Genomic DNA, 55330 nt, shown 5'->3' with positions numbered 1-55330 from the left:
GAACTTCGCACCCAGGCTCTCTTCGAGCCAGATGATCGCGCGGTTCTCGACGAGATCAACGAGGCCCTTGAAGCCGCCTTCCATGCCGATCGGAAGATACAGCACGGCCGGACGCGCACCGAGACGATCGATGATCGAGTTCACGCAGAAGTAGAAATCGGCGCCGGTGCGGTCGAGCTTGTTGACGAAGCACATGCGCGGCACGCCGTACTTGTCGGCCTGACGCCACACGGTCTCGGACTGCGGCTCGACGCCGGCAACGCCGTCGAAGCACGCGACCGCGCCATCGAGCACACGAAGCGAACGCTCGACCTCGATCGTGAAGTCGACGTGGCCGGGCGTATCGATGATGTTGATAAGGTGCTCTTCGCCCTTACCTTCTTCGGCGCGCCACTTGCAGGTGGTCGCAGCCGACGTGATCGTGATCCCGCGCTCCTGCTCCTGCTCCATCCAATCCATCGTCGCCGTGCCTTCGTGCACTTCGCCGATCTTGTAGGACTTGCCGGTGTAATAGAGGATGCGCTCGGTCGTCGTCGTCTTACCGGCGTCGATGTGCGCCATGATGCCGATGTTGCGGTAACGGTCGAGCGGATGGCTGCGGGCCATGATCGTGCTTCCTTAAGGATATGGGGAGCCGAACGTGCCGGCTCCCCAATATATAGGTGTTTGTGTGACAGGCGGAAGACCGCCCGTCACACGGATAGCAATGCTAGGCTTCAAAGCCCGCTGTTACCAGCGGCAGGAAGCCCGCTGTTACCAGCGGTAGTGCGAGAATGCACGGTTGGCTTCCGCCATCCGGTGCGTATCTTCACGCTTCTTGACTGCGTTGCCACGGTTGTTGGCGGCATCCATCAGCTCACCCGACAGCCGCGCGGCCATCGTGTTCTCGCTGCGCGAACGCGCCGCACCGATCAGCCAGCGAATCGCAAGCGCCTGTGCACGCTCGGGACGAACCTCGACCGGCACCTGGTACGTTGCACCACCGACGCGGCGCGAACGGACTTCGATGCCCGGCTTCACGTTGTTCAGCGCATCGTGGAAAACACCGATCGGGTCACGCTTGGCGCGCTGCTCGACGGTTTCGAATGCACCGTACACGATCAGCTCTGCGACGGACTTCTTGCCGTCCAGCATGACGCTGTTCATGAACTTCGACAGAACCTCATCCCCGAACTTGGGATCAGGCAGGATGACCCGCTTTTCGGGACGACGACGACGTGCCATTTCAATTTCCTTGTAGACTTCAGCCGGTTCCGGAACACGTCCGGGGCTTACTAAGCTTCGTAACTTCCGAGGCGTGGATCCCGGATAAGATCGCCTAGAGCGATCTTTCCGGGATGATCATGCCCCCGGCATGATCACTTCGGACGCTTGGCGCCGTACTTGGAACGCGACTGACGCCGGTCCTTCACACCCTGTGTATCGAGCACGCCGCGCAGGACGTGGTAGCGAACACCGGGAAGATCGCGGACACGACCGCCACGGATCAGGACAACCGAATGCTCCTGAAGATTGTGGCCCTCGCCCGGGATGTAGCTGATGACCTCGCGCTGGTTGGTCAGGCGAACCTTGGCCACCTTGCGCAGAGCCGAGTTCGGCTTCTTCGGGGTCGTCGTGTAGACGCGCGTGCAAACGCCACGCTTCTGCGGATTTGCTTCCATCGCAGGGACCTTCGACTTGGCCTTCTGCGGATCGCGGCCCTTGCGGACCAGCTGGTTGATCGTCGGCATTGAAGCCTTCACCTTTCAAGTGGTTACTTTGCTGGAGCCATGAGGCGCCTGAGAATACAAAAAGGACCATAGGAACGCGGGAGCGCCCCTCAGGTCCTGGAATGCATCCAGCAATGTTCAAGCATGCCCGGCGGGAAACACTCCCGAAGAACAGGCCGCGCCTATAGGTCAGGAGTCGGTTGCGGTCAACGGGTTGAAATCGCTTTGAGTGAGGGTAGGCTCTTGAGTTCGGGAAGAGACGAACGCCCACATGACACCGTCGACGGTCCTTACTAATCCTCACCCGCCAGGGGGAGGTGGCACCGAAGGTGACGGAGGGGGAGGAGCTCGCAACGCCCGTTTCGCTTTCCTCCCCCTCCGTCTGGCAAGCGCCAGCCACCTCCCCCTGGCGGGGGAGGATCAAGAGGTTCCGGCTACCGCGAACGCGTCCCGAGCACCGCCAGCAGCGTCTTCTCGAATCGCGCAGGATCCTCGACCTGCGGCGAGTGACCCAGCCCCTCGAGCATAACCAGGTTCGCATTCGGCATCTGCCTCACCGCGCGCGGCGCGACCATCGGCACCGGCTCGAGGAACTTGCGCAAGTTCGCCGGCGCCTGCGCGCGACCGAACGCAGTCTTGTCCAGCGTCCCGACGATCAAAGTCGTCGACGGCGTGACCCGGTACAGCTCATGCGCGACCGGCTGCGTCTTGATCATTTCGCTCGTCTTGGCCTGCGCGAGCGCCACGGTGTCGCGCCCTGCCCCCTGGTACATGCCCGCCTGCATCCAGACCCAGCGATCATAGGACGGTTTCCACACGCCGTGATAATAGTTCTCGAGCTGATACGCCTTGATCGACGCGTAGCTCGTCTTCTTCTCGTTCGCCCAGAGCGTGTCGACGTCGGTATAGGGCACGCCCTCCTCGCCGCGATCCTTCAGGCCGAGCGGATTGACGAGCACCAGCTTCTCGACCGACGCCGGGTAGAGAATGGCGTACCGCATCGCGAGCATGCCGCCCATCGAGTGCCCGACGAACGTCGCCCGCGTGATGCCACGCGACTCGAGCAGCCGATTGGTGAACGTCGCCAGCATCTCGAAGCTATACTGTGCCGCGCGAGGCTTGGACGATTTGCAGAAGCCGATCTGGTCGGGGACGATCACCCGGTAGCCGACCTCGCTCAGCGCCCGCGCGGTGCTGCCCCAGGTCGCGCCGCAGAAGTTCTTGCCATGGAGCAGGACGACCGTGCGGCCATTGGGTCGCTGCGGCGCGATGTCCATGAACGCCATCTGCGCAGGACTGCCGACGATATCGACTTCCATCGTCTGGACAGGCCACGGATAGGTGAAGCGTTCGAGCTGCGGCCCCAGGTCCGGAACCTGCGGCACCGGCCCCGCCCCCATGAGCAACGCCGCGACCGGCAGCGCCAGCATCATCAATCCCGCCTTCATACGATTACGCTTTCCTACATCCCACGATACGGCGTACGGTTAACCGGCAAACACGGCCGCGTACAACGGATCATCCCGATGATCACGAATTGCATGCGAGACGCTTGCCCTTCCCGAAAACGCTGGGTAAGGGGCGCGTCCGTGTAGGAGTGTAGCTCAGTTGGTTAGAGCGTCGGTCTCCAAAACCGAAGGCCCTCGGTTCGAATCCGAGCACTCCTGCCACCCCCTTTAGATCCCGTCGTTTTGTTGCACCGTTTCCTGACGGTGCTTTGCCACGTCCGCAACGATTGCAGAAAACGCAATTAGTAATGCAATTTGCGCAATTGCGATTATTCGTGCTGCGATGCAAAACAATCAGGCCTTTCAGGCATCCTCTCCTAAAAACTTTCACGGCCGGTCTTGTACCGGCCTTTTTTTTCGCCCGCATTCGGCGTACACCTCAGGTGCCGTCGTCAAGCCGAACGATAAATAGAAACCGTGGGAGCGGAGCCGCCGGTCAAACCGGCACCGGCAAGACGATCGTGCGGGGGATAAGAGCGACCCAAGCGCTCTCCCCCGCCACTTCTTCCGGCCACCACCGTGCCACTTTCCGTCCGGCCTCCGCCCCTCTCCTGCCGCGCCCTTGCTTTCACCACGGGTGGAAGCTATCTGCCGCGCTTCCGACAGCGAGGACGGACCTGCCGCCGCGGCCCTTCACAGGGAGCGGCTAGTGGGTCTATGTCTCGCATCTCAGTTTCTCAATCAGCGGGTTCGAAGAACATCGTGGCGAAGACGTCCCCCCTCGAATTCATCCAGCAGGTCCGCAACGAGACCGCGAAGGTCACGTGGCCGACGCGTCGCGAGACGGTCATGACCGGCGTGATGGTGGTGATCATGACGACGATCCTCGCGCTGTTCTTCCTGGGCGTCGACTCGATCCTGCAAGCGATCGTCTCCGCCCTCCTCAAACTCGCTCAGTAAGCAAGGTTCCGTCATGGCGCGCTGGTACATCATTCACGCCTATTCGGGCTTCGAGGGCAAGGTCCGCGACTCGATCATGGCCGAGGCGACCCGGATGGGTCTCGAACAGCTCGTCGAGCAGATCGAAGTCCCGACCGAAACCACCACCGAAGCCCGTCGCGGCAAGAAGATCGCGGTCGAGCGCAAGTTCATGCCGGGCTACGTGCTCGCCAAGCTGAACATGAACGACGACGTGTATCACCTGGTGAAGAACACGCCGAAGGTGACGGGCTTCCTCGGCAGCATGGGCAAGCCGCAGGCGATCAGCGAGGCGGAAGCCACGCGGATGCTCAACAGCAAGGAAGAAGCCGCCGCTGCGCCCAAGCAGAAGGTCAAGGTCGACTACGAGATCGGCGACCAGGTCAAGGTCCTCGATGGCCCGTTCGCGACCTTCAACGGTCTCGTCGAAGAACTCGACTTCGACCGCAGCCGCGTCAAGGTTTCGGTATCGATCTTCGGGCGTGCGACGCCTGTCGAACTCGAATTCGAGCAGGTCGAAAGAAGCAAGTAAGGCCAAGCCGCACGCGATTAGCCCAAGGCTAATCGCGAGACGGCGCCAGCCCGGCTGGCGGGCCCAAGGCCCGGCCGACGACGCGGGATTTACTCGCGCGTCGCGTTACCGTTTAGTTCGTGTCGACACATAAGGCTTGTTTCCCCGCGAAGGCGGGGATCCAGACTGGGCTCCCGCCTTCGCGGGAGAACAAGGCAGGCGTAGTGATCGCCCTAGACCGTGCCTATGTCCGGTCGGGATAACTGCCAACCAATCGCGAGCCTCAAAACCGAACGCTATCGGCCACCACCCGAGCAGCAGCCGCGCTACGGTCGTAATAATACAAGCTCGGCGCCTCGTATGTCACCAGATACAGCTTCCCGCCAATCACCGCACCACGTGCTTCACCGCGCCGTTGCAGCGTCTCGTTCTGCTTCGCGAAGGTGTAGGTGAAGCGCACACCCTTGTTGCCGGCGAACTGGATCGGCGCGATCGTGTCGATCGCCATCGACGACGCGTCGCGCGCAATACGGTAGCTGTTCTCAAGCAGCACCGGGATGTCGGTGATCAGCATCGTCGCCGAGACCTTCGGCAAGGGCCTGTTCTTCTTGTCGACCTCGCGGAACAGCGGCCTGCCGGACTCGATGCCGCCATAGAAGCTCAGGTCGTTCAGTTCGTCGCCGTCCTGCGTCCAGGTTTCGGCATTGCGACCGGGGCGCTCGGACAGCTTGTTCCACTCTGCCCCCGGCTGCACGGTCATCGCCGACTTGGCGACGGCGATGCGCTGGCCGGCGGGGATGAGCTTGTTGCCGGCCGCGACGGGGGCTGCGAGCGACAGCGTCGCGACCGCGGCGAGCGAGGCGAGTTTCTTGGACATGGTCATCCTCCTTACGAGATCAGCGTGGCGATAAGCGCGGCGTCGGTCGCGGCCGGCTTGAGGCGGAGATAGGTCGCGAGCGCGGCCTGGCCTTCGGCAACCTGCTGGCTGCGGAGCAGCGACAGCCCGAGGCCGCGATACGCCTCGGGCGGCGCGTCGCCCTTGCCGATCGCCTCCTGGTAGAATTGCGCTGCGCTCACGAGATCGCGCGGATTGCCGCGCTCGCGATAGAGATCGCCACGGGCGCATAGCAGCTGCGTCGTCCAGCCAGTGCCCTCGGCCAGATTGGCGAGCAGGTACTCGCTACCGCCGAAATCGTTGAGCTTGATCTGGTCGTTGAGGAAGACCGGCAGCCACTTCGCCATCGCCGCCTGATGCGTGTCGACGACCGGCGGCTTGACGTCATGCGCCTCGATCGACGCGGCGCGGAGGTAGGTGGCGCGCGCGAGATCGGTCGGATGGGTGGCGAAGACGCCGGCGACGTATTTGTGTTGCGCCCTGCCCCTGCGACCGATCGCGGTCGCATCGGCCTCGCCCATGACGTGCTCCCAGACGTCGGCAGCGGCCGAAGACGGATATTGCGAGCGAGCAAGATACTGAAAGCCCGTCATGTCGGCCTCGCGTTCCTGATCGCGGCTGAAGGCGTATAGCTGGCCGACCACGGCGTATTGGAAGTCTGCGCTGTTGCGGACGAGGATCGACGCCCAGGCCATCAGGTCGGTGCCGGTGCGGTGGCTCTTGAAGTCCTTGAGCGAATGACGGAGTTCGAAATGGCCGAACTCGTGGCCGAGGATCGCGCCGAGTTCGGCTTCGCTGCGGACGCGGAGCAGCAGCCCGGTCCAGACGACCATCGCACCGTTGGGCGTCATGTACGCGTTGAATGCCGGCACCTCGTCGATATAGAGCCGGACCGATCGGCATCGGTCCTCGCCGACGGTCCGGCACAGGACACCCCGGACATAGGCATTGAGCGCCGGATCCTCGACCAGCGACCGGGAGTCGCGCTGCCGCCGCTCGCGCTCGTCCGCCTCCATCCATATGCCGCGCTCGTCAACCGTCGTGGGCGTGTAGGCTTGCGTGTAGGTTGGAAGCGGCGGGCGCTTGTCGGCGGCAAGCGCGGACGCGCCGGTCGCGGTCGCGAGCAGCAGCCCGACCATGAAACGCCGCATGTCAGTGTGCCGAGGCGATGGCGGAAGCGGCGGCGGGAGCGGGAGCGTCTGCAACGGCAGCGAGGGCTGCCGGAGCTTCGACCGGCTTGCCCGGGAAGCCCTCCAGCAACTGGCGCACCCGGTTGTCGGCGCCTTCGGCATCACGGACGTCGCCGCCCATCTGCCTGTCGGCGTTGAGCCAGACCAGTTCACCGGTGCGCAAGTCGACGAGTCCCGCATATCCGGTGTGGACGCCGGCCGTGATCGGGACACGCGCCATCGCCGCGAAGACCTGCAGCATCTTGCGGCCGGTCGAGCCGAAATGATCCTCCGTGGTGATGAACAGCGCATAGTCCGCGCGCTCGAGGCCGGGCAGCGTGCCGACGTCGGGTCCGAGGCCCCATTCGAACTGGTCCTTGCGCTTCTTGGTCGGCAGGCGGTTACCCTTGAAGAACTGATACTCGATCACCGACGACGCGACCGCACCGAACAGTTCCTGATATTCCGCGACCCTGGCCGAACTCGCGCCGACCGGCTCGGAATACCCGACGACGCTGTTGCCGAGACCGGTCTGCGCCTTGGCGAGCGCGGTGGCGATGTTCTCCTTCGCCTGATCGGTCCAGTCGGCGTTCGGCTCGTACATCCCGCCGGTCGACTGCGCGCCGACCCGGATCGACGGTCGCATCAGCACGATCCGCGCCGTGCCGGGCCTCAGGACGAAACCAGGCTTGAGCCCGGTCTTCTCCTGCGCAGACGCAGGCACGGTTGCCGAAACCGCGAGCAACAGCGCGACCAGTATCGCGCGAGACATAGTGATCATACCCACCCCTGTTCTCGGATGCCCCCATCCGATTCCTGCCGATACTAGAGGGGAACCGTCGATCGGCTTAGAATTATTCGGTTCAAAACGACCGGTTTCGGGCGTTCACGCGGCGCGCTCTTGCCGTGCGCGTCCCAAACAGGTCGACCTGCTTACCGGGCGCGCCAATTGATCGCCAACCCGACAGATATGCGGCAGTGAAGACGGGGATGACTTCGAAATTCTTCACTTGCGCCGCAATATCATTCAGTACCTGAAATATATTTCGGTCGCTGCCTCGGCGAACTCGGCCGCCAACTGTCATAGATTTGTTCATTATCATCAGGTTGCCTCTCGCCTCGGCTATTTACCAAAACGAAACCTCGTCTTTTCACATCTGATTAACCATCATCAGTTATTTTACACTAACATTTGTACGACAGTCCGAGTACAAGACGTTGCGTAGTTGCCGATGCATCCTGCGAATACGACGTCGGGCGCATCAGGTAAACTCTATGTACCCATCGACCAGCTTGACACGCATGCAACCGTATTCAGCGATCCGCCCACGGGAAATGACTGATGCCCCTGACGAACACGGCCCTTAATACATTGCACGAACGTAGCGATGACTTACGTTCAGGCATGGCTGGCGCTCGTCGGCACCCGGTTTTGATCGAGGCCGGACATCGTATCTTGTTTCTCGACACCCAAAATGCGGCTACCGACGGGGTTCGTCGTCAACTCGAAGAGATGGGCCACAAAACCGCATGGATCGGCATGGCCAGCGAAGAACACGCCGGCCTGGCGTTCCAACCGGACCTGATCGTGATGAATCCCGATGCCTCGATCGGCAATGATCACGCGTTCATCGCCTTGTTGGACAAAGAACAGTTTTCCGGGACGCTCACGCTGTTGCGACCGAGCGTGCATTTCGGGGATGCGATCGCTCTGGCGGAACAGTCCGGCATCGACAACGTCGACTGGCTCGATACGCCCTTTACCGCGCAGGACATCGCCGACCGCCTGCCCCATGTTGCGCGACAACCGCACGACGGCGACATCGGCGACCGCCACTTCCTGTCGTGGCTGATCCAGCAAGGCCGGTTGCTGCCCAATCTCACGCACGAATTCCATGAGAAGCGCAGCCTGCGCGACGAGGGTATCGCGGGATACGAAACGCTGACGCGGTTGCGCAACCGGCCTTCGCTCAATCCCGAGCATATCTTCGCACCCTCGACGATCCTCTCGCTGGAGATCGCGGCGACATCGCTGGCGATCGAAGCCGCGGCGCGCCTGCTCGCGGCGCTGGCCGCGGACGACAGGCCGGTGCCAATCGCGGTGAATTGCAGCGCCGCAGTGCTCGCGCATCCGGATTTCGTCGCTGCGCTGCCGATCCTGCTGCGGCGCCATAATGTCTTACCCGGAATGCTGGGGATCGAACTTACCGAGATCAGCTATTCGGGGCTCGATGGTCGCCTGCTGGAAAACATGCGCGAGCTTGGCGTGATGGGCATTCCCATCTCGCTCGACGATTTCGGCAAGGGCGCCACCAACTTCGATCGGATCTCCGACCTGCCGGTGTCGGAGGTCAAGATCGACCGGAAGATCTTCCAGAAGTGCCGCAAGGGCGAGTTCCCGCCGTCGCTGCTGAGGGAAATCATCGATTATTGCCGGAGCCGGTCGATCGGAACCGTCATCGAGGGCATCGAGACCGCCGACGATCTCGTCCTGGCAAAATCGCTCGGTGCCGATTGCGGGCAAGGCTTTTACTGGGGGAAACCCGTGCCGATTGAAGCGATCGTACCCCGTCATGGTGCCTGACAACGGGTTCGGCCGTCTCATCGGTCAGACGCTCGACGAGGCGGAACCCGCCGTCACCAGCGCGGTCGAGGGTGAGCGGCCATCGATGCGGCTGGAGCTTCGCGAAGTCGAGGGACTCGACCTTTCGCCACCGCTCTTCCTCGCGGGTGCATGGGCCTGGTTGTTGTTTCACGAAGCCGGCGGGTTGATCAGCTATTCCGACGGATATGCCACGCGGTCGGCCTGTTACGCGGCAGCCAAGCAGATTGCCTGGCCGGTCGACGTCTTCGAATAAGGCACGGTGGATCGCCCGGACGTAGCGAGCCTCGCAGCGGCGATGCGAACGCCGGTTGCTGCTCCCCACGTTTTCGGCTATGCGCGCCGGCTTCCACCTTCATTGATGGAATTTGCGGGAGGCTGTCGCGAGACGGCCGCCAATACCGCTAGGCTCACATAAAGAGAGTGACATGGCTAAAAAGATTACCGGATACATCAAGCTGCAGGTCCCTGCAGGCGAGGCAAAGCCCGCGCCGCCGATCGGGCCTGCGCTGGGTCAGCGCGGCGTGAACATCATGGAGTTCTGCAAGGCGTTCAACGCCGGCACGAGCGAACTGAAGAAGGGCATGCCGATCCCGACCGTCATCACGGTCTATGCGGATCGCTCGTTCTCGTTCGAGACCAAGACCCCGCCAGCATCGTACCTGATCAAGGAGGCCGCCGGTCTCAAGTCGGGTTCGAAGGAGCCGGGCAAGGTCGTCGCCGGCACGATCAAGCGCTCGCAGCTGAGCGAGATCGCCACGACGAAGATGAAGGACCTCAACGCCAACGATATCGACGCTGCGACGAAGATCATCGAAGGCAGCGCCCGCGCAATGGGCCTCGAAGTGGTGGAGGGCTGATATCATGGCTAAGCTGAGCAAGAAGCAGAAGGCCGTCACGGTCGACCTCGTCAAGCTGCACGGCATCGACGAGGCCATCGGCCTCGCGCGGTCGGGCGCCACGTCGAAGTTCGACGAGACGATCGAAGTCGCGCTGAACCTGGGCGTCGATCCGCGTCACGCAGACCAGATGGTCCGCGGCGTGGTGACGCTGCCCAAGGGCACCGGCAAGACCGTCCGCGTCGGCGTGTTCGCCCGCGGCGCGAAGGCTGAAGAGGCCCTCGCAGCAGGCGCAGACGTTGTCGGCGCCGAAGACCTGATGGAAATCATCCAGGGTGGCACGATCGATTTCGATCGCTGCATCGCGACCCCGGACATGATGGGCATCGTCGGTCGCCTCGGTAAGGTTCTGGGTCCCAAGGGCCTGATGCCGAACCCGAAGCTCGGCACGGTGACGATGAACGTCGCCGCCGCCGTCCAGGCAGCGAAGGGCGGCCAGATCGAATACCGCGTCGAAAAGGCCGGCATCATCCACTCGGGCATCGGCAAGGCGTCGTTCCCGGCGGAAGACCTGCGCGCGAACTTCGACGCACTGGTCGACGCAGTGGTCAAGGCCAAGCCGAGCGGCGCCAAGGGCAAGTACGTCCAGAAGGTCGCGATCTCGTCGACCATGGGTGCAGGCATCAAGGTCGACACGACCGAGGTTGCTGGGGCCTGAACCGCACGTGGCTAGCGCAAGCTAGCCACGAGACGGCGAAAGCGCGGCCGGCGCGGGCAACCGCGACCGACGAGGACGGGATTACTCCCGTCCCGCCGCTGAGAGATAGAAAAGGGCCGGGAGCGATCCCGGCCCTTTTTGCGTGCGGGCCATACCGGTCGTTCGGCGAAGATCACCCTACCCCCACTCCGTTATCCTGACGAAAGTCAGGGTTCAGGGTTACAAACGTCGCCCCTCTCGGCTCTGGATCCTGACTTTCGTCAGGATGACGGGGGTCGTGGAACTACGTGAATCGCGCGCCATTATGGTCCACGTCATGACGCATGATCGAAGCCTACTGTCACTGTGGCGCGGTAACGCTGGCCATCGACCTACCGCCGGAATGGGTCGCCGAGTGCAACTGCTCGATCTGTCGCAGCTACGGAGTCCTTTGGGCCTATTACCGGGCCAGCGAAGTACGCGTGGCGGCATCCGTTCCGATCGACGTCTATAGTTGGGGTGCCAAGACATTACGCTTCCACCGCTGCAGCGAATGCGGCTGCGTGATGCACTGGACGAAGGTCGACCCGGCGATCGACCGGATCGGCGTCAACGCCCGCCTGATGCCGCCCGACATCCTGGCGGCGGCCCGCATACGCCGGCTCGATGGCGCCGATACCGGGCTATACCTCGACGCCTGACCCTCTCCGCGATTGACTCCCCCGCCAGTTCCGCTAAGGCGCGGCTTCGTTCGGCGGGCTTGCTCGTCGAACTCCGTCCGAGACAGTGGGTGCAGCGGGTTTGCCGGTGCTTAATCTCCCACCTAGACGGGGAATGAGATTTTGTCGGCCCATCTGCGTGCCGCCCTCTCCCATGCCCCATCGACGAGACACCCCGGAAGCGCGGGCTTGTCTGCGCCTCCGGTTAGTAACCGGGTCCACTGCGCAAGCGGTGAACTCGTAAAACGTGGAGAATGGCATGGATCGTGATCAAAAGACCGCGGCCGTAGCCGAGCTGAACCGCACCTTTTCCGAGGTCGGCGTCGTCGTTGTCACGCGCAACCTCGGCCTGACCGTCGCACAGTCCACTGTGCTGCGGAACAAGATGCGCGACGCCGGCGCGACCTACAAGGTCTCGAAGAACAAGCTTGCCAAGATCGCAATGGACGGCACCGACTACAGCTCGCTGGGCGACATGCTCACGGGTCCGGTCGGTCTGGCCAGTTCCATCGATCCCGTCGCGGCCGCCAAGGTGGTCGTGGAATTCGCGAAGACGAACGACAAGTTCGAAATCGTGGGTGGGGCGATGGGCGCGACGACCCTCGACGTCGACGGTGTGAAGGCGCTCGCAACGCTGCCCTCGCTGGACGAACTGCGTGCCAAGATCGTTGGCCTCATCGTGGCACCCGCCACGAAGCTGGCAACGATCACGCAGGCTCCGGCAGCGCAGCTCGCGCGCGTGCTTTCCGCCTACGCGGAGAAGGAAGCCGCCTGATCTTGCAGGCCTTTCGTTACCTTTTTGAACTGATGGGGCACGAGCCCCGAGATGGAGATTTATCATGGCAGACCTGAACGCGCTCGTTGAGAGCCTGAGCGAACTGACCGTTCTCGAAGCAGCTGAGCTTTCGAAGCTGCTCGAAGAGAAGTGGGGCGTTTCGGCCGCAGCAGCGGTCGCAGCACCGGCAGCAGGCGGCGGCGCAGCCGCTCCTGCAGCAGAAGAGCAGACCGAATTCGACGTCATCCTGACCGGCGACGGTGGCAAGAAGATCAACGTCATCAAGGAAGTCCGTGCGATCACCGCGCTCGGCCTGACCGAAGCAAAGACGCTGGTCGAGTCGGCTCCCAAGGCCGTCAAGGAAGGCGTGTCGAAGGACGAGGCCGCCAAGATCAAGGCTCAGCTCGAAGCAGCTGGCGCGACCGTCGAGGTCAAGTAAGCCGCAGCGGGAAAGACGATTTAGCCAAGGCTAAATCGCAGTCCCGCAAGGCCGGCCGGCGGCATTCATGCCGACCGACGAAGCAGGGGCTTTGCCCCTGCTGGCCGCAGCTAATAAAAAGGGCGGCCCCAGCGATGGGGTCGCCCTTTTTCGTGTCTCGATACCTTGGCGGTTCCCGGCAAATGCCAGCGTCAGCAGGAGACACACTGACGGAGCGTATCTCGCTATTACGCCGACCTTTCCAACTGGGCCCCGGCCTTCGCCGGGGTGGTAAGGATGATCTTCAGGCGGTCTGGACCCCGTACAACGGCGCGTTCTCCGCCCGCTCCGCCCGCTCCACCACCGCATCCAGATCGCGCGGGTGCACGGTCCACCCCCTCCACTTCAGCCCGGTCTTCACCCCGACGAATACCGCCGATCCGCCTTCCCGCTCCGCGTCTTTCCGTACGATCGCTCATGTTGTTTCCCCCTCTGACGTGAAACTCAGGATGTCGCCCGGCTGGCAGTCGAGCGCTGTGCAGATCGCTTCCAGCGTCGAGAAGCGGATCGCCTTGGCCTTGCCGGTCTTGAGGATCGACAGGTTCGCCATCGTGATGTCGACCGCCTGCGAAAGCTCGGTCAGCGTCATGCCGCGTGCCGCAAGCATGCCGTCGAGCGTGACGATGACGGGCATCAGACGGTCATCGCCAGGTCGTCGCGCATGCTCGCACCCACGCGGAACACCCGGGCGAGCACGAACAGCATCACAACCCCGATCCAGCCGGTGAAGCCGGGCACCCATGTCGCGTGATCGACACCGAGCCGGTCGAGCGCGAGCACGATCCCACGGAAAGCGAGATCGAGCAGTTGTATGGCGAACAGCGCCCAGCCGATCCGTTGGAGACGATCGGCGTTGGCGACGACGAACGGGTCGCCCGCCCGCACCGTGGCCAGGATCGCGAGCAAGCGGCTGAACAGGTGATACACCGCAATGCAGGCGACGAGGCTTATGACGCCTGTGAGCCGCAGCAACGCAATGGTCTCGCCGACATAGCGGCCGTGATATTTGGTGGCGATCTGGGCGGTGAGCGCGTCACCGAAGACGAACGAGGCGACGATCGCGACCACGAACCCGACTGCGACCGCCCAGTTCAACCAGTTTGCGAACCGTACCAGTCCGCTGGCGACGACGAGAACACGATCCTGCATGCCGACCTCCGTTTATCGATAAACAATATGTATCGTTTATCGATAAACGTCAATCGTGGTGCGTCAGCCGTTGCTCGGGTCGTGACGGCAGCAGGTCAGCGTTCGAAGGTCGCCGCATGCGGCCGGGCCGCGACCGTGCTGTACATGCGGGCGGGGGCGTCGAGCCAGAACGGCGCGAGCTTGGGGGAGTCGACGCGTTCTACGCCTACCACCCAGGCGCGGGCGAACTGCGCGTCGTTGCCGACCGTTGCGTACAGGATGTTGGAAGCGAGCACGGGCACGAACATCGGGCGGTTGGCGGCGGTCATCGTGCGGATCGCCTCGCGCGCGATCGCGGCGACGGTGCGGATGGTGCGTGTTTCTCCCGCCGCCAGCGTGAACGGCGCCGCCGCGGGACGGAGGACCGGCGCCGCATTGAACGCGGCCAGATCCATGTCCTGGTCGGCATGCGCGGTCAGCAGCGCGATGCCGACGCGGATGCTCTCGGCCGGCGCGGTTCCGGTGTTGGTGACGATCATCTCACACTCGACGGTCGCGCTCAGCAAGTTGAGACCCGCGCGCAACGGACGAAGCTCGCAGGTCAGCCGAGCCCGGGCGGCAACGGGCGGCGTGGGCGGCACCTTGCCCCTTGGCTCGAGGAATTTGGGTGCGGCAGTCGGGACGATAGCTACGGGTGCGACCGTGGATGCGGTGGCAGGGGTGACGGGTGCCGGGGGTAGCACTGGTTCGGACACGCCCGGCTTGGCAGCGACCGGCTGGGGAGCGACCGGCTGGGGGACGACCGGCGGCGGAGTCGGCTCGACATAGGTTTCGGGTTCGACACTCTCGTACCGGTGGCTGCGTGGCTTGCGACGGAGCGCCCATAGCGCGCCGAGAACCACGACAATGGCGGTCAGCGAGAGCCACAGCGGCATCGCACTGCCCTTTTCGGGTGCCGTCAGCGTGGATTCCGGGGTTTGGGCCGGCGTCGTTGCGGGCGTGGGCGCGGTCGGCTGCGGCGACACGTCGGAGGCCGGGGTCTGTGCTGGTAACTGGAGAGCAGGCTCCGGCGTCGGCGTTGCAGCGGGCGCTGGTTCGGCTGACGTCGACGGACGCGGTGGCTCGGCCGCCGGCGTGCGCGGCTGGGTCGCTGGTTCCGGCGCCGTCCGGGTGGCCGTCCGGGTGGCCGCCCGTTCGCGTGTCGGCGCCTCGGTCGTCGTGCGCTCGACGCCCGCCCGCGTCGTGGTCGCACGGTCCGTGGCGGGCTTTGCCGCAGCGCTCGACCGCGGAGTACGACGGGAAGCGGGCGTGGCGTTCGGCAGGACGATGGTCGGCGCGGCGGGCACCGGGATCGCGGTCGTGTCGGGAGTTGGCTGCGTACCGGGGGCCTGGAGCCGCTCCAGGCCGCGCACGGGTGCGGCCGGCTCGGTCTGCGCGGCCGCCGGGGTCGCGGCGGCGGCCAGGACGGTCATGGTGGCGAGCAGGGCGGCCAGCGCCCCGCGGTCGGTCGTCATCGTCGAAAATCCCCTGCGCGCGGTCGTCGCGGCGTTGTGGGCGGGGGAGGCTGAACGGGGTCCGACGGCAACCCGTGATGCGACGAGTTGCTTCTGGGCAGCGGTGAAGCGTGGCGAGGGTGTGAGCGGCCGGGCGCCGGTCGATGGCGATCCTCCCCCGCCAGGGCGCTCTACTTCGGGGCGATCACCACTGCCCCGCCCTTCATGACGAACGCGGGATGCTCCAACTGGCGCACGTCGGTCAGCGGATCGCCATCGACCGCGACGAGATCGCCGAACCGGCCCGGCTGGATCGCGCCGACGTCTGCGGTTCTGGCCAGCGCGATCGCGGCGCTGGAGGTGGCGGCCTGGATCGCCTCCAGCGGCGTCATGCCCCATTCGACCATCTTGGCGAACTGGAGCGCGTTGTTGCCGTTGGGGTAGACGCCGCCGTCGGTGCCGAACAGCATCTTTACCCCGGCGGCGTGCGCGGCGCGGAAGGTCTGGCGCTGCTTGAGGCCGACCTGGCGTTCCTTCTCCAGGCTTTCGGCGAACACGCCGTTCTTGGCACCCTCGGCGAGGATATAGTCGTCGTCGTAGATATCCATGTCGAACCACGCCCCGCTCGCCTTGGCCAGCTTGAACGATTCGGCGTCGGCGAGGCTGGCGTGTTCGATCGTGTCGACGCCGGCGCGCAGCGCATCGTTGATGCCTTCGCTGCCGTGCGCGTGGACCGCGACCTTCATCCCGAGCATGTGCGCCTCCTCGACGATCGCCTTGATCTCCGCGAGGCTGATCTGCTGCGCCCCGACGCTGTCGGTCTTCGAGAGGACGCCGCCGGTCATGCAGACCTTCACCACCTCCGCGCCATATTTGCGGATCGTCCGGACCGCGCCCCGAAACTCGTCGGGGGTGTTGGCGATCTGCGGATGCGGGACCTGGATCGAGGGCGGAAATTCGGTTGCGTCGCAGTGGCCGCCGGTCGCGCCGAGCGCGTAGGTGGCGGGGACGATGCGCGGGCCGGGGACGTAGCCGCGGTCGATACCCTGTTTCAGCGCGACGTCATCGTAGTTGGACGAGCCGACGTTGCGCACCGTGGTGAAGCCCGCGTCGAGCGTCTTGCGCGCGTTGGCGACGCCGACGACGGTCCAGAAATTGTCGGTGAATTCGAGTGAACGATAGCCGCTGAGCGTCGGGTCGCTCGTCAGGTGGACGTGCATGTCGATCAGGCCGGGGAGCAGCGTTCGCGGGCCGAGGTCGACGCGCTCGGCGCCAGCGGGAACGGCATCACCCTTGCGACCGACCGCGGTGATGCGACCATCGACGATCGTCACCTGCGGGTCGTCGATGCGCTTGCCCGCGAGCACGTCGATCATGTGCGCGGCGGTGACGACCACCGTCTTCGCGGCGGCATTGGTTGCGGTCGTCGCGAGTAGCGTCGCGATGAGAATGCGCGCGATCATGTAAGTCCCCTTCCCCGAGTCCTGTACTGTGTGCGGCAGCGTGAGCGATCGGGCAAGTGCGGCGTCTTGCCCTATTATCGACACTGGCGCAGGCCATTCGTGATGCTTCCGACGCCGAGATCGCCCGTGATGATGCTTCGATTTCTCCCGTTTTGCGCACTGGCCGTTTCGCTGGCGCCTGTCGTCGCAGGGGCCGATCCGGCGCCGTTCGACCTGACCGGGCCAAGCCTGCGCGTCCGCGTGACGCACGGAATGACGACGCTGCCGATCGCGCAGGTGCCAAAGCTCGCGACCGGTGACCGCGTGGCGATCGCCGCGGATCTTCCGACCGGCAAGAAGGACGATGGTGCGCGCTATCTGCTGGTCGCCGCGTTCCTGCGCGGTGCGACCGAGCCGCCGCCCAAATCCTGGTTCTCCAAGGCCGAAACGTGGAAGGCGAAGAAGAACGCGCTGGCGTTGACGGTACCGGACGGCGCGCGGCAACTGGTCGTGTTCCTCGTGCCGGAAAGCGGCGGGTTCGACGCGGTAATCTCGGCGGTGCGCAAACAGCCGGGGGCGTTCGTGCGCGCCGTCCAGGATCTCGACCAAGCGTCGCTCGATCGCGCGCGGCTCGATGCGTTCCTAGACGGGATCCATGCGCTGGAGCGGACGCGGCCGGAGCGTATCGAGGCGGTATCGCCCTTGCTGTCGCGCAGTCTCGCGATCAAGCTGAAAGCCGAGTGCCTCGATCTCGCGGCCGATCTCCAGGCCGCTTGCCTGACGCAGAACCGCGAATCCCTGCTGCTTACGGACGGCCAGAGCTCGACGCTGGCGGATACGCTGGTCGGGGCGCCGACCGATCTCGCGCTGCAACTGAGCGCGACGCCGCAGGGCGGGCTCGGCTATTACAGTCCGTATATCGGCGTGGTGCGCGATCTCGCGAAGATCTTCGGCGCGTTCCAGTCGACCCAGTTCCGCTACATCCCGGCCCTGGCGCGCGCGCGGGACGATCGGCTGGCGTTGCTGCTGAATGCGGCGCCGTCTTTCGCGAGCCCGAAATCGGTGATGGTCGTGGCGATGCCGGTGATCGAGACCGGGGCGCCCCAGACACCGACGATGCGGCGCGCGGAGGCCGACCGGCTGGTCTGCGCGGCCAAGCCCGACCTCGTGCTGCCGGTCGAGGGTGCGCCGCTGATCTATGCGACGAAGTTCGCGCACGACATGAGCTTGCGCGTGACGACCCCGCAGGGTGGCGTGGTCGAGTTGCCGGTGCAGGCCGATGCCGAGCGCGGCGGCTATGTGCTCGACCAGGTCGGGATGCGGACCGCGGGGCTGGGTAGCGTAACCGATGCGACGCTGCACGGGCGCTGGGGCTTCACGCCGTTCGACGGGCCGCGGTTCCGCCTGCAGGTGCCGCGCTCGGGTGGCTGGCAGATGGTCGATACCGATCCCGAGAATTTGGTGGTCGGGCGCGACAATCCGGTCACGCTGGCAGGGCCGACCCCGAGCTGCGTCGAGGCGGTGACGTTGCACAGCGACGCAGGGAGCGTGCCGCTGGCCTGGACCTCGACCGGCGACCGCATCGGCCTGACCCTGCCGCTGGCCAAGACGGTGCCGGGCAAGCTGACGCTGTCGGTCAAGCAGTTCGGAATCGAGGCGCCCGAGAAGATCGCGCTGGTCGCGCTGTCCGAAGCGGGAAGGATCGACGGGTTCACGCTGTATGCGGGCGACACCGCGGGAACGCTGGCGGGGACTCGGCTCGACCTGGTGGCGTCGATGACGGTCGATGGGATCGCGTTCAGGCCGGGCGACGTGGTTCGGGCGGACAAGGCGGACCGATTGGCGCTGAACGCTGCGACCGCGCCTGCGTTCGTGGCGGGTCAGACGAAGATGGCGCTCGTCACGCTGTCGGACGGGCGCAAACGCTCGGTGAAGTTCGCGGTCGCCCAGCCACGGCCCAAGGCGGCGCTGATCGCGAAAAGCATCGTCGCGCCGCCCTCCCCTGGGCTTCCGGTCGTGCTCGCGGGCGACACCGCGATCGCACAGGATGCCCGGCTGACCTTCTCGTTACGCGCCGACGGCACTAAGTTCGCAGCGAGCGACAGCGTCGAGATCGCGACGGCGGATGGCGCGATGACGACCAGCGTATCGTCGGGGCGTGGCCTTACCGTGCAGGACGACCGGATCGCGGTGGCGACGGTCGAGCCGGGCAAGGCGCTGGGCGTTTCGGCGCATGGGCCGCTGAAGTGGCGGCTGGTGCAAGACGGCGTCGCGGGGGATTGGGTGCCGTTGACGACCCTCGTCCGCGTACCGGGGCTGGCCGGGGTGACGTGTGCGGAGACCTGCACGTTGACGGGGAGCGACCTGTTCCTGCTGGATTCGGTGGCGGCGAATGCGGGATTTACGGACGCGGTGCGGGTGCCGGAAGGGTTTACCGGGGCTTCCTTGACCGTACCGAAACCGGTTGGTGGGATGCTGTTCCTGCGGTTGCGGGATAGTCCTGGCGTGATGGCCTCGGTCTCGCCCGGATCGTAGCCTTCGACGTCCAGCCTAAGGATAGTAATGACGGTTGCTGGCCCGTTTGCGGTGGCGACGGGCGGGCGATTGTCGCTATGGGGCGCGGATGACCGCATCGGATCTCCAGAGCCTGTTCGTCACCAACCTCGTCCGGTACAATAGTGGCGACCGGCGGCGGTGGCGGCTGATCGTCGGCGACGTTCGCGTCTACTCGACCGCGACGCACGCGCATTGCAACTGGGCGGTGACGCCGTCGGGCAGCGCGAGCGAGGTCGACGCGGTCGAGCGGCTGGCGGACCGGCTGCGCGAGGATCATCCTATCATCACCGCCGGCTGACGGCTTTTATCGACGCAGGCATCTACGCAGGAGCGACACATGGCGAAGCAATATTGGGCGCAGATCATCGAACTCGACGAGGAGATGACGGCCGCGACTATTCCGGGTGCGACCGATCACGAGGATGCGGCGGATTCGCTCGTGGCCGATTTCGTCGGTGCAATGGGCGGCGAGATCACCTCGGGCGCGGTGCGCGTCTGGGTGCAGGGCGGGGTCGAGAAGGTCTATGACTGGAAGGCCGACTTCACGATGCCCGACATGGACGAGATGGGCGACGAGGACGAGATGGAGGTCGAGGGCGAGATCGAGCTGACCGAGCGGGTTTGAGCGCGAATCGCATGTGACTAGACATGCCACCCCGGCGAAGGCCGGGGCCCAATTGGCAAGGTCGGCATAACGGAGCGCTGCCCCTCGTTAGCGACCTTCTCCCAATTGGGCCCCGGGTCTCGCCGGGGTGGACTCAGGGGACGGTTTGGCCCGCGGGGGCGAGTTCGTGCCAGGTGTGGTCGTCGTGGGCGAGGAGGGCGTCCGCCGCGGCGGGACCCAGCGTGCCGGCTTCATAGGGCTCGGGCATCTCCGAATCGTGCGCCCACAGGTCGAGGAACGGCTGAACCGCTGCCCAGCCTGCCTCGATCGCGTCGGCGCGCTGGAACAAGGTCTGGTCGCCGACGAACAGGTCGTAGATCAGCGACTCGTATCCCGTCAGGTGGCCGATGTCGAAGGCGTCGGCGTAGCGGAAATCCAGCGCGATCGGCGCGGTCGCCACTTCCAGGCCGGGCCGCTTGATATTGATGTCCATGCTCAACCCCTCGTCGGGCTGGATCTGGATGATCAGCCGGTTGGGCGGGAGCATGTCGGCGGCCGCGCCGGGGAACGACGCGAACGGGACCGGCTTGAAGGTGATCGCGATCTCCGTGTCGCGGCAGGTCATCGCCTTGCCGGTGCGCAGGTAGAACGGCACGCCCGCCCAGCGCCACGTGTCGACCATGAGCTTCAGCGCGACATACGTCTCGGTCCGGCTGTCGGGGGCGACATCGGGGCTGGCGGTGTAGGCTGGGACCTCGACCTCCTTCACCTTGCCCGCGGTATAGGCGCCGCGGACGCCGTTGCGTTTCGCCTTGCTCGGCGAATAGACGCGGACGGCCTTCAAGACCTTGCCCTTTTCGTTTCGGATCGCCTCAGCATCGAAGCTTGCGGGCGGCTCCATCGCGACCATCGCGAGCAACTGGAACAGGTGGTTGGGGACCATGTCGCGGAGCGCACCGGTGGCGTCGTAGAACTTGCCGCGGGTGCCGACGTCGACCGTCTCGGCGGCGGTGATCTGGACGTGCGCGATGCAGTCCGCATTCCAGACACGCTCGAGCATCATGTTGGCGAACCGCGCGGTCATGATGTTCTGGACGGTTTCCTTGCCGAGGAAATGATCGATCCGGTAGACTTGCGCTTCGCCGACCTTCGACAGGATTCGCGCGTTCAGGGCCTGTGCCGAAGCGAGATCGTGCCCGAACGGCTTTTCGATCGCGATCCGGCGGAAGGCGTGCGGGGCTTCCGCCATCAGCCCGTGGTCGGCGAGTTTATCGACAAGTTCGCCAAAGAACTTGGCGGGCACCGCGAAGTAGAAGGCGACGTTGCCCGTCACGCGTGCCTTAAGCTGGTCGTAGACGTCGTCCGTCGTGAAATCTCCCTGGAGATAGCCGACCCGGTCCTTGAGCCGCGCCCAGGCGTCGCCCTTCGCACCGGCGCCCTCGCCGCCCTTCGCGTCGAAACTGCCGAGCGCGTCGCGCAGCGACTGATCGTTCCCCTCGTCGATGCCGACGCCGAGAACGTGGAAATCATCGCCGACCAGCCCGAGCCGGGTCATGTTGATCAACGCGGGCATCAGCAAGCGACGGGTCAGATCACCGAAGGCGCCGAAGATCACGAGCGTCGTCGGCGGGGCGGGCTTGACGGACTTGCTCACGAATTCGCCTCGGACATGCATCGACCCTTTCTACGGTGGTTCCCTCAAACCGCGTAGCGCGTGCCGATGTTCCCCGCACGCCCTCACGTCGCCCCTTCAGGTCGCGGAGAGGATATTGTCGCCGAATGCGCGCGCGTCGACCTCCGCCCAGTCGAGTTCTTCCTGGAGGCGGCGATAGACGTCCTCCGCCACCTCCCCCTTGTCGCGCATCTCGTGCAACACGGCGCGCTGGCAGGCGATCATTTCCAGGTGGAGGACGTCGAATTCCGAGCTCGCTTGCGGATCGTCGGCCTCGGCGGTGACCTTGCCCGCCGCACCATAGCGGAAGCGGAGCGCATCGGCCGCCGCGCCCTGACGTGCCGGCAGTACCGCGAGACCGGCGTCAATCAGCCGCTTGCGCGCGGGTGCGATCTCGTCGGCGAGCCCGGTATCGGCGCCCAGATCGAGACGACGGATCAACGGCCCGAGCGTCAGCCCCTGCAGCACGAGCGTGCCGATCACCACGCCGAACGCGGCGAGCACGATCAGGTCGCGGCCTGGCACAGACCCCGGCAGCGCGAACGCGGTCGCCAGCGTCAGCAGCCCCCGCATGCCCGACCAGGACAGGATCATCGACGCATTCCAGGGAGGCGGCTTGGGCAGCCAGGACGGTGCGTAGCGGTTGGCGATCACGCCCTCGACGAACCGGACGAAGAACACCCACGCGACCCGCGTGACGAGCACGGTCGCGAGGACCGCGGCGGCGAACCCGATCGCCGGCCAGCGCTCGGCGGCGGGCAGGCCGACCAGCACGTCGCGTGATTGCAGCCCCATCAATGCGAACGCGATGATATTGAGGACGAGCACCGCCGCCGACCATACCGCAGCGCCCTGCAACCGGTCTCGCGCGGGCTGGCCGACCGGGCGGCGCTGCGACACGATCATCCCGAACGTGACGACGGCCAGCACCGGCGAAATGTGCAGCCGCTCGGCGAGCAACCATATCCCGAACGTCACTGCGAAATCGGCGAGGCTCGCGCCCAGCGTGCCCGCAAACAGCGGCGAGATGCGCAGATATACCCATGACGCGACGGCGCCGAACACGATGCCGCCCGGCACCGCCGCGGCGAGCGCGAGCGGCGTCACCGGCGTGTCGGAATGCGTCGCGAACGCCACCGCAAGCCCGAACAGCAGCAGCGCGGTCGCGTCGTTGAGCAGGCTCTCGCCCTGGAGCAGCAACAGGCCGCGGCGGGGAATGCCGACTTCGCCGAGCACCGCTTCCGAGGCAGCGGCATCGGGCGGCGCGACGATCGCCCCCAGCGCGAAAGCGGCGGCAAGCGGCAACCCACCCAGCGTCACGCCGACCAGCGCGACCGCCCCGGCAGTGACCAGCACGGCGAACACCGCCAGCGACAGCAGCGGAAACCAGTGCCGCCGCAAGGCGCGTGGACTGGTATAATAGGCGGCGTGCAACAGCGCCGGGGCAATGAACAACGCCAGCGCCAGATGCGGTTCCACCGTGATTTTCGGCGCGAACGGCAAGGCGGCAAAACCGATGCCGGCGGCCGCCAGCAACGTCGGATACGGGACGTTCAACTTGCGCGCGAGGACCAGCAGGACCAGCGCGGCCAGCAGGATGGCGTCGAGGCTTTCGAATAATTCCACAGGCACGCAACGGGTGGGAGAAGCGGACGGGCCCGCGCGACGGGCAGACCAAAAAAAACCACCCCGTGCATGTCGCACGGAGTGGCCTAGGTTCAGGGAGGAGGGACGCTAGAAGCGTCCCGTACGGCGCCGCGAAAGGGGGGGACACGATGCCGTACAGGATCTAAATGGGTGAGCCTCGTTTTGGTTCAACCCTTGTTGCACCGCACCCGCAATTTTTTTGAGGCGGTCGCGTTGGTTGGCTGTCAGCGACGCCCGAGCATCGGCGCGATCCGCGTCAGCACGGGATCGCGAAGAAGCAGATGATGGCGCAGTGCGGCGCCGATGTGCAGCACGACAAGCGCGAGCATCACCCAGCCGAGAACGCCGTGCGCGCTATGGCCGAAATGCCCGGTCGCCTTCGAGACAGGCAGATAGGGGATTTCGAAAAGACCGAAGATGCTAACCCCGCCAGGCTTGCCGCCGCCCGACACCATCATCCAGCCCGTCAGCGGCAGGCCGAGCATCAGGACGTAGAGTAAAGTGTGCGAGCCGTGCGCCAGAGCGCGCTCCCACATCGGCGTCCGGCTGGGGAGCGGCGGCGGCCGGTGGGCCAGCCGCCACGCAACGCGCGCGATGGTCAAAGCCAGCACCGCGAGGCCGATCGCCTGGTGGGCACCCATCCAGCTTCGCAGCGCCGGGACCGAATCGTGCAACAGCCCGACCGCAAGGTTGAGCAGGACCAGCAGCGCGATCGTCCAGTGAAACCAGATCGCGACGCTCGAGTAGCGATCCGGCCGATCCTGCGCTGCCATGGTCAATTCCTCCGGTCAGACTCAGACGTTGAACTGCGCCGGGGCGGGCATCTGCTGCTGCGGCGTCATGCCGAGCTGGGCCTGACGCGCGAAGATATCGCGCATCAGCGACAGCGAGAACAGGTGCGCATACAGCAGCGGCAACATGCCCGACTTGCTCATCTTGCGCAGCGCGTCGCCGCGCAGGTCGATCAGCTTTTCCTCGTTGATCATCTGGAAGCCGCGATAGACGAACGGCTGTTCGGCGCCGTCGGGCTGGATCGTGACTTCGCCGTCCATCAGCAGCTCGAGCTCGCGCAGCTCGTTCATGAAGTTCTGCGTGCGCGCACCGGCCTGTTCGAACGACTCGTTGAAGCCGAGGATGTTCTTGGTCAGCTCGGTCGGCTGGCCGTTCTCGAACAGTGCATCGCCGTCCTCGAAATCACCGATCGCCTGCGAGGTCGGGTCGAAGCAGAGCGACAGCTCCTGCGCATCGGGGTGCAGACGCGCGAGCATGTACGGGTAGCGGCGGACATACGCCGGCACGTAGAACGTGTTCTCGGTCAGCTTGCCGTCCTCGCCGACGAACACGTTGACGCCCTCGTTCAGGCCCATCAGCGCGAGCGGAATCGCGTCGTCACCGACCGAGAAGACGATCGGCATGTGACGCTGGACCAGCGGAAACTCGTCGACGGTGATCGGGATCGCATGCTGGCCGACCAGGAACGGCGCGCTGTCCTGCGGGCGGACCTTGTAGTTCGCGTGCGTGTCGCTCGAAAGCGGCTCGAGGCCATTATAGAAAAGCGGAAGCTGGGCGGTGCTGGCCATGTTACTCTCCGGATCGGTCGGTCGAAATGCCGGTGGCTCATGCCACCGATTGGGGCGAGGCTCTATGGTGCGCCGGGCGGGCGTGCAAGTGTGACGAGCTTGCCGGGGTTGAGGATGCCGAGCGGATCGAGCGCGGACTTGATCGCGCGGAGTGCTGTCATCCGTGCGGGCGAGGAGAGGCGCTCGAGTTCGTCGCGCTTCATCTGGCCGATGCCGTGCTCCGCCGAGATCGAGCCACCGGCCGCCGTCACGAGATCGCCGACGAAGCGGGTGACGACTGGCGCGTCCTCGGCATACCAGTGCGAAGGGTCGGTGCCGGGGGCGGCGCGGACGTGGAAATGGACGTTGCCGTCGCCGAGATGGCCGAAGCCGCTCGCGTGCGTGCCGGGGAAGCGCGCGTCACACGCCGCCGCTGCCTCGATCATGAACCGCGGCATCGTTTCGACGGGGATCGAAATGTCGTGCTGCGTTGCGGGGCCGAGCGCGCGTTCGGCGGCGGAGAGCGAGTCGCGCAGGAGCCAAAACGCGGCGGACTGGGCTTCGCTCGTGGCGATCGTAGCGTCTTCGATCGCGCCGTCCTCGATCGTTTTGCCGAGCAGGCGTTCGAGCAACGCGCTGGGAGACTCGCCTTCGGTGGTGGCCGAGGTCGCTTCGATCAGGAGGTGCCAGGGGTGGCGGCCGGCGAGCGGCGCGCGGGCGTTGAGGAGATGCGCGATGGCGGCGTCGAGCGACTCGGCAGGGAGGATCTCGAAGCTCTCGATCGCGTCCGTCTTCGCCTGCATCGTGCGCAGGAGTTTGAGTGCCGCCTGGGGCGAGCCGACGCCGACCCAGGCGGTGCCGCGCGCTGCGATTGCGGGGGCGAGACGCAATGTGGCGGCAGTGACGATCGCCAGCGTGCCTTCCGCGCCGATGAAAAGCTGGTCGAGATCGTAGCCGCGGTTGTCCTTCTTGAGCGCGGACAGGCCGTCGTAGATGCTGCCATCGGCGAGCACCGCCTCGACGCCGGCGACGAGGCCGCGCATGGTGCCGAACTTGAGCACCTGGGTGCCGCCGGCGTTGGTCGAGACGAGGCCACCGATCGTCGCGGTGCCGCGCGCGCCAAGCGTTAGTGGGAAGCGCCAGCCCTCCCCTTGCGCGGCGCCGTCGAGGTCGGCGAGGATCACGCCGGCCTCGGCGATCGCTAGACCGGCATCGGTATCAATGCTGCGAATGCGGTTAAGGCGACGCAGCGACAGGATCAGCGCGCTGCCGTCCGCGGGGGCGGTCGCGCCGCCAACCATCGATGTGTTGCCGCCTTGCGCGACCAGCGGCACGCGGTGCTCGGCGGCCGCCTTGACGATCAGCGCGACCTCGGCGGTGGATGTCGGCGCGAGCATTGCGGGCGCGGCGCCGTGGAAGCGGTCACGCCAGTCGTGCAGCCAGGGGTCGATGTCGGCGGGGTCGGTGACGATCGCCTTCGCGTCGAGCCGCGAGGCGAGCGATTCGAGCATCGCCGCCTGCGAAGGCGTCAGGATTGCTGACTGAATTTCGGCCATGTACGCGGCGCTAGACAAAATTCATCGCGCGTTCAACGATAGGCGCTAACGATTACGTCAGCATGATCCAGACACCATGATTCACCCCGCGATACCCGCCACCCTGCTCGCGCTCGCGGGTCCCTTTGCTGTGGCATTGCGCGATGTACCGTCGTCCGGGCAGTCTCCGGGATTCGAGCTTGATGGCATGCAGATCGCGCAGGTCTCGATCCACGAACGCATCATCATCCGTGTGCCCCGGATGAGCCGAGCCCCCGTTCGTAGCTACGCGCCGCCGACCGAGTGGAAGGAGCATAAGGGCCCCAAATGCATCGCGGTCGACGAGATCGCCGGCGCCATGCTCAACAAGGATGGCGCGGTCGACCTGGTGATGGACGACACGACGCGGCTACGCGCGCGGCTCGACGGCGACTGCAAGCCGCTCGATTATTATTCGGGTTTCTATCTGCGACCGGGCGCGGACGGGATGATCTGCAAGGACCGCGATGCGATCCGCATGCGATCGGGTGCACGCTGCGAGATCGAGGGGTTCAAGAGCTTGCGGGCGAAGAAGAAGTAGGTGGGTCGCTTCGGCGTCCGTCGACTGCCTGTTCGCCTGATTCTATCCAGATCCCGGAGCTCCCTAATTCCGATAAGCACCTCCCCGGCGAAGGCCGGGGTCCAGTTGGGTGACGTTGCCAACTCTGCGTTGCCCTTCGTTATTGCGACCTTTCCAACTGGGTCCCAGCCTCCGCCGGGGTGGTGCATCTGGCGAATAGATGCACCAGCACGTCGTTCAGAGTATGCGGACGCCACGGGTAATTGGTATTTTCCCGTCCAAGACCCCCTCCCCACCCTCACTTCACCGCGTTTCCTTGACATTTGTCGCTAAATCGGCGAGCGCCGGAACGCTTGAGGGCAGTGCATTTCACCCTCTATTTACCGGACATTTGCATGAGTTTTGCCGATCTCGGCCTCTCCGACGAACTGCTGAAGGCAGTCACCGACTCCGGCTACACCGAGCCGACCCCGATCCAGGCCGGTGCGATCCCGTCCGTGCTGATGATGCGCGACATCATCGGCATCGCCCAGACGGGCACGGGCAAGACCGCGTCGTTCGTGCTGCCGATGATCGACATTCTCGCGCATGGCCGCAGCCGCGCGCGGATGCCGCGCTCGCTGATCCTCGAGCCGACCCGCGAACTCGCCGCGCAGGTGGCGGAGAATTTCGAGAAATACGGGGTGAACTCAAACCTCTCGATGGCGCTGTTGATCGGTGGCGTATCGATGGGTGACCAGCTCGCCGCGCTGGAGAAAGGCGTCGACGTCCTGATCGCGACGCCGGGCCGGCTGATGGACCTGTTCGGGCGCGGCAAGATCATGCTCAACGGCTGTTCGATGCTGGTGATCGACGAGGCGGACCGGATGCTCGACATGGGCTTCATCCCCGACATCGAGGAAATCTGCACGAAGCTGCCGAAGCAGCGCCAGACGCTGTTGTTCTCGGCGACGATGCCGCCGCCGATCAAGAAGCTGGCGGACAAGTTCCTGACCAATCCCAAGACGATCGAGGTGTCGCGCCCGGCGTCGACCAACCTCAACATCAAGCAGTATCTGGTGCCGGTGCCGAGCCAGACCGCCAAGCGCGATACGCTGCGCCGCATTCTCGCGCAGGAAGAGGTGACCAACGCGATCATCTTCTGCAACCGCAAGACGACGGTGCGCGACCTCAACAAGGTGCTGAAGCAGGCGGGCTACAAGTCGGGCGAGATCCACGGCGACATGGAACAGCCGCAGCGGCTGGCCGAGCTGGAGCTGTTCAAGTCGGGCGCGGTGACGATCCTGGTCGCCTCGGACGTCGCGGCGCGCGGGCTCGACATCAAGGGCGTGTCGACGGTGTTCAACTATGACGCGCCTTGGCACCCAGACGACTATGTCCACCGGATCGGCCGGACGGGCCGCGCCGGGGCGACGGGGACGGCGTATACGTTCGTCGCGCCGGACGATGCCGAGAACATCGTCAATATCGAGAAGCTCACCGGGCAGACGATCGAGCGGCTGAAGGTTGCCGAGCCGAAGACGGCGGCAGTTACCGCTGCGACCGAAGACGATGGCACGACGCGGCGCGCACGGCCGCGTCGCGGCGCGCGGTCCGAGACGTTTACGCCAGTGCCGGTTGCGGCGGCGGCTGCCGAAGAGTCGGATCGGCCACGTACCCGGCGGGTGCCACGGGCGGATACGGTGGCCCCGGCAATCGTCGCCGAAGTGCTGGCTGCGGTGGAGCCGGTTGCGGCCGCCAAGCGTCCTCGCTGGGAGCGTACGCCGATCGACGAGCCTGTGCCCGCGGTGAAGCCGCGCGTTACGGAACCGGCACGGGTCGAGCCGGGGCAGGTCGAACCGGCGTATGTCGAACCGGTTCGCGCGGCGCCCGTACGGTTGGAGCCTGCGCGGTCGGAACCTGCGCTATCGGAGCCGGTACGGTCGGAACCAGTTCGCACGCAAGCTGTTCGTCCGGAAGCCGCGAAGGTCGAACCGCCACGGACGGAGCGCCTCCCTGCGGATCCAACCGGTGGTCGCCGCCAACCGATCGCCGAAACGCCGGTGGATGGCTGGAACGGACCATTCCCGAGCTTCCTGAATGCCGTGATCGGAGGATATGAATGATCTCGATACGCCGTCTCGCCGCGCTTGCCTTGCTTGCAACCGCCGTGGCCGCCCCCGCTGCGCCCCGCGCGAAAGTCGTGGCGCCGCACGTCAACACGACGAGCTTCGACAAGCTGCCGCAGCCCTTGCCGCTGCCATATAATGAGTCGGCGAACGCCAATGCACAGGTTGCGGCGGGGCGGGCGCGGGCACTGAAGACGCACAAGCGGTTGCTGATCGATCTCGGCGGCAACTGGTGCCTCGACTGCCGCCTGCTCGCGGGGACGATCGACCTGCCGGAGATGAAGCGCTTCGTGGACAGTAAGTTCGTGGTCGTGACGGTAGATGTCGGCCGCTTCGACAAGAACGGGCAGATTGCAGCAGGCTACGGCATCAAGGGCCGCCTTAAGGGCGTGCCCGCGGTGCTAGTGGTCGATCCGCGGACTAACAGGCTGTTAAATGCCGGGCATGAGACCGAATTGGCGGATGCTCGGTCGATGGGGCCGCAGGCCTTGGCCGACTGGCTGGCGAAGTGGGCAGCCTGATCCGGGTTTTGTAGAGGGCGGCTGGTTGCTGAGTACTGGTTTTGCTTGGAGTAGGCGTCGCCAGTCAGTTGCCTTAGCTAGCGAATTTAAAGTCCACGATTGCAATCGGTGACGTGCCCTCATCTATCGCCGCCTTCGCGTCTCTCCCTCTCCCCCCACGGGAAAGGGACGGGGCCGGCCGCCGCTTGACCTTGGGACGGGTGAGGGCACCGTTTGTCCGGATCATTGCTACCGGTCATGTTCGTGAGGCGGCCCCTCTTGCTCGCCGAGAGCAGCCAACGCCCCCTGCCCGTGAGACGCCGATCCGGTGCGCGCCAACGCCGCTGCGAACGCAACCGGTTCTGCCAGGAAGCTAAATTTCAACGCACCGTGCCGGCCCAAACCCGCCGTTATCCTGACGAAAGTCAGGATCCAGGGTACCGACAGCTCGCCTTCGTGGCTCTGGATCCTGACTTTCGTCAGGATGACGAGGTCAGGTATGACCGATCACACGCCGTCGGTCGACTTCAGGCTGCAGCCGCTATCAGCGCGTCGTCCAGCTCTCCTGCCCGCTTGTATGCCGAACGTTCGGTCAGGCGGGTAGCGTAGTCGGCGAAGGTTGGCCGCTTTGGTAGCCAGCCGAACTGCATGCCCCAGATGACCTGCGAACCGACATAGACGTCGGCAGCAGTGAGGCGGTCGCCGGCGATGTACGGGTGCGCCGCGACCGCCTGTTCCAGTACGTCGATCACGCGGTCGAGGCTGCCGTAGCCGACCATCCGTTGTTGCGCGGCATCGGGGACGACGCCCAATGCACGGTCGGCGGTGGCAGCTTCGACCGGGCCGGCGGCGTAGAAGAGCCAGCGGTAATAATCGGCGCGTTCGTCTTCGCGCGGCGCAAGGGCCGCGTCGGGGAAGGCCTCGGCGAGATAGGCGCAGATCGCGGCGCATTCGGTGATGGTCTTCCCGTTGTGGACCAGCGCGGGGACCTTCGCCATCGGGTTGATCGCGCGAAACGCCTCTGCCTTCATCGTTGTGTCGTAATCGAGGACGACCGTCTCATAGTCGGCGCCGACCTCTTCGAGCATCCAGCGGGCGATGCGGCCGCGCGACATCGGGTTGGTGTACAGGGTCAGGGTCACGCGATTCTCCTTGAGAACGGATCGTGAACGATGGTCTCATGGGGCGTGGGCAAGGTCAAGCGGCTGGCTGGCGGAGTAAGATTGTTCTCCCGCGAAGGCGGGAGCCCAGACTGGGCTCCCGCCTTCGCGGGAGAACAAGGAAGCGGGTCGCTAGGTTCGGGTACTAGCCCCGCCCCCCTTTACACCAACGCCTTGTCGAACAGCGCGAGCATGCGGGCCCAGGCCTTGTCCGCCTGGACCGGATTGTAGACCTTCGAGTCGGGCGGGCACCAGCCGTGCATCGTTCCGGCATAGACCTCGATCTCGGCGGGGAGTTTTGCGGCGGCAAACGCCGTGCGGAGCGTGTCCTTCTCGGTCGGCGCGCGGGCGTCGTCGTTGGCGGCGATCGCGATGAGGTATTGCGCCTTCATCTGCGGGATCAGCAAATGCGGGCTGTCGGGCTTGTCGGTGACGAAGCCGCCGCCGTGGAAGGTCGCGCCTGCACGGATCCGGTTCGCGACGGCTGCGGCGGTACGCATCACCATCGGGCCACCCATGCAATAGCCGGTGGTAGCCATGCCGCGCTTGCGATCGACCTGCGGTTGCGCGTCGAGGAAGACGGTGAAGGCTTTCGCGTCGCGAACCGTGCCTTCCGATGTGAGCGCTTCGCGGAAGGGGGCGATGCGGCTTTTGACTTCAGGTTGGTCGTAGGATTCGCCGGGCTTCAGGAATGGCGCCTTGGTCGAGCGGTAGAACTGGTTGACGACGAGCACCGCATAGCCCGATTGCGCGAGCCGGTCGGCCATCTGGCGGAAGGCGGGGCGCAGGCCCATAATGTCGGGCCAGACCAGCACGCCAGGATGCTTGCCGGTGGCAGGCGCGACGAAATAGGCGTCGGCCTTGCCGTCGGGCGTTGCGATCGACACGTCGCGACCCTTGATGACCGCAGCGTTCGCGGGCGCGGGGAGCAACATCGTCAGGCCCATCGCGCCGGTCATCACGCCGAACTGGCGGCGCGAAACGCCGGCCAGATAGGCTTCGTTATCGTCTGCGGTATGCTCGTCGCACATGGGCCTATCCTCTTGAATTCGGCCGCATGCTAACTCAGGCCGCGCGCCACCACCATACGCCATCTTGCGTGTCCCGGGTCGCTCGACCTTCGACTTCGAGGCGGCGGAGATGCGCGAGTGCCTCGCCGGTCGCCATGCCGAGCACATCGGGGCCGATCGCGCGGCGGAACAGGCGGCCGAAACAGTCGACCGCGCGGCGGGGCTCGGCGAGGAAGACGGCCAGTTCGTCGAGTCGTTCGCGGTGTTCGCGGTCCATCGCATCGAGACGGGTGTGGAAGCCGGTGAACGGGTCGCCGTGGCCCGGGAGGACGAGCAGGTCGGCGGGCAGCGTCTTGAGCTTGGCGATCGAGGCGAACCATTCGCCCAGCGGGTCGGCGTTCGGTTCGGTGACGCCGAGCGAGACGTTGGGGCTGATGCGGGGGAGGACCTGGTCGCCCGCGATCAGGATGCCGCCGACTTCGTCGTACAGGCACGCGTGTTCGGGGGAGTGGCCGGAGCCGGTGACGACGCGCCAGTCGCGCGTGCCGATGGTGAGCGTGTCGCCGTCCTCGATGCGGGTGTAGCTGAGCGGCAGCGGCGTGATGATCTTGCGGAAGCCGGCCCAGCCCTTGGCGGTGGCGTGGTCGATCTGTACGGCGTCCCAGCCTGCGCCCTGCCAGAAGGCGAGCATTTCGCGGGGAACGGAGTCGCGGGCGTCGGCGGCGAGCATGCGCGCGGTCAGCCATTCGGCGCGGGTCATGATCAGGGGGGCGGAATGGTGATCGCACATCCAGCCTGCCAGGCCGATATGGTCCGGGTGGAAGTGGGTGCCGATCATTCGGGTGATGCGCTTGCCGGCCTTGGGGCCGTTGAAGATGGCTTTCCAGGCGTTCCGGGCCTCGGCGGTGTTCATGCCGGTGTCGACCAGCGCTTCGCCGTCGGCGTCGGCGAGAAGCCAGCAGTTCACGTGGCGTAGCGGGCCGGGGATGTGGAGGCGAACCCACTCTATGCCGGGGGCGACCTGCATCGTTTCGCCCGGTGCGGGCTCCGCGCCACCAAACGGGTAGGTCAGCCCCTTGTGGCTAGTCGGCGCGAAATCTGTGCTGGGTGCAGTTGCCATCCGTTGCGGTTAGCAACTGGATGTGGCCGGAGATAGTGCTGTACGGCAGCGGACCTTCTCTCGATCCTCCCCCGCCAGGGGGAGGTGTCGCCGAAGGTGACGGAGGGGGAGGACACGGAGCAGAGGTTAGCGCGTGCCTCCCCCTCCGTCTGGCGAGTGCCAGCCACCTCCCCCTGGCGGGGGAGGATCAAATTGAATTACACGGATTCGCATGCTCTCCGTCACCCGGACGGGGACGGCACGTCTGAGATTCAGACGAAGGAAGCTTGTTTCCCCGCGAAGGCGGGGACCCAGACTGGGCTCCCGCCTTCGCGGGAGAACAACGACGCGCGGGCTGTCCTTAGACGCGGTCACAACTTGCCGGGTTGGCTAATCTCGCCAGCCGTATCACAGGAGGAGCGCGCGAGCCCACCCCCTGCCCCCTCCCGCTTGCGGGAGGGGAAAGACGGTCAGCGCTTGAAGGGGTCGTCGAACAGCGGCTTGACGGGGAGGACGCCGCCGTCTGCCACGAACTGGGCGTCCGCGGCCGCCTGGGTGCGCTCGGCGCGGAGCTGCTGGAGGAGCACTTCGCGATCGCCTTCGAGGCGCGTGTCGGTCGGGGCTTCCATGCCAGCTGCCTTCGCCGCCTTTGCCACCGCTGCGTCGAGTTCGCGCTGCGAGGTCAGGCCGAGCGTGACCGGGTCCTTCGGGGTGATGTTGGCGATGTTCCAGTGGCTGCGGTCGCGGATCGCAGCGATCGTCGTGCGCGTGGTGCCGATCAGCAGCGAGATCGCGCCGTCGGTGATCTCGGGGTGATTGCGGATGATCCACGAGATGCCGTCGGGCTTGTCCTGGCGCTTCGAGACCGGCGTATAACGCGGGCCCTTGGTGCGGCGAACCTGCTCGGGGCCCTTGATCATCTTGAGCTGGTAATCGGGATCGGCGGCGCCCTTGTCGATCTCTTCCTGCGTGACCTCATGCGCGCGCACGGGATCGCGGCCGGTCAGCTTGGTCGAGGTGGTGTCGTCGGCGATCGCCTGGATCTCGAGGATGTGCAGGCCGCAGAAATCCGCGATCTGCTCGAAGCTGAGCGCGGTATTGTCGACCATCCAGGCGGCGGTCGCGTGGGGCATGAGCGGCTGGGCCACGGCGGAAACTCCGTAAAAATAGAAAGGGCCGCCCCTTTCGGAGCGGCCTGACATGAGAGAGACTTAGTGCGCGCGGGAGCAACAGGCAAGCGAACAAGCTCAGGCGGCCATGAGCTTTCCTTCGAGAGGGACGAGCGCGTGGAGGAACTGGCGTGCGCTGGCGGGCCAGCTGTAGCGCGCGGCATAGGCGGCGCAGGTGACGCTGTCGCGGGTGAGCGCGGTGGCGATCGCGGTATCGAGCTCTTCGTGCATCGCGCCGACACGGTCGTCGAGGACGTCGATCGGGCCGGTGACCGGGTACGCCGCGACGGGGGTTCCGCAGGCCAGTGCTTCGATCATGACGAGGCCGAACGTGTCGGTGCGGCTCGGGAAGACGAGGACGTCGGCGGTGCGATAGGCGGCGGCGAGGTCGAGGCCGGAGCGCTGGCCGAGAAAGACGGCTTGCGGGAAGCGGCGGGCGAGCGTCGCACGGGCAGGGCCGTCGCCGACGACGACCTTGGTGCCGAGATGTGCGGAGGACAGGAACGCCTCGATGTTCTTCTCGACCGCGACGCGCCCGACATAGAGGAGGATCGGACCGGGCAGCGCCGCCATCTCGGGATCACGCGCGCCGTCGAGACCGAACTGCGCGAAGTCGACGCCCCTGCCCCATTCGCGGACCTGATGCAGGCCTTGGGCTGCGAGCGTTGCCGCGACCGAGGGCGTGGAGACCAGGATCGACTGGGCGGGGCGGTGAAACCAGCGGATGTAGCGCCAGATCCAGTCGGGGTTCGCGCCGGTACGGGCGGCGATATAGTCGGGGAACTGCGTGTCATACGCGCTGGTGAACGGGAGCGCGCGGGCCAGGCACCAGTTGCGGGCGGCGAGGCAGACTGGCCCTTCGGTGGCGAGATGGATCGCGTCGGCGCCGAATGCTGCCAGCATGCGGCCGACTGCGCCCGAGCGGGCGAAGGCGAGGCGGATCTCGGGGTAGGTCGGGCAGGGCATCGAGGCGAAGCGTTCGGGGGAGACTACCAGGACCTCATGGCCGATGGATTCGAGCTCGCGCTGGACCGACTGGAGGGTGCGGACGACGCCGTTGACTTGTGGGCTCCAGGCGTCCGTGACGATCGCGATACGCATCGTGTCTTCTCCGTTTTGCCCCTCTCCCATGGGGAGAGGGAGGGGCCCGGCCGGCGCAGCCGGGTGGGAGGGTGAGGGCACGCTTCAACTGGCGTTGCGGACTTGCCCTCACCCGCGCCGCTGACGCGGCTTGCCCTCTCCCCGGCGGGGGAGAGGGTTAGTTAAGCGGCTAAGGTGACGACCTTGTCCTTCTCGCGGGCGGCGATTTCGTCGCCCCAGTGGAGCAACTCCATGCGGCCGTCGAAATGCTCGACCAGCGCGGTGCAGCCTTCGACCCAATCGCCATCGTTGTAATAGGCGATGCCGGCGATCTCGCGCATTTCGGCGGTGTGGATGTGGCCGCAGACGACGCCTTCGACGCCGCGGACCCCGGCCGCGTGCGCGACGACTTCCTCGAAGTGCGAGATGAAGGCGACGGCGTTCTTGACCTTGGCCTTGGCGTGCTTCGACAGCGACCAATAGGGCATGCCCATCCGCCGGCGCGCGCCGTTGACCCACCGGTTGAGGCCCATCAGCATCGTGTAGGCGGCGTCACCGATATGCGCGACCCAGCGGTGTGCGAGCGTGATCGCGTCGAACTCGTCGCCGTGGAGGACCAGCAGGCGACGACCGTCCGCCGTCTCGTGGATCGCGTTGCGGCGGATCGAGATGCCCCCGAGGTCGAGCCCCGAATATTGCCGGAACACCTCGTCGTGGTTGCCGGGGATGTAGACGACGCGGGTGCCGCGCTTGGCGCGCTTGAGCAGGCGCCAGATCACGTCGTTATGCGCGGCGGGCCAGTAGAATTTCTTCTTGAGCCGCCAGCCGTCGATCATGTCGCCGACGAGGTACATCGTCTCGCTGTCGACGTGATCGAGGAAGTCGTTGAGCATCCCGGCATTGCAGCCGCGCGTGCCGAGATGGACGTCGGAGATCCAGATCGTGCGATACTGGCGGCGCTCGACGACCGGCTCGGGTACGGCGGGCCGGGAGTGGATGAAGTCGGCGATATCGGTGATATCGGCGCCAACGAAGCTAGATGCCGAAAACGTCGTAATGGCGTTCATGAGCCTGCCCCCGCAAAACTATCCTTGTCGAGAGTATTAGGCGAGTATTGTTACACGGTGGTCGCAGTCTGGTGACTGTTCCAAGTCATGGGCGAGGATAGATTGTTTCCCGCGAAGGCGGGAACCCAGACTGGGCTTCCGCCGTCGCGGGAGAACAAGTTTTGGGTCAGGTAGCACTTCGAGGCCCCCACCCCGGCGGAGGCCGGGGCCCAGTTGGAGAGGTTGCAGTAATTGGGCGCACCGCGTCCTTACTGAGTTCTCCCAACTGGGCCCCGGCCTTCGCTGGGGTGGTGCGGTGTGAGCGGTAGGCGTTTGCCCTCCCCTCACTCCATCGTCAGCACGATCTTTCCGACGTGGTCGCCTGCTTCCATCCTCGTATGCGCGGCGGGGGCATCCGCGAAGGCGAAGGTGCGGTCGATCACGGGCTTCAGCTTGCCGGCCTCGACGTGTGGCCACACCGTCCGTGCGAGTTCGTCCGCGACGAGCGACTTGAACGCGGTATCGCGGGGACGGAGCGTGGAGCCGGTCAGCGTCAGGCGGCGGCGCATGATTTCGAACAGGGGCACCGTCGCCATCATGCCGCCCTGGACAGCGATCGACACGTGGCGGCCGTCCTCCGCGAGGCATTGCAGGTTGCGGGGGACGTAGTCGCCACCGACCATGTCGAGCACCGCGGCGACGCCCTTGCCGCCGGTGATCTGCTTCACGCGCTCGACGAAATCCTCCGACTTGTAGTCGATCGCGTGCGTCGCGCCGAGGCTGAGCGCCGCCTCGCACTTGGCTTCCGAGCCCGCGGTGACGATGATGTCGATGCCGAATACGTTGCACAGCCCGATCGCCATCGTGCCGATGCCGCTGGTGCCGCCGTGGACGAGGACGGTGTCGCCTTCCATCGCGTAGGCGCGCTCGAACAGGTTGGTCCAGACGGTGAAGAGCGTCTCGGGCATCGCCGCCGCCTCGACCATCGTCAGCGCCTCGGGGACGGGTAAGCACTGGCCGAACGGCGCGACCGCATATTCCGCATACGCACCGCCCGAGATCAGCGCGCAGACGAGCTGGCCGACCTGTTCGTCGCCGACGCCGTCGCCGACCGCGACGATCGTGCCGGAGATCTCCATACCGAGGATCGACGGCGCACCCGGCGGCGGCGGATACTTGCCCTGGCGCTGCATCACCTCCGGTCGGTTGACCCCGGCGGCCGCCACCTTGACCAGCACCTCGCCCTGCCCCGGCTGCGGCACGGGACGGTCGACGAGGACCAGCACTTCGGGACCGCCGGGCTGTTCCGGATCGATCGCCTTCATCGCCTCGGGTACACGTAAGTTACTGGATTGGTTTTCGGGTATCGCGGTCATTGCTCGTCACGTCCCTTTAGATTTCCGCGCCTTATTGACATCACTCGGGTGCGGGTCAACGTTACAGAAACTATGGAACCGGACGACACCCCCTCCCGTCCCGACGATCTGCTCGACGCGCTCGTGCGACAGGACCTCGATCCGTTGTCGGTCGCCGAGCTCGATGCGCGGATCACCGTGCTGCAGGGCGAGATCGCGCGCTGCCAGCTGAAGAAGGACCGCGCGGTCAGTCACCGCGCCAGCGCCGACGACCTGTTCAGGCGGTGATCGCGCGGCCCGCCTCCACAAGCGTCGCATTTAGGCAGCGCAGGAACGGACGGGGCCGGGTTCAAGTGCTTGATGCGACCGATATCAGTTCCGACATAGTGGCAAAGGGCTCGCGTTCTCGCGGCCCGACAGGAGTATTGTAAATGCCATCATTTGCACCCGCCCTCGAGACCACGCTGCACAAGGCGCTCGAGGCGGCATCGTCCCGGCGTCACGAATATGCGACGCTGGAGCATCTGCTGCTCGCGCTGATCGACGACGAACATGCGTCGAAGGTCATGACCGCGTGCAACGTCGAAATCGGCGACCTTAAGAACACCGTCTCGCATTACCTCGACAGCGAACTCGACGCGCTGAAGGTCGATGCGGCGACCGACCCCTCGCCCACCAGCGGGTTCCAGCGCGTCGTCCAGCGCGCGATCCTGCACGTCCAGTCCTCGGGCCGCGATGAAGTGACCGGTGCCAACGTGCTCGTCGCCTTGTTCAGCGAGCGCGAGAGCTATGCCGTCTATTTCCTGCAACAGCAGGACATGAGCCGCCTCGATGCGGTCAGCTTCATCAGCCACGGTGTCGGCAAGGGCGGGCAGCAGGCGACCGAAGCATCCACGCCAAAGGGTGCGGACGACGAGAAGCCGGCCAAGGGACAGGAGAAGGGCAAGACGGAAAGCGCGCTCAAGCAATTCACGGTCGACCTCAACGAGAAGGCCAAGAACGGCAAGGTCGATCCCCTGATCGGGCGCGGGCCGGAGGTGGATCGCACGATCCAGATCCTGTGCCGCCGGTCGAAGAACAACCCGCTCTATGTCGGCGATCCCGGCGTCGGCAAGACCGCGATCGCGGAAGGCCTGGCGCGTAAGATCGTCGAGGGTGATGTGCCCGACGTACTGTTGCCTGCCGTGATCTATTCGCTCGACATGGGCGCGTTGCTGGCGGGTACGCGCTATCGTGGCGACTTCGAGGAGCGCTTGAAGGCGGTCGTCAACGAGCTCGAGAAGCTGCCTGATGCCGTGCTGTTCATCGACGAGATCCACACCGTGATCGGTGCGGGTGCGACGAGTGGTGGGGCGATGGATGCCTCGAATCTGCTCAAGCCGGCTTTGTCGGGCGGCACGATTCGATGCATCGGTTCGACGACGTACAAGGAGTTCCGCAACCACTTCGAGAAGGACCGCGCTCTGCTGCGGCGCTTCCAGAAGATCGACGTGAACGAGCCGACGATCGAGGATACCATCAAGATCCTCGCCGGCCTGCGCTCGGCGTTCGAGGATCACCACAACGTCAAGTACACGCCCGATGCGATCAAGTCGGCGGTCGAGCTGTCGGCGCGGTACATCAATGACCGCAAGCTGCCGGACAAGGCGATCGACGTTATCGACGAAGTCGGCGCGATGCAGATGCTGGTGCCGCCGAACAAGCGCAAGAAGACGATCACGCCGAAGGAGATCGAGCAGGTCATCGCGACGATGGCACGCATCCCGTCGAAGTCCGTGTCGACCGACGATAAGCTGGCGCTTGCCACGCTCGAGACGGATCTGAAGCGTGTGGTGTTCGGCCAGAATGCGGCGATCGAGAAACTGTCGTCGGCGATCAAGCTGGCGCGGGCGGGCTTGCGCGAGCCGGAGAAGCCGATCGGCAACTATCTGTTCACCGGGCCCACCGGTGTCGGCAAGACCGAGGTTGCCAAGCAGCTGTCGACGATCCTCGGCATTCCGCTCCAGCGGTTCGACATGTCCGAATATATGGAGCGGCATTCGGTCAGCCGTTTGATCGGTGCGCCTCCGGGCTATGTCGGGTTCGACCAGGGCGGTCTGCTGACCGATGCGATCGACCAGAACCCGCACTGCGTGCTTCTGCTCGACGAAATCGAGAAGGCGCATCCGGACCTGTTCAACATCCTGTTGCAGGTGATGGATAACGGGCGGCTGACTGACCAGCACGGCAAGTCGGTCGATTTCCGCAACGTCATCCTGATCATGACGACCAATGCGGGCGCCAGCGACATGGCGCGCGAGACGGTCGGCTTCGGCAACCTGACGCGCGAGGGCGAGGACGAGGTGGCCGTGACGAAGATGTTCACGCCGGAATTCCGCAACCGTCTCGATGCGGTGGTGCCGTTCGGGTATTTGCCGACCGAAGTGGTGGCACGCGTAGTGGACAAGTTCATCCTCCAGCTCGAACTCCAACTGGCGGATCGCGGCGTGCACATCGTCCTCGACGACGAGTCGAAGGCATGGCTCACCACCAAGGGCTATGACAAGCTGTACGGCGCACGGCCGATGGGTCGCCTGATCCAGGAGAAGATCAAGCAGCCGCTCGCCGAGGAACTGTTGTTCGGCAAGCTGGTCCATGGCGGCGAGGTGACGGTGAAGATGAAGGACGGCGCGCTGTCGTTCGAAATCGAAGCCGCCGCGCCGAAGAAGCCCAAGAAGAAGGGCAAGACCGAAACGGTCGACGCTAGCTGATGATTATCGACCCGGCCTGGGAATATCCTGGGCCGGGTTTGATACTAGTCTAGGTCACCAGCGCATTCGAACGGCACGTTGGATACCGTCATTTAGTTGCGAAGACGAGCTTTCTGCACTTGGTCATTACCGCTGCATTGGAACCTATTTATCCAAGATCTTCCGTGCCACGGAAAAATCTGACGTAAGCGCGACACTGATATGTCGTTATTATTTAGATAGTTAAGAGGACTATCCCGCATAATTCGACCCATAACGGGCTGAATAGGTCGCATCGACCAGTGACGCCGCCGCCTCTTTACCTTTAATTGGTGAAGGAGGCTTAGCGGTATTCGCATGACGTTCGGGTTTCGTATCACTTGGCTCATCGGCATCGTTGCGACGGCGTTGGCGATGTTCGGTGCTGCGCCAGCCGAGGCCCGGACCGGGCAACTGCTCGATGTCTGTATAATGCGCGCTACCCCGGGGTTCTCCGTACCTGCCTTGTTTCGGACGCCTTCGCGGTTCGACTGCACCACCCCCCAATCGGACTATGGCTCCGGCGATTTCTGGGTTCTGTCGCAGATTTTGCCGACGAACCTGACGCACATCCCTGATCTGCGTGCCCTGACCGCGAGCGTCTGGCAGGATCGCGTCACGCTTTTCGTCCTCTACGCGGACGGCGCGATCCGCCGTACCGGATTCACCAGTCGCACGTCCGGCCGTCATCTCATGATCGGCGCGACCCTGTCGCTGACGCTGCCGCCGCACGTTGCGCACCCCGTCCGCCTGCTTTGGCACGTCGAGGGTTCGGCGAATTTGCGTGGCGTCGTACTCGGGCCGACACTCGCAACGGCCGCGGAAGCCGCAAAGAGCGAGATCATCCTGTCGGCGCTATATGCAAGTTTTGGCGGGATGGCGATCGCATTGATCGTCTACAATCTCGCCTTGTGGGGTGCGCTTCGACAGTCGTTCCAGCCAGTCTACTGCCTGCTGGTGCTATGCTTGCTCGGGTACGCCTTTTCGTCGTCGGCCGCGCTGGGCCAGCTTGTGCCGTCGCTCGACAACAACGTCCGCTTGAAACTCAACGTATGCCTGCTGGCGATCTGCGCCGGCATGGTCCTGGTCTTCGCCCGCGCTTTCTTCGAGCGGGCGGTGTTCGATGGTTGGCCGCGCCCCGCCAGCAACGTGGCGCTCGCAACGCTCGCCACGGCCGGAATTGCGTTTGCGATCCTGGCGCCGTGGCATATCTACTGGCTCGATCGCTTACTGACGCTCAGCTACATTCCGCTGATCGCCTTGGTGCCGCCGGTGCTGTACCGAGCCTGGCGGGTCCGGAGCAGCTACCTTTGGATGTTCACGCTCGCCTGGGGCGCGCCCATCGTCTTTGCCAGCCTGCGGATCGCCGGTGCACTGGGGCTGATGTCGTGGAGTTTCTGGATCGATAATTCGACGATGATATCCATGATGCTGGAGGCGCTGCTATCCAGCCTGGCGATCGCGTACCGGATCCGGCTGCTCAGCGTCGAACGCGACGACGCGCGCGAACAGGAGATCGCGGCGCGGTTGCTGGCGGATACCGAACCCCTGACAGGGTTACTTAATCGTCGTGCGTTCCTGGATCGCGCGATCGGACGCACGGGCGATCAAATGCTGCTGATCGCCGACGTCGATCACTTCAAGCATGTCAACGAGACGATCGGCCACGATGGCGGCGACGAAGTCCTGCGGGTCGTAGCGCGGGTGTTGCGAAACGCCGTCCCGCTCGACGCTCTGGTCGCGAGGATCGGCGGAGAGGAGTTCGCCATCCTCATCGACGCGACGACGCCGGTCTTACCCGAGACGATCCTCGAACGATTGCGCGGCCAGCGCATGCCGTTCGACATGGCGATAACCGCCAGTATCGGCTGCTGCACGGGGCCGTTGCTGCGCGAATCCGACTGGAAAGCACTGTATCGCAGCGCCGACCGTGCGCTGTTCGCGGCCAAGGGCGCCGGGCGCGATCGGTCACGCGACGCTGGCATACTTCCGATTGCAGCATAAGGCCGTTGCGATTGCGAAACGGCAACGTGTCATCCATGATCGCACGCCTGGGAGATCGACGATGCGGAACCGGAAACTTGTGCTGGCAGCGGCGGGGCTTGCTCTCGTGACGCTTGCTGTGCGTCATCCGACCGCCGAGTTCAGGCTGATCACTCACGAAAAGAGCGATCCGTCGCCACACCGGATGCAGGCCGTCGTCGATTTCGGACTGGTCGGTGTCTCGGTGTTGTACACCTGGACCGTCAACCGCCTGCGGTAAGTGCGTGCCGCATATCCGGCGCCCTCTCGCGCGTCCTTGACCCTCGTCGCGTGCCTGCGCCATAGCGACGGACATGGACACGCCGATCGAAGACCTCGCGTTCGAGGATGCACTGAAGGAACTCGAGCTTATCGTCGGGAAGCTGGAAAGTGGCGACACGCCGCTTCAGCAGGCGATCGAGCTGTACGAGCGCGGCAACAAGCTGCGCCAGCGTTGCGCCGACCGGCTCGACGCGGCACAGGCGCGGATCGAGGCGATTCGGCTCGACGGCGACGGCAAGCCTGCCGGCGTCCGCCCGTTCGCGGCGGGCTGACGCGGTGAGCGGGATGCCCGTCACGCTTGATGCCGCGCTTGCCGAGGTCTCTGCGGAGATCGACCGGCAATTCGACCAGCTGCTGAGCATTCCGGACGATCCGCGTGGCGACCTGTACCGGGCGATGCGGCATGCGGCGATCGGCGGCGGCAAGCGGCTGCGTCCCTTGCTCGTGTTCGCGACCGCCAATCTGTTCGACGTGGCGCGGGACTGTTCGGCGCGGGCCGCGACCGCGATCGAGGCGATCCACGTCTATTCGCTGATCCACGACGATCTTCCGTCGATGGACGACGACGACATGCGCCGCGGCAAGCCGACCGTGCACAAGATGTTCGACGAGGCGACCGCGATCCTCGCAGGGGACTGCCTGCACGCGATGGCGTTCGAGATCCTCGCAGATCCCGCGACGCACGCCGACCCGTTCGTCCGCATCGAACTGGTCATGGACCTCGCGCGGGCGTCCGGGCCGAACGGCATGGCCGGTGGTCAGAAGATGGACATCGAGGCTGAGAACACGCGCTTCGACCTCAATACCGTGACCCGGTTGCAGCAGATGAAGACGGGCGCGCTGATCTCGGCGTCGGTCGAAGCTGGCGCGATTCTCGGGCGGTTGCCACCGGAAGGCCGCGTCGGCCTACGTGGCTACGCGCATGACCTTGGGCTCGCGTTCCAGATCGCCGACGACCTGCTCGATGCCGAGGGCGACGAGGCTGTCGTCGGCAAGTCGCTGCGCAAGGACGAGGTCGCTGGCAAGGAGACGTTCCTGTCGCTGCTCGGGCCCGAGCGCGCGCGCGAACAGGCGCGGATGCTGGTCGACCAGGCGGTCGCGCATCTCCATAGCTACGGCAAGGAAGCCGACCTGTTGCGGGATATCGCCCGTTTCGTGCTCGAACGCGACCGCTAGAACTACAACCGGGGAGATCGGCATGACGGCACGGATTGGGGTTTACCCGGGGACGTTCGATCCCGTCACGCTGGGGCATATGGACATCATCCGGCGCGGCGCGAAGCTGGTCGATCGGCTGGTGATCGGGGTCACGACCAATCCGTCCAAGTCGCCTATGTTCACGATCGAGGAACGGATGGCGACGGTGCGCCGCGAGGTCGCGGACGTCGACGGCGATATCGAGGTGGTGGCGTTCGATTCGCTGCTGATGGATTTTGCCGAGCGGCAGGGGGCGAAGGTGATCGTCCGGGGCCTGCGCGCGGTCGCCGACTTCGAATATGAATATCAGATGGCGGGGATGAACCAGCAGATCAATCCGCGCGTCGAGACGGTGTTCCTGATGGCTGATGTCGCGCTGCAGCCGATCGCGAGCCGGCTGGTGAAGGAGATCGCGCTTTACGGCGGAAATATCGCCAAGTTCGTGCCGGAATCAGTGCGTGCCGAAGTGGTAGCGCGGGTCGAGAAGATCGGCCGCAAGGGCAGCTGACCTTCTTCGCCCCTCCCTGGAAGGGAGGGGTTGGGGGTGGGTCGGGTTCCGCTTGGTTGCACGTTTGAGGCTCGAGCGAACCTACCCACCCCCGGCCCCTCCCTTTCAGGGAGGGGAGCAGCGATCCCCATCACGTTCAGATTGGCGCAAGCGGGGATTTGCTCTAAGTGGCGGCAGCCTGGTTGCGCCGGGCCTCTTTCGAGTGGGAATTTGATGCGCTTTTTCGTCGGAATGTTCGCGTTGCTCGGGTGCCTGGTCACGGTACCGGCTGGTGCAGCGCAGAAGAAGGAAGTCGTGGCGCCTGCCGTTCGCGCGACCCCGCCCCTGACCACGGATACGCAGAACCTGCTGCTGCTCGATCTGTCGACCGGCGGGCGCGTCACGATCTGGCTTCGGCCCGACGTCGCGCCGCTGATGGTCGAGCGGATCAAGACGCTCACCCGCCAGCATTTCTATGACGGCCTCGCGTTCCACCGCGTGATCGACGGCTTCATGGCGCAGGGCGGCGATCCCAAGGGCGACGGCACCGGTGGCTCGACGCTCCCCGACGTGAAGGCAGAGTTCAACTACCTCCCGCACGTCCGTGGTGCGGTGTCGGCGGCGCGGTCGGACAAGGAGGACAGCGCGAACAGCCAGTTCTTCATCGTCTTCCAGCCGCGTCTTAGCCTCGACAAGAAATACACCGTGTTCGGTCGCGTGCTCGACGGGATGCAGTATGTCGACGCGATCGAGCGCGGCGAGCCGCCGGCGAACCCGTCGCGGATCGTCCATGCCTATATCGCGGCGGACAATCCCCCGGCGTATATGGCTGGGCCGCCTGCCCCGGCGCTCGGTGCACCGGTGACGTTGCCGGGCACGGCTTCGGGCCCGAACGCGGCCAAGCCAAAGCTCGCGCCGGCCGCTCGCAAGGCGCCGGTAAAGAAGGCTCCTGCAAAGAAGTGACCCCCCGTTGAACGTCGACCTTTTCGACTTCGACCTGCCGACCGACAACATCGCGCTCCGCCCCGCGGCGCCGCGCGATGCCGCGCGGATGCTGGTACTCGAAGGTGACGCGACCCGCGATGCGGGCGTGTCGGACCTGCCATCGCTGCTGCGGCGTGGCGACATGCTCGTCTTCAACGATACGCGCGTGATCCCGGCGCAGCTCGACGGGCGGCGCGGCGATGCCAAGATCGGCGCGACCCTGCACAAGCGCGAGGGGCCAAGGCGGTGGCGCGCGTTCATTCGCAACGCGCGGCGATTGCGCGATGGCGATGTCATCGAGTTCGGCAACGGCGTCAGCGCAGCGGCAGTCGATTGCGAAGACGACGGGAGCTACGCGCTGGTGTTCGCGGGCGAGGAGCCGGTCGAACTGCTGCTGGAGCGCGCGGGCCATATGCCCCTGCCCCCGTATATCGCCGGCAAGCGGCCGACCGACGAACGCGATGCGGACGATTACCAGACGATGTTCGCGTCCGAGCCGGGCGCGGTCGCAGCGCCGACCGCGGCACTGCACTTCACGCCGGGGTTAATGGCGGCGCTCGAGGCGGCGGGGATCGAGCATGCGACGCTGACGCTGCATGTCGGCGCGGGGACGTTCCTCCCCGTGAAGGCGACCGACACCACCGAGCACAAGATGCACGCCGAATGGGGCCGGATCGATGCCGCCACCGCGGATCGGCTCAACGCGGTCCGCGCACGCGGTGGTCGCGTGATCGCGGTCGGGACGACGTCGCTGCGGCTGATCGAGAGCGCGACGGGCGAGGACGACGTGATCCGCCCATTCGACGGCGACACCGCGATCTTCATCACGCCGGGTTATCGGTTTCGCGGGATCGACGGCTTGATGACCAATTTCCATCTGCCACGCTCGACGTTGTTCATGCTCGTGTCGGCGCTGATGGGGCGGGAGCGGATGCAGGCGGCGTATGCGCATGCGATCGCCGGGAAGTATCGCTTCTACAGCTATGGCGACGCCTCGCTTCTGCTGCCATGACGGGCGGCATGCTGCTCGCTCTAGCTCTGCTCCAAGCCATTACCGCCGCGCCGCCGCCCGCTGGCACGCCGCAACCGCCCGCGACGATCTTCGCCGAGCCGGCCGCGCTGTTCATCGCCGCGTGCGATGCGAACGGTGATGGCCGCGTGACGCAGGCCGAACTGACCGCGGGCGTCGCGCGGAGCTATGCCACCGCCGAGGGTGCTGCGACCGGATCGATCGGGTACATCGCCTTTGCCGACTGGGCGCAGGCGTGGCTGGGTGATCGTAACGCGTTGCCGAGCCCGTTCGAAGTCGATCGCGATGGCGACAACCGGATCACGCTCGCCGAACTCCAGGCGCGGTTCGCACAGTTCTTCGCGAGGTTCGATCGCGACAAGGATGGCGTACTGACCCGCGCCGAACTCATCACCATCCGCGGCGCGCCGGCCGGCGATCGCTACGGCATCCGCAAGAAACGTTGATATGACTCGCCCCCGCTTCGACTTCACCATCTCCGCCACCGACGGCAAGGCGCGCACCGGCGTCATCGCAATGCAGCGCGGCAACATCCGCACGCCTGCGTTCATGCCGGTCGGCACCGCGGCCACCGTCAAGGGGATGAAGCCCGCCGACGTTGTCGGTGCGGGCGCGGACATCATCCTCGGCAACACGTATCACCTGATGCTGCGGCCGGGGGCCGAGCGGGTTGCGCGGCTGGGTGGTCTGCACGCGTTCTCGGGCTGGTCGAAGCCGATCCTCACCGATTCCGGCGGCTATCAGGTTATGAGCCTCGCGGACCTGACCAAGCGCTCCGAGGAAGGCGTCTCGTTCAAGTCGCACCTCGACGGCACGCGGCATCTGCTGAGTCCCGAGCGGTCAATCGAGATCCAGCGGCTGCTCGGTTCGAACATCGTCATGGCGTTCGACGAACTGGTGCCGACGACGTCGACGCGAGAAGTGCAGGCCGCGGCGATGGAGCGATCGATGCGTTGGGCGAAGCGGTCGCGCGCCGCGTTCGATGCAGGCGAAGAGCATGCCGAGAACAATGCGATCTTCGGGATTCAGCAGGGCGCGTTGAACGAGGGCTTCCGCAAGTCGTCGGCGGATGCGCTGATCGATATCGGCTTCGACGGCTATGCGGTCGGGGGGCTCGCGGTCGGCGAGGGCCAGGAGGCGATGTTCGGCTGCCTCGACTTCGCGCCGGACCAGTTGCCGGTCGACAAGCCGCGCTACCTGATGGGCGTCGGCAAGCCCGACGACATCGTCGGCGCAGTCGAGCGCGGGATCGACATGTTCGATTGCGTGATGCCCACGCGGTCCGGCCGCACCGGCCAGGCGTTCACGCGCACCGGCCCGATCAACATCCGTAATGCCAAGTTCGCCGAGGACATGGGGCCGCTCGATCCCGCCTGCCCCTGTCCGGTCTGCGCAACCTGGGGCCGGGCGTATCTGCATCATCTGGTACGGTCGGGCGAAATGCTTGGCGCAATGCTCATGACGGAGCATAACATCTGGTTCTACGAAACGCTGATGGCGGATCTGCGGGCGGCGATCGCCTCGGGCACGCTGACGCAGTTCGCGAATGATTTCCGGGCGATGTATGCCCGGAAGAGTGAAGGAGAGCCCAAGTGACCATCAAGATCGACAGCGATACCCCGAATGAAATCCTCGCCGCCGCGAAGGAGGCGAAGCTGCAGGCCGAAGCCGCCGCGCACAACGCCGCCGAGAAGGCCAAGAGCTGGCCGCTCGCGAAGATCGGCCTGGGCGTCGGCATCGGCTCCGCGGCGATCGCGGGCGCGGTGCTGTTCGCGAACCGCAACAAGTAAGGATCCCGATGCGCCTCCTCCGCTCCGCTTTGCTGCTGACCGCAGCTTCTTTCCCGGTAGCGGTGGGGGCGCAGACCGCACCTGCCCCGACGCAGGTTTCGGTAAAGCCGATCGCCTATACCGAGCGCACGCTGCCGAATGGCCTGCGGGTGTATGCGATCCGTGACACGGGCACGCCGAACGTGTCGGTGCAGGTGTGGTACGACGTCGGCTCGAAGGACGACCCCAAGGGCAAGTCCGGGTTCGCGCACATGTTCGAGCATCTGATGTTCAAGTCGACGCGCAACCTGGTGTCGGAGCAGATGGACCGGCTGACCGAGGATGTCGGCGGCTACAACAATGCGTCGACCAATGACGACTACACCAATTATTACGAGGTAATCCCGGCCAACCACCTCCAGCGTCTGCTGTTCGCGGAAGCCGATCGGATGGCGAGCCTCGTCGTTGAGCCCAAGAGCTTCGGCTCGGAGCGCGACGTGGTGAAGGAGGAACTGCGCCAGAGCACGCTATCGCGGCCGTATGGCAAGTTGTTCTCGCTCTATTATCCCGCACTTGCCTATACGACGCATCCCTATGCGCGTGGGACGATTGGCAGCCTGGAAAATCTGGAAGCCGCTGGGATCGACGACGTCCGGGCGTTCCATGCGACCTATTATCGGCCGGACAACGCGATCCTGGTGGTGTCTGGCAATTTCGATCCGGCGCAGTTGAACAGCTGGGTCGACCGGTATTTCGCGGAGATCAAGAAGCCGAGCGCAGCGATCCCGCGCGTGACGGTTGCCGAGCCTGCGCGGACCAAGGCCGTGACGCGCACGGTGTACGAGCCGAACACGCCGCTGCCTGCGGTGTTGGTCAGCTATCATGTGCCGGCGGACCGCGATGCGGATATCGCGGCGTTAACGGTGCTGAAGGCGGTGCTGGCGACGGGCGAGAGTTCGCGGCTGTACGAGAGCGTCGTGTACCGCGACCAGTTGGCGCAGTCGGCCGAGGCGTTCCTCGATACCAAGCAGGCGACGGGCAACATGGTCGTCTACGCGATCCTGGCGGGCGGCAAGACGGTCGAGGCGGGCGAGGCTGCACTGAAGCGCGAGATCGCCCGGTTTCGCGATGCACCGGTGACCACCGCCGAACTCGCGGAGGCGAAGAACGAGATCCTGACCCAGTCGATCCAGTCGCGCGAGACGGCCGAAGGCAAGGCAAGCACGCTGGCGTCTGCAGTGCTGGTCGACGGCGATCCGCAGGCGGCTGACAAGCAATTGGCGGCCATTGCGCGGGTGACGGCGGCGGATATCCAGCGGGTTGCGCGGAAATACCTCGGCGACAACCAGTCGGCGACGATCCGGTACATGCCACTCACCGCCAAGCCTGCGGGCGGTGTCGCGGATACGATCACGGTTGCGCCGACGGTGCAGGTCGCCGACCTGAAAGCGCCGGCGAACATCGAGATCGTGACGCCTGCGCCGGAAGGGCAGCGGGTCCAGCCGCCAGCGCCAAGCGCACCGGTATCGCCGACGATCCCTCAGCCGGTCGAAACGCGTCTAGCGAACGGCATGCGACTGGTGACGGTGGAGCGGCACGACCTGCCGATCGTCACGGCGTATCTGGTGACCGCGGGTGGCGCGGCGACCGATCCCGCGAACCGCGCTGGCGTCAGCAGCCTGTCGGCGGACCTGCTGACCAAGGGTACGAAGACGCGGTCGGCTACGCAGATCGCGCGTGCGGTCGAGGGACTTGGCGGGTCGATCGGCAGTTCGGCCGGCAGCGATGGCGCGGCGGTCGACGTGACGGTGAAGTCGGACCAGCTTGCGCCGGCGATGGCGATCCTCGCCGACGTCGCGATCAACCCGGCGTTTGCGCCCGAGGAGATCGAACGCGCGCGAACGCAGCAGGTCGACGCGGTGACTCTGGCGTTGAAGGATCCGGCGCAGGTCGCGGGTCTGGTTGCGGATCGTGCCGTGCTCGGGGCATCGCCGTATGGCGCGCCGAACGGGGGCACGCCGCTGTCGCTGAAGGCGATTACGCGGGCCGATATCACGGCGGCGTATGCGCGGAGTTTCCAGCCGGGCCAGGCAACGCTGATCATGGTCGGCGACATTACCGCGGCGCGCGCCAAGGCTTTGGCGGAGGCGCAGTTGGGTTCTTGGAAATCGACCAGCACGGCAACCGCGAGCGCGCCGCAGGTCACGTACCCGAAGCCGCGTGTGATCGTCGTCGACATGCCCGAAGCGGGTCAGGCCGGCGTCGTGGTTGCGCGTCCTGCGATCGCAAGGTCAGACGCACGCTATTATCCGCTCGCGGTCGGCAATACCGTCCTGGGCGGCGGCTTCTCGTCGCGGTTGAACCAGGAAATTCGGATCAAGCGCGGGCTGGCGTACGGCGCGGGCAGCGGACTTGATGCGGGAAAGACGCAGGGCACGGTCGCTGCGCGGACGCAGACCAAGAACCCGACCGCTGCCGAAGTCGTGACGCTGATTGCCGCCGAGATGACGCGGATGGGAGCGTCTCCCGTGCCCGCCGCAGAGCTCGATACGCGCAAGGCCGTGCTCGTCGGCAATTTCGGGCGCGGGATCGAGACGACGTCGGGCGTTGCCGGGATTCTGGGCGCCTATGTCCAGAACGGCGTGCCGCTCGGCGAACTCCAGCGCTACACCGGTTCAGTGGGCGCCGTCGATCCGGCGGCGGTACAAGCCGCGGCGGTCGCGCTGCTCGATCCGAAGGCGGCGAGCATCGTCGTCGTCGGTGACGCCAAGCAGTTCATCGAACCGCTGCGCAAAGCCTATCCGAACGTCGAGGTCATTCCCGAGGCCGCGCTGAAGCTCGACACCGCAACCTTACGGTAAGCGCTTGCTGTTACGGTGACCGTCCGTCCCGTGGTGGGACGGACTGAATCCGCGCGCGATCGGTCCGGCCAGATCGGCTATGCCCGGCTCGACAGGCAAGTACGAGGAAAGCGATTGCGCGTTAGGTTGCAGACGGTTCGGTTGATGAAGCGCATCTGGGCGACGATGGTCGTCACGTTGTTGATCATAGGTGCCGGCATCTCTGCCCACGCTGCGCTCCGGGCGATGTCGGCGCGTGAAGCAGCGAACGACCGCGCGAGTGCCGCGTCTTCGGTAAAGGTTTCAGCCCTTGCCCCTGCGCTGGCCGAGCAGGAGATCGCCGCGCCTGCGGCGGGTGTTACTGGGACCATCGACCTGCCCGATCTGCCGATCCCGGCCGGTGCGACGCTCGACGCGGGCATTGTTCCCGCACGGCCCTTCTCGATGACGAGCGCATCGGCACTGGACCGCGACCGCGCGCTGCAATGCCTCACCGCGGCGATCTACTACGAAGCCGCATCCGAGCCCGATGCCGGCCAACAGGCGGTCGCGCAGGTCATCCTCAACCGCGCACGGCATCCTGCCTTCCCGGGAACGGTGTGCGGCGTGGTGTATCAGGGCTCGGAACATGCCGGCTGCCAGTTCAGCTTCGCATGCGACGGCGCGATGACGCGGTTGCCCGCGCGCGCCGCATGGGTTCGCGCCGCGCGCGCGGCCGGCATGGCTCTGGCCGGCTATGTCTACGCACCGGTCGGGTTGGCGACGCACTATCATACCTACGCCGTGACGCCTGCTTGGAACCGGAGCATGGTGATGACCGATGTCGTCGGTGCGCATTTCTTCCATCGGTGGAAGGGGTATTGGGGCACGTCTGCGGCTTTTAATCAGCGTTATGCTGGCGGCGAACCGGTGCCTGGGCCGCATATGTCCGTGCAACCGATTGCGCCGCCGACACCGCAGATGATCGCGGCTGCCACGGCCGGGGCCGTCTCCGTCCCGGTGCCGGCTACGGTGGTGGCGACCGTTGCGCAGGCCAAGCCCGCTACTCAGGCACCGGCAATACCAGCTGCTTCCGACATGCTGCCGCCAGAATCGCAGATCCTCGACCGGTGGAAGGATACGGGCAAGCCGCTGAAGTAAGTCGTCGCAACGGCTTCCACGGTACCGCGTCACCGGTGATCAGCGGTGCTCAGCGGTGCTCAGCGGATGCTTTCTAGCAGCCAACTGCTAGATGAAAAAGTTGGTTCGCGCGGAGGCGCAGAGGACGCGGAGGTGTTGCGCTCTGGATTAAGCTGCGGACAGAACATCTGATTTCGGGAACCTGCGGTTCAGCTAAAGCTCCGCGGTCTCTGCGCCTCTGCGCCTCTGCGCGAACCATTCTGGCTAAGACCACAAAGAAAAACCCGGGTGCATCGCTGCATCCGGGTTTCTCAAATCATCGCATCTCGGAGATCCGGCTTACTCAGCGGGGACCATCGACGGGGTGCCGATCATCATGCGCTCACCACCGGGAGGGGCAGCCTCACGCGCGGCGCGGAGGATCTGAGTGCGTTCGGCGCGCGAGGCCATGTCGTCCCAGGCCTTTTCGGCGCGGCGGCAGCGATCGCGGACGTTGTCGAGGAGGGCGGCATCGCCGTTGCGGCGCTCTTCATCAGCGCGGGCCCGGTAAAATTCTGGATTATCGGCCATGCTGGTGCGCTCCTGCGGGAAATTTTAAAGGGGTGATGCGGCGACCGTTATGGCCGCCGCATCGCAACCGAGATCAGGTTGGCGGACAATAATCCGCCAGCGAGATCAATCGGCTGGCTGGAGGTTCACGGCCGACTGCTTGCCACGCTTGTCGGGCTCGAGCTCGTAGGTGACGCGCTGGTTCTGGTTCAGCGTCGGCATGCCGGCGCGCTCAACCGCGGTGATGTGCACGAATGCATCGTTGCCGCCGCCATCCGGCGCGATGAAGCCATAGCCCTTGTCGGCGTTGAAAAACTTGACGGTTCCGGTGATAGCCATGAAGTGGCTCCTTCTTAGTAGAGAGTAACCCGACGTTCGGGCGACCCGTGCCGCGGAGCAGGGAAAGAAGGAGAAAGGTGCCGCAAAGCGCCAAGAACCGTCGATATGCGACTGTAGCTGAGCGCTATATGGGCCAAGACCGCCCGAATTGCAAATCTTGCCGGTAAAATGGGTCAAGAACTGCGTCGATTTACGCAGATATTATTTTCGCGCTAGCCGCTATCGACGACGAGAATTTAAAACGACCGGCGCCGATATTTCGACGCCGGTCGAGGGATTTAACGGCAGCGGGTGTTGTTGCTGGAGCGATCGACCGCACGCCCTGCGAGCGCGCCGCCGGCCGCACCGAGTACGGTACCGAGCAAGCCCGAACCGCCGGGGGCGATGACGTTGCCAAGCACGCCGCCCGCGACTCCGCCGACGATCAGGCCGGTGGTGCCGTCGTTGCGGCGGCAATAATACCGACCGTCATTGCCACGATAGACGCGGTCGTTGCGCGATAAGCGGCGCTCGCGATACCTCGCATCGTCGCGGTAATAGCGACCGGCATCATAGCCGCCGTATGCGGGATCGACGCGGTTATAGTCGTAGGAGCGATAGCGCGGGTCGACGCCGTAGCGGCTGCCTCCGTCGCCGACGCAGCCGGCAACCAGGGTAGAGGCGGCCAGCAGGCCCAGCATCGCAACGCGCATTTCGTGTCCTTTCAGTGGGTTGATACTGAAGGCGTAATGATCGGCGCCGGGGTTTGGTTGCCGGCGCCAAACCTGCATCAATCCTTGAGGTTGGCGGGCACGGTACCGCCGTTCTTCTCCAGCTCGCGCATCACGGCCTTGATCAGCCACATGTTCATCTCGGCGCTGCCGTCCTTCGCACCGGTATAGCCGAGCTCGGTGGCGAGCTCCTTGCGGTTGTCGAGGCTCGAATCGAGATCGAGCAGCTTCATCAGGTCGACGATCGAGGTGCGCCAGTTGAGATCCGAGCCCTTCTTCGAGGCGATGCCCGAGAGGACGGCCTCGACGTCGACAGCCTGGGCGGGTGCGGCGGGCGCGGCCTGCGGAGTCGGGGCGGCGGGCGTTGGTGCAGGCTGGGCGGCCGTGGTCTGCGGTGCGGGCGCGGGTGCCGGGGCGGGCGCAGCCTTCGGTGTGCCGAAATGGCCGCTGCCGAGCGGGCCGTGCTCACCGAAGATGGCGGACTTGATCTTGCTGAAGATGCTCATGGGGGTACTCCGTTGACTATGCGTATGGCGTCAGAACGCCCGGTGGCGGATTTGGGTGCAGCGTCCGCAGGCGTCGGCGCCAGATTGGGTGCGGTGTGCGATTGGCCGGGCGACTGGCTAGGCGACTGGCCGGTGTCAGCGCCGGATAAGGCGTCGTTACCGGGTTCGGGGTCAGGCTTTCTCGGGCGATCCGGATCGAAATTACGCGCCAGCGCAGCGACGCGCGCGATATCGGTAGCGGCGACCGCATCGACCTCGTCATCCTCGATGAGCCCGCAGCCCACCGCATAGCCGATGAACCAGCTGTCTCGGTCGGCGCCCTCGACGACGACGCGCTCGGCGGTCTCTCGGTCGTACGGCGCATCGAGGATGATCGCCTCCTCCCGCGAACATTCGCGGCTGTAACCGTCGTCGCCGAAAGTCCCGCCATTGCCTTCATCAAAATCGCTCAGCGGCGGGAAGCGGGTGCGCCAGGCACCGGTGAACTCGTCCCACCAGACCGGACATTCGCCGTCGGGTCCGCCCGGTTCGACGGCCGGAAGTGCAGAAAGTGCAGACGCTGGCGCAGGTTTTGGGGGCACAGGCCTCGGGGCGGGTTCGGGCGCGAGACTGAGCAGCCCGGCGGCCTCCGCGCGCGCCCATTGCTCGGCGGTCCAGCCGGCGCGGGCGGCGGGATCGAGATCGGCGACGTCGATCTCCGATGCGAGGCCGGCGTTGCTGCGCAGCCAGCGGTCCGCGCGGGCGAGCGCCACGATCGGCGCCATCCCCTCCCCTGCGTCGGACGATCGGACACGCTCGCCGAGAAACAGGCCGGCGCGGGCGGGCCCTGCATCGCGCTCGACGAGGTCGAGGAACGCGTCGAATTCGGTCGCGATCAGGCGTGCGGCGGCGTTGGTGTTCTCGCTTTCCTCGGCATGGCGATCGAGCCGGGCGAGCAGCGACATGGCGAGGCGGTTGTCGAAGCGGTGGCGTTCGATCACGTCGCCGTCGGGCTTCGTGAGACGCTCGATCTGGCCGACCATCGCGCGACAGAACAGCGCTTCGGCGATGATCGGCCGCGCGACGAGCTTGGCGGCGTCCCAGCCGAGCGCGAACGCCGCGCCCGCTGCGCGGCGGCGCAGGCTGTACGCGGCGCGCGGCGACAGGCCGACGCTGGCGGTCGCCTCGTCGACGGTGGCACCCTCGG

The 55330-nt window shown here is 65.4% G+C and carries 57 protein-coding genes and 1 tRNA gene (2 of these 58 cut by a window edge); 30 read left to right on the top strand and 28 right to left on the bottom strand.

All coding sequences use genetic code 11. The annotated features are described in order from the left end of the window. The 4 genes from fusA to AC1MH0_RS15350 form a co-directional block, all read right to left on the bottom strand. Positions 1 to 606, bottom strand: partial view of an elongation factor G gene (gene fusA, locus AC1MH0_RS15365; protein WP_056047600.1) — the start only. 1491 nt of this gene lie to the left of the window's left edge; the window shows 606 of its 2097 coding nt (coding positions 1-606); it begins with the start codon at positions 604 to 606; its stop codon lies off the left edge, out of view. Between the two features lie 147 nt (positions 607 to 753). Further along, positions 754 to 1224: a 30S ribosomal protein S7 gene (gene rpsG, locus AC1MH0_RS15360; protein ID WP_055872660.1), complete on the bottom strand. Its 471-nt coding sequence runs from the start codon at positions 1222 to 1224 to the stop codon at positions 754 to 756. Between the two features lie 134 nt (positions 1225 to 1358). Then, complete coding sequence (gene rpsL, locus AC1MH0_RS15355) at positions 1359 to 1730, bottom strand: 30S ribosomal protein S12 (RefSeq protein WP_010164594.1); 372 nt, start codon at positions 1728 to 1730, stop codon at positions 1359 to 1361. A 413-nt stretch (positions 1731 to 2143) separates the two neighbouring features. After that, complete coding sequence (locus tag AC1MH0_RS15350) at positions 2144 to 3157, bottom strand: alpha/beta fold hydrolase (RefSeq protein WP_480963488.1); 1014 nt, start codon at positions 3155 to 3157, stop codon at positions 2144 to 2146. A 145-nt stretch (positions 3158 to 3302) separates the two neighbouring features. Between AC1MH0_RS15350 and AC1MH0_RS15345 the strand changes: the two genes are divergently transcribed. From AC1MH0_RS15345 to nusG, 3 genes are all read left to right on the top strand, one after another. Beyond that, positions 3303 to 3379, top strand: a tRNA-Trp gene (locus AC1MH0_RS15345). 540 nt (positions 3380 to 3919) lie between these two features. Beyond that, on the top strand, positions 3920 to 4117 hold the full coding sequence (secE, locus tag AC1MH0_RS15340) for a preprotein translocase subunit SecE (protein ID WP_056047594.1): 198 nt from the start codon (positions 3920 to 3922) through the stop codon (positions 4115 to 4117). 13 nt (positions 4118 to 4130) lie between these two features. Next, the gene (gene nusG, locus AC1MH0_RS15335) at positions 4131 to 4667 is read left to right on the top strand and encodes a transcription termination/antitermination protein NusG (RefSeq protein WP_055872668.1); all 537 of its coding nucleotides are present in this window, start codon (positions 4131 to 4133) and stop codon (positions 4665 to 4667) included. A gap of 262 nt (positions 4668 to 4929) precedes the next feature. On the opposite strand, the gene AC1MH0_RS15330 is transcribed toward nusG, so the two are convergent. The 3 genes from AC1MH0_RS15330 to AC1MH0_RS15320 are packed head-to-tail and all read right to left on the bottom strand — an operon-like array spanning position 4930 to position 7482. Beyond that, on the bottom strand, positions 4930 to 5523 hold the full coding sequence (locus AC1MH0_RS15330; protein ID WP_480963487.1) for a hypothetical protein: 594 nt from the start codon (positions 5521 to 5523) through the stop codon (positions 4930 to 4932). 11 nt (positions 5524 to 5534) lie between these two features. Continuing rightward, on the bottom strand, positions 5535 to 6692 hold the full coding sequence (locus AC1MH0_RS15325; protein WP_480963486.1) for a M48 family metallopeptidase: 1158 nt from the start codon (positions 6690 to 6692) through the stop codon (positions 5535 to 5537). A gap of 1 nt (position 6693) precedes the next feature. Then, positions 6694 to 7482: a hypothetical protein gene (locus AC1MH0_RS15320; protein ID WP_480965762.1), complete on the bottom strand. Its 789-nt coding sequence runs from the start codon at positions 7480 to 7482 to the stop codon at positions 6694 to 6696. A 570-nt stretch (positions 7483 to 8052) separates the two neighbouring features. On the opposite strand from AC1MH0_RS15320, the gene AC1MH0_RS15315 reads away from it, so the two are divergent. From AC1MH0_RS15315 to rplL, 7 genes are all read left to right on the top strand, one after another. Continuing rightward, the gene (locus tag AC1MH0_RS15315; protein ID WP_480963485.1) at positions 8053 to 9294 is read left to right on the top strand and encodes an EAL domain-containing protein; all 1242 of its coding nucleotides are present in this window, start codon (positions 8053 to 8055) and stop codon (positions 9292 to 9294) included. Beyond that, positions 9284 to 9568, top strand: a complete 285-nt coding sequence (locus tag AC1MH0_RS15310; protein ID WP_480963484.1) for a hypothetical protein — start codon at positions 9284 to 9286, stop codon at positions 9566 to 9568. Before AC1MH0_RS15315 ends, AC1MH0_RS15310 begins: the two co-directional genes overlap by 11 nt. Before the next feature lie 172 nt (positions 9569 to 9740). Further along, the gene (rplK, locus tag AC1MH0_RS15305) at positions 9741 to 10172 is read left to right on the top strand and encodes a 50S ribosomal protein L11 (protein ID WP_056047586.1); all 432 of its coding nucleotides are present in this window, start codon (positions 9741 to 9743) and stop codon (positions 10170 to 10172) included. Between the two features lie 4 nt (positions 10173 to 10176). After that, positions 10177 to 10869 carry a 50S ribosomal protein L1 gene (gene rplA / locus AC1MH0_RS15300; protein ID WP_480963483.1) on the top strand — a complete coding sequence of 231 codons (693 nt, stop codon included), beginning with the start codon at positions 10177 to 10179 and terminating at the stop codon, positions 10867 to 10869. Between the two features lie 323 nt (positions 10870 to 11192). After that, complete coding sequence (locus AC1MH0_RS15295; RefSeq protein WP_480963482.1) at positions 11193 to 11549, top strand: GFA family protein; 357 nt, start codon at positions 11193 to 11195, stop codon at positions 11547 to 11549. A gap of 277 nt (positions 11550 to 11826) precedes the next feature. Further along, positions 11827 to 12342 carry a 50S ribosomal protein L10 gene (rplJ, locus tag AC1MH0_RS15290; RefSeq protein ID WP_055879768.1) on the top strand — a complete coding sequence of 172 codons (516 nt, stop codon included), beginning with the start codon at positions 11827 to 11829 and terminating at the stop codon, positions 12340 to 12342. Positions 12343 to 12406: 64 nt separating this feature from the next. Then, on the top strand, positions 12407 to 12781 hold the full coding sequence (gene rplL / locus AC1MH0_RS15285; protein ID WP_056047577.1) for a 50S ribosomal protein L7/L12: 375 nt from the start codon (positions 12407 to 12409) through the stop codon (positions 12779 to 12781). Positions 12782 to 13235: 454 nt separating this feature from the next. On the opposite strand, the gene AC1MH0_RS15280 is transcribed toward rplL, so the two are convergent. The 4 genes from AC1MH0_RS15280 to AC1MH0_RS15265 all read right to left on the bottom strand — a co-directional run bounded on the left by AC1MH0_RS15280 (position 13236) and on the right by AC1MH0_RS15265 (position 16904). Next, complete coding sequence (locus tag AC1MH0_RS15280) at positions 13236 to 13454, bottom strand: helix-turn-helix domain-containing protein (RefSeq protein ID WP_480963481.1); 219 nt, start codon at positions 13452 to 13454, stop codon at positions 13236 to 13238. After that, a complete protein-coding gene (locus AC1MH0_RS15275; protein WP_480963480.1) occupies positions 13454 to 13969 on the bottom strand; it encodes a DUF2975 domain-containing protein in 516 nt (171 codons plus the stop codon). The genes AC1MH0_RS15280 and AC1MH0_RS15275 overlap by 1 nt, the downstream gene beginning before the upstream one ends. A 95-nt stretch (positions 13970 to 14064) precedes the next feature. After that, entirely contained in the window at positions 14065 to 15462 is a 1398-nt protein-coding gene (locus AC1MH0_RS15270) for a hypothetical protein (protein ID WP_480963479.1), read from the bottom strand. A gap of 170 nt (positions 15463 to 15632) precedes the next feature. Further along, complete coding sequence (locus AC1MH0_RS15265) at positions 15633 to 16904, bottom strand: Xaa-Pro dipeptidase (RefSeq protein WP_480963478.1); 1272 nt, start codon at positions 16902 to 16904, stop codon at positions 15633 to 15635. Positions 16905 to 17036: 132 nt separating this feature from the next. Here AC1MH0_RS15265 and AC1MH0_RS15260 point away from each other — a divergent pair, with 132 nt between their 5' ends. The 3 genes from AC1MH0_RS15260 (at position 17037) to AC1MH0_RS15250 (ending at position 20064) form a co-directional block, all read left to right on the top strand. Then, complete coding sequence (locus AC1MH0_RS15260; protein ID WP_480963477.1) at positions 17037 to 19418, top strand: hypothetical protein; 2382 nt, start codon at positions 17037 to 17039, stop codon at positions 19416 to 19418. Positions 19419 to 19506: 88 nt separating this feature from the next. Further along, positions 19507 to 19737 carry a hypothetical protein gene (locus AC1MH0_RS15255; RefSeq protein WP_480963476.1) on the top strand — a complete coding sequence of 77 codons (231 nt, stop codon included), beginning with the start codon at positions 19507 to 19509 and terminating at the stop codon, positions 19735 to 19737. A gap of 39 nt (positions 19738 to 19776) precedes the next feature. Further along, entirely contained in the window at positions 19777 to 20064 is a 288-nt protein-coding gene (locus tag AC1MH0_RS15250; RefSeq protein ID WP_056047554.1) for a hypothetical protein, read from the top strand. A 133-nt stretch (positions 20065 to 20197) separates the two neighbouring features. Here AC1MH0_RS15250 and zwf read toward each other — a convergent pair whose 3' ends face one another. The 5 genes from zwf to AC1MH0_RS15225 form a co-directional block, all read right to left on the bottom strand. Further along, entirely contained in the window at positions 20198 to 21697 is a 1500-nt protein-coding gene (zwf, locus tag AC1MH0_RS15245; RefSeq protein ID WP_480963475.1) for a glucose-6-phosphate dehydrogenase, read from the bottom strand. Between the two features lie 96 nt (positions 21698 to 21793). Then, positions 21794 to 23341, bottom strand: coding sequence for a cation:proton antiporter (locus tag AC1MH0_RS15240; protein WP_480963474.1), 1548 nt, complete (start codon positions 23339 to 23341; stop codon positions 21794 to 21796). 245 nt (positions 23342 to 23586) lie between these two features. Continuing rightward, positions 23587 to 24135, bottom strand: coding sequence for a cytochrome b (locus AC1MH0_RS15235; protein ID WP_480963473.1), 549 nt, complete (start codon positions 24133 to 24135; stop codon positions 23587 to 23589). 21 nt (positions 24136 to 24156) lie between these two features. Then, positions 24157 to 24942, bottom strand: a complete 786-nt coding sequence (locus AC1MH0_RS15230) for a SapC family protein (protein WP_056060547.1) — start codon at positions 24940 to 24942, stop codon at positions 24157 to 24159. Between the two features lie 62 nt (positions 24943 to 25004). Beyond that, on the bottom strand, positions 25005 to 26477 hold the full coding sequence (locus tag AC1MH0_RS15225; protein ID WP_480963472.1) for an FAD-binding oxidoreductase: 1473 nt from the start codon (positions 26475 to 26477) through the stop codon (positions 25005 to 25007). Between the two features lie 187 nt (positions 26478 to 26664). Here AC1MH0_RS15225 and AC1MH0_RS15220 point away from each other — a divergent pair, with 187 nt between their 5' ends. The 3 genes from AC1MH0_RS15220 (at position 26665) to AC1MH0_RS15210 (ending at position 29644) form a co-directional block, all read left to right on the top strand. Then, positions 26665 to 27036 (top strand): hypothetical protein, encoded by a 372-nt coding sequence (locus AC1MH0_RS15220; RefSeq protein ID WP_480963471.1) that lies wholly within the window; start codon positions 26665 to 26667, stop codon positions 27034 to 27036. Between the two features lie 374 nt (positions 27037 to 27410). Beyond that, on the top strand, positions 27411 to 29120 hold the full coding sequence (locus AC1MH0_RS15215; protein ID WP_480963470.1) for a DEAD/DEAH box helicase: 1710 nt from the start codon (positions 27411 to 27413) through the stop codon (positions 29118 to 29120). Continuing rightward, a complete protein-coding gene (locus AC1MH0_RS15210) occupies positions 29117 to 29644 on the top strand; it encodes a thioredoxin family protein (protein ID WP_480963469.1) in 528 nt (175 codons plus the stop codon). Before AC1MH0_RS15215 ends, AC1MH0_RS15210 begins: the two co-directional genes overlap by 4 nt. A gap of 506 nt (positions 29645 to 30150) precedes the next feature. Here the strand turns inward: AC1MH0_RS15210 and AC1MH0_RS15205 are convergent. The 7 genes from AC1MH0_RS15205 to AC1MH0_RS15175 form a co-directional block, all read right to left on the bottom strand. Then, the gene (locus tag AC1MH0_RS15205; protein ID WP_480963468.1) at positions 30151 to 30765 is read right to left on the bottom strand and encodes a glutathione S-transferase family protein; all 615 of its coding nucleotides are present in this window, start codon (positions 30763 to 30765) and stop codon (positions 30151 to 30153) included. 179 nt (positions 30766 to 30944) lie between these two features. Then, on the bottom strand, positions 30945 to 31814 hold the full coding sequence (locus AC1MH0_RS15200) for a dienelactone hydrolase family protein (protein ID WP_480963467.1): 870 nt from the start codon (positions 31812 to 31814) through the stop codon (positions 30945 to 30947). Between the two features lie 34 nt (positions 31815 to 31848). Further along, positions 31849 to 32913 carry an MBL fold metallo-hydrolase gene (locus AC1MH0_RS15195; protein ID WP_480963466.1) on the bottom strand — a complete coding sequence of 355 codons (1065 nt, stop codon included), beginning with the start codon at positions 32911 to 32913 and terminating at the stop codon, positions 31849 to 31851. A gap of 449 nt (positions 32914 to 33362) precedes the next feature. Next, positions 33363 to 34040 carry a DUF1013 domain-containing protein gene (locus AC1MH0_RS15190; RefSeq protein ID WP_056484483.1) on the bottom strand — a complete coding sequence of 226 codons (678 nt, stop codon included), beginning with the start codon at positions 34038 to 34040 and terminating at the stop codon, positions 33363 to 33365. Positions 34041 to 34139: 99 nt separating this feature from the next. Continuing rightward, positions 34140 to 35162: a glycosyltransferase family 4 protein gene (locus tag AC1MH0_RS15185; RefSeq protein WP_480963465.1), complete on the bottom strand. Its 1023-nt coding sequence runs from the start codon at positions 35160 to 35162 to the stop codon at positions 34140 to 34142. Between the two features lie 161 nt (positions 35163 to 35323). Then, complete coding sequence (locus tag AC1MH0_RS15180; RefSeq protein WP_480963464.1) at positions 35324 to 36208, bottom strand: UDP-2,3-diacylglucosamine diphosphatase; 885 nt, start codon at positions 36206 to 36208, stop codon at positions 35324 to 35326. A gap of 323 nt (positions 36209 to 36531) precedes the next feature. Beyond that, entirely contained in the window at positions 36532 to 37512 is a 981-nt protein-coding gene (locus AC1MH0_RS15175) for an NAD(P)H-quinone oxidoreductase (protein WP_480963463.1), read from the bottom strand. Positions 37513 to 37635: 123 nt separating this feature from the next. Between AC1MH0_RS15175 and AC1MH0_RS15170 the strand changes: the two genes are divergently transcribed. The 14 genes from AC1MH0_RS15170 (at position 37636) to AC1MH0_RS15105 (ending at position 52061) form a co-directional block, all read left to right on the top strand. Beyond that, positions 37636 to 37830: a DUF1192 domain-containing protein gene (locus AC1MH0_RS15170; protein WP_056060574.1), complete on the top strand. Its 195-nt coding sequence runs from the start codon at positions 37636 to 37638 to the stop codon at positions 37828 to 37830. Positions 37831 to 37973: 143 nt separating this feature from the next. Next, entirely contained in the window at positions 37974 to 40292 is a 2319-nt protein-coding gene (gene clpA / locus AC1MH0_RS15165) for an ATP-dependent Clp protease ATP-binding subunit ClpA (protein WP_480963462.1), read from the top strand. Between the two features lie 336 nt (positions 40293 to 40628). Then, positions 40629 to 42314: a GGDEF domain-containing protein gene (locus AC1MH0_RS15160; protein WP_480963461.1), complete on the top strand. Its 1686-nt coding sequence runs from the start codon at positions 40629 to 40631 to the stop codon at positions 42312 to 42314. A gap of 61 nt (positions 42315 to 42375) precedes the next feature. Beyond that, a complete protein-coding gene (locus tag AC1MH0_RS15155; RefSeq protein ID WP_480963460.1) occupies positions 42376 to 42573 on the top strand; it encodes a hypothetical protein in 198 nt (65 codons plus the stop codon). A 73-nt stretch (positions 42574 to 42646) separates the two neighbouring features. Further along, on the top strand, positions 42647 to 42886 hold the full coding sequence (locus tag AC1MH0_RS15150; protein ID WP_056060585.1) for an exodeoxyribonuclease VII small subunit: 240 nt from the start codon (positions 42647 to 42649) through the stop codon (positions 42884 to 42886). A gap of 13 nt (positions 42887 to 42899) precedes the next feature. Then, positions 42900 to 43790 carry a polyprenyl synthetase family protein gene (locus AC1MH0_RS15145; protein ID WP_480963459.1) on the top strand — a complete coding sequence of 297 codons (891 nt, stop codon included), beginning with the start codon at positions 42900 to 42902 and terminating at the stop codon, positions 43788 to 43790. A gap of 22 nt (positions 43791 to 43812) precedes the next feature. Next, a complete protein-coding gene (gene coaD, locus AC1MH0_RS15140) occupies positions 43813 to 44319 on the top strand; it encodes a pantetheine-phosphate adenylyltransferase (RefSeq protein WP_480963458.1) in 507 nt (168 codons plus the stop codon). 213 nt (positions 44320 to 44532) lie between these two features. Then, positions 44533 to 45261 carry a peptidylprolyl isomerase gene (locus AC1MH0_RS15135; RefSeq protein ID WP_133018697.1) on the top strand — a complete coding sequence of 243 codons (729 nt, stop codon included), beginning with the start codon at positions 44533 to 44535 and terminating at the stop codon, positions 45259 to 45261. Between the two features lie 7 nt (positions 45262 to 45268). Continuing rightward, entirely contained in the window at positions 45269 to 46294 is a 1026-nt protein-coding gene (gene queA / locus AC1MH0_RS15130) for a tRNA preQ1(34) S-adenosylmethionine ribosyltransferase-isomerase QueA (RefSeq protein ID WP_480963457.1), read from the top strand. Positions 46295 to 46302: 8 nt separating this feature from the next. Continuing rightward, positions 46303 to 46758, top strand: a complete 456-nt coding sequence (locus AC1MH0_RS15125; RefSeq protein ID WP_480963456.1) for an EF-hand domain-containing protein — start codon at positions 46303 to 46305, stop codon at positions 46756 to 46758. Position 46759: 1 nt separating this feature from the next. Further along, positions 46760 to 47908: a tRNA guanosine(34) transglycosylase Tgt gene (gene tgt, locus AC1MH0_RS15120; protein ID WP_480963455.1), complete on the top strand. Its 1149-nt coding sequence runs from the start codon at positions 46760 to 46762 to the stop codon at positions 47906 to 47908. Next, a complete protein-coding gene (locus AC1MH0_RS15115) occupies positions 47905 to 48102 on the top strand; it encodes a hypothetical protein (protein ID WP_197978314.1) in 198 nt (65 codons plus the stop codon). The genes tgt and AC1MH0_RS15115 overlap by 4 nt, the downstream gene beginning before the upstream one ends. 8 nt (positions 48103 to 48110) lie before the next feature. Beyond that, on the top strand, positions 48111 to 50942 hold the full coding sequence (locus tag AC1MH0_RS15110) for a M16 family metallopeptidase (RefSeq protein ID WP_480963454.1): 2832 nt from the start codon (positions 48111 to 48113) through the stop codon (positions 50940 to 50942). 144 nt (positions 50943 to 51086) lie between these two features. Next, a complete protein-coding gene (locus AC1MH0_RS15105; protein ID WP_480963453.1) occupies positions 51087 to 52061 on the top strand; it encodes a cell wall hydrolase in 975 nt (324 codons plus the stop codon). Between the two features lie 318 nt (positions 52062 to 52379). Here AC1MH0_RS15105 and AC1MH0_RS15100 read toward each other — a convergent pair whose 3' ends face one another. The 5 genes from AC1MH0_RS15100 to AC1MH0_RS15080 form a co-directional block, all read right to left on the bottom strand. Beyond that, positions 52380 to 52610 (bottom strand): hypothetical protein, encoded by a 231-nt coding sequence (locus AC1MH0_RS15100; protein ID WP_056060610.1) that lies wholly within the window; start codon positions 52608 to 52610, stop codon positions 52380 to 52382. Between the two features lie 105 nt (positions 52611 to 52715). Next, positions 52716 to 52928 (bottom strand): cold-shock protein, encoded by a 213-nt coding sequence (locus AC1MH0_RS15095; RefSeq protein WP_031394996.1) that lies wholly within the window; start codon positions 52926 to 52928, stop codon positions 52716 to 52718. Between the two features lie 278 nt (positions 52929 to 53206). Beyond that, entirely contained in the window at positions 53207 to 53620 is a 414-nt protein-coding gene (locus tag AC1MH0_RS15090; RefSeq protein ID WP_333929366.1) for a glycine zipper 2TM domain-containing protein, read from the bottom strand. Between the two features lie 77 nt (positions 53621 to 53697). Further along, complete coding sequence (locus AC1MH0_RS15085) at positions 53698 to 54144, bottom strand: DUF3597 domain-containing protein (RefSeq protein WP_136189371.1); 447 nt, start codon at positions 54142 to 54144, stop codon at positions 53698 to 53700. Next, positions 54141 to 55330, bottom strand: the 3' portion of a protein-coding gene (locus AC1MH0_RS15080; protein WP_480963452.1) for a hypothetical protein. Its footprint extends 124 nt past the window's final position; the window shows 1190 of its 1314 coding nt (coding positions 125-1314); its start codon lies off the right edge, out of view; it ends in the stop codon at positions 54141 to 54143. The genes AC1MH0_RS15085 and AC1MH0_RS15080 overlap by 4 nt, the downstream gene beginning before the upstream one ends.

It is taken from the genome of Sphingomonas sp. AP28, assembly GCF_056680455.1.
This window is presented reverse-complemented; position numbering and strand designations above follow the sequence as displayed.

Bases quoted from the DNA above. Each gene is read 5' to 3' on its own strand.
- AC1MH0_RS15150 (WP_056060585.1), top strand. From the start codon at position 42,647: ATGGACACGCCGATCGAAGACCTCGCGTTCGAGGATGCACTGAAGGAA.
- AC1MH0_RS15320 (WP_480965762.1), bottom strand. From the start codon at position 7,482: ATGTCTCGCGCGATACTGGTCGCGCTGTTGCTCGCGGTTTCGGCAACC.
- rplA (WP_480963483.1), top strand. From the start codon at position 10,177: ATGGCTAAGCTGAGCAAGAAGCAGAAGGCCGTCACGGTCGACCTCGTC.
- clpA (WP_480963462.1), top strand. From the start codon at position 37,974: ATGCCATCATTTGCACCCGCCCTCGAGACCACGCTGCACAAGGCGCTC.
- AC1MH0_RS15170 (WP_056060574.1), top strand. From the start codon at position 37,636: ATGGAACCGGACGACACCCCCTCCCGTCCCGACGATCTGCTCGACGCG.
- AC1MH0_RS15100 (WP_056060610.1), bottom strand. From the start codon at position 52,610: ATGGCCGATAATCCAGAATTTTACCGGGCCCGCGCTGATGAAGAGCGC.
- AC1MH0_RS15105 (WP_480963453.1), top strand. From the start codon at position 51,087: ATGAAGCGCATCTGGGCGACGATGGTCGTCACGTTGTTGATCATAGGT.
- AC1MH0_RS15250 (WP_056047554.1), top strand. From the start codon at position 19,777: ATGGCGAAGCAATATTGGGCGCAGATCATCGAACTCGACGAGGAGATG.
- AC1MH0_RS15220 (WP_480963471.1), top strand. From the start codon at position 26,665: ATGCAGATCGCGCAGGTCTCGATCCACGAACGCATCATCATCCGTGTG.
- AC1MH0_RS15350 (WP_480963488.1), bottom strand. From the start codon at position 3,157: ATGAAGGCGGGATTGATGATGCTGGCGCTGCCGGTCGCGGCGTTGCTC.
- AC1MH0_RS15330 (WP_480963487.1), bottom strand. From the start codon at position 5,523: ATGTCCAAGAAACTCGCCTCGCTCGCCGCGGTCGCGACGCTGTCGCTC.
- AC1MH0_RS15195 (WP_480963466.1), bottom strand. From the start codon at position 32,913: ATGGCAACTGCACCCAGCACAGATTTCGCGCCGACTAGCCACAAGGGG.
- AC1MH0_RS15325 (WP_480963486.1), bottom strand. From the start codon at position 6,692: ATGCGGCGTTTCATGGTCGGGCTGCTGCTCGCGACCGCGACCGGCGCG.
- AC1MH0_RS15210 (WP_480963469.1), top strand. From the start codon at position 29,117: ATGATCTCGATACGCCGTCTCGCCGCGCTTGCCTTGCTTGCAACCGCC.
- AC1MH0_RS15135 (WP_133018697.1), top strand. From the start codon at position 44,533: ATGCGCTTTTTCGTCGGAATGTTCGCGTTGCTCGGGTGCCTGGTCACG.
- AC1MH0_RS15175 (WP_480963463.1), bottom strand. From the start codon at position 37,512: ATGAAGGCGATCGATCCGGAACAGCCCGGCGGTCCCGAAGTGCTGGTC.
- AC1MH0_RS15265 (WP_480963478.1), bottom strand. From the start codon at position 16,904: ATGATCGCGCGCATTCTCATCGCGACGCTACTCGCGACGACCGCAACC.
- rpsG (WP_055872660.1), bottom strand. From the start codon at position 1,224: ATGGCACGTCGTCGTCGTCCCGAAAAGCGGGTCATCCTGCCTGATCCC.
- AC1MH0_RS15110 (WP_480963454.1), top strand. From the start codon at position 48,111: ATGCGCCTCCTCCGCTCCGCTTTGCTGCTGACCGCAGCTTCTTTCCCG.
- AC1MH0_RS15215 (WP_480963470.1), top strand. From the start codon at position 27,411: ATGAGTTTTGCCGATCTCGGCCTCTCCGACGAACTGCTGAAGGCAGTC.
- nusG (WP_055872668.1), top strand. From the start codon at position 4,131: ATGGCGCGCTGGTACATCATTCACGCCTATTCGGGCTTCGAGGGCAAG.
- rplL (WP_056047577.1), top strand. From the start codon at position 12,407: ATGGCAGACCTGAACGCGCTCGTTGAGAGCCTGAGCGAACTGACCGTT.
- tgt (WP_480963455.1), top strand. From the start codon at position 46,760: ATGACTCGCCCCCGCTTCGACTTCACCATCTCCGCCACCGACGGCAAG.
- rplK (WP_056047586.1), top strand. From the start codon at position 9,741: ATGGCTAAAAAGATTACCGGATACATCAAGCTGCAGGTCCCTGCAGGC.
- coaD (WP_480963458.1), top strand. From the start codon at position 43,813: ATGACGGCACGGATTGGGGTTTACCCGGGGACGTTCGATCCCGTCACG.
- AC1MH0_RS15270 (WP_480963479.1), bottom strand. From the start codon at position 15,462: ATGACGACCGACCGCGGGGCGCTGGCCGCCCTGCTCGCCACCATGACC.
- AC1MH0_RS15280 (WP_480963481.1), bottom strand. From the start codon at position 13,454: ATGCCCGTCATCGTCACGCTCGACGGCATGCTTGCGGCACGCGGCATG.
- AC1MH0_RS15225 (WP_480963472.1), bottom strand. From the start codon at position 26,477: ATGGCCGAAATTCAGTCAGCAATCCTGACGCCTTCGCAGGCGGCGATG.
- AC1MH0_RS15275 (WP_480963480.1), bottom strand. From the start codon at position 13,969: ATGCAGGATCGTGTTCTCGTCGTCGCCAGCGGACTGGTACGGTTCGCA.
- AC1MH0_RS15090 (WP_333929366.1), bottom strand. From the start codon at position 53,620: ATGCGCGTTGCGATGCTGGGCCTGCTGGCCGCCTCTACCCTGGTTGCC.
- AC1MH0_RS15230 (WP_056060547.1), bottom strand. From the start codon at position 24,942: ATGGCCAGCACCGCCCAGCTTCCGCTTTTCTATAATGGCCTCGAGCCG.
- AC1MH0_RS15145 (WP_480963459.1), top strand. From the start codon at position 42,900: ATGCCCGTCACGCTTGATGCCGCGCTTGCCGAGGTCTCTGCGGAGATC.
- AC1MH0_RS15295 (WP_480963482.1), top strand. From the start codon at position 11,193: ATGATCGAAGCCTACTGTCACTGTGGCGCGGTAACGCTGGCCATCGAC.
- AC1MH0_RS15160 (WP_480963461.1), top strand. From the start codon at position 40,629: ATGACGTTCGGGTTTCGTATCACTTGGCTCATCGGCATCGTTGCGACG.
- AC1MH0_RS15310 (WP_480963484.1), top strand. From the start codon at position 9,284: ATGGTGCCTGACAACGGGTTCGGCCGTCTCATCGGTCAGACGCTCGAC.
- AC1MH0_RS15125 (WP_480963456.1), top strand. From the start codon at position 46,303: ATGCTGCTCGCTCTAGCTCTGCTCCAAGCCATTACCGCCGCGCCGCCG.
- AC1MH0_RS15255 (WP_480963476.1), top strand. From the start codon at position 19,507: ATGACCGCATCGGATCTCCAGAGCCTGTTCGTCACCAACCTCGTCCGG.
- AC1MH0_RS15180 (WP_480963464.1), bottom strand. From the start codon at position 36,208: ATGAACGCCATTACGACGTTTTCGGCATCTAGCTTCGTTGGCGCCGAT.
- rplJ (WP_055879768.1), top strand. From the start codon at position 11,827: ATGGATCGTGATCAAAAGACCGCGGCCGTAGCCGAGCTGAACCGCACC.
- AC1MH0_RS15260 (WP_480963477.1), top strand. From the start codon at position 17,037: ATGCTTCGATTTCTCCCGTTTTGCGCACTGGCCGTTTCGCTGGCGCCT.
- AC1MH0_RS15155 (WP_480963460.1), top strand. From the start codon at position 42,376: ATGCGGAACCGGAAACTTGTGCTGGCAGCGGCGGGGCTTGCTCTCGTG.
- AC1MH0_RS15235 (WP_480963473.1), bottom strand. From the start codon at position 24,135: ATGGCAGCGCAGGATCGGCCGGATCGCTACTCGAGCGTCGCGATCTGG.
- AC1MH0_RS15095 (WP_031394996.1), bottom strand. From the start codon at position 52,928: ATGGCTATCACCGGAACCGTCAAGTTTTTCAACGCCGACAAGGGCTAT.
- AC1MH0_RS15200 (WP_480963467.1), bottom strand. From the start codon at position 31,814: ATGTGCGACGAGCATACCGCAGACGATAACGAAGCCTATCTGGCCGGC.
- AC1MH0_RS15085 (WP_136189371.1), bottom strand. From the start codon at position 54,144: ATGAGCATCTTCAGCAAGATCAAGTCCGCCATCTTCGGTGAGCACGGC.
- AC1MH0_RS15315 (WP_480963485.1), top strand. From the start codon at position 8,053: ATGCCCCTGACGAACACGGCCCTTAATACATTGCACGAACGTAGCGAT.
- AC1MH0_RS15185 (WP_480963465.1), bottom strand. From the start codon at position 35,162: ATGCGTATCGCGATCGTCACGGACGCCTGGAGCCCACAAGTCAACGGC.
- rpsL (WP_010164594.1), bottom strand. From the start codon at position 1,730: ATGCCGACGATCAACCAGCTGGTCCGCAAGGGCCGCGATCCGCAGAAG.